The 54,943-nt window shown below is 67.1% G+C and carries 49 protein-coding genes and 3 tRNA genes (1 of these 52 running past the window's edge); 30 read left to right on the forward strand and 22 right to left on the reverse strand.

Going from position 1 to position 54,943, the window contains the following annotated elements:
* Window positions 1–839 carry the 5' portion of an alpha/beta hydrolase gene (locus tag HF886_RS19295; protein WP_169653206.1) on the reverse strand. The gene continues 7 nt to the left of window position 1, outside the view, so only the first 839 of its 846 coding nucleotides appear in the window; the start codon lies at window positions 837–839; the stop codon falls past the left edge of the window.
* 24 nt (window positions 840–863) lie between these two features.
* Entirely contained in the window at window positions 864–1,505 is a 642-nt protein-coding gene (locus HF886_RS19300) for a TetR family transcriptional regulator (RefSeq protein ID WP_169620447.1), read from the reverse strand.
* Window positions 1,506–1,657: 152 nt separating this feature from the next.
* On the opposite strand from HF886_RS19300, the gene HF886_RS19305 reads away from it, so the two are divergent.
* From HF886_RS19305 to HF886_RS19315, 3 genes are read left to right on the forward strand one after another with little or no spacing between them, the layout of a single operon-like run.
* A complete protein-coding gene (locus tag HF886_RS19305; RefSeq protein WP_169653207.1) occupies window positions 1,658–2,779 on the forward strand; it encodes a ferredoxin reductase in 1,122 nt (373 codons plus the stop codon).
* A 44-nt stretch (window positions 2,780–2,823) separates the two neighbouring features.
* Window positions 2,824–4,044 carry an acyl-CoA desaturase gene (locus HF886_RS19310; protein WP_169620449.1) on the forward strand — a complete coding sequence of 407 codons (1,221 nt, stop codon included), beginning with the start codon at window positions 2,824–2,826 and terminating at the stop codon, window positions 4,042–4,044.
* 11 nt (window positions 4,045–4,055) lie between these two features.
* Window positions 4,056–4,289 (forward strand): hypothetical protein, encoded by a 234-nt coding sequence (locus HF886_RS19315; RefSeq protein WP_169620450.1) that lies wholly within the window; start codon window positions 4,056–4,058, stop codon window positions 4,287–4,289.
* A 105-nt stretch (window positions 4,290–4,394) separates the two neighbouring features.
* Here HF886_RS19315 and gdhA read toward each other — a convergent pair whose 3' ends face one another.
* The 6 genes from gdhA to HF886_RS19345 form a co-directional block, all read right to left on the reverse strand.
* Window positions 4,395–5,738: an NADP-specific glutamate dehydrogenase gene (gdhA, locus tag HF886_RS19320; RefSeq protein ID WP_169620451.1), complete on the reverse strand. Its 1,344-nt coding sequence runs from the start codon at window positions 5,736–5,738 to the stop codon at window positions 4,395–4,397.
* 360 nt (window positions 5,739–6,098) lie between these two features.
* Window positions 6,099–7,070 (reverse strand): choloylglycine hydrolase, encoded by a 972-nt coding sequence (gene bsh / locus HF886_RS19325; protein ID WP_169653208.1) that lies wholly within the window; start codon window positions 7,068–7,070, stop codon window positions 6,099–6,101.
* 228 nt (window positions 7,071–7,298) lie between these two features.
* A tRNA-Arg gene (locus tag HF886_RS19330) sits at window positions 7,299–7,375 on the reverse strand.
* Window positions 7,376–7,424: 49 nt separating this feature from the next.
* Window positions 7,425–8,105 (reverse strand): DedA family protein, encoded by a 681-nt coding sequence (locus tag HF886_RS19335; protein ID WP_169620453.1) that lies wholly within the window; start codon window positions 8,103–8,105, stop codon window positions 7,425–7,427.
* 96 nt (window positions 8,106–8,201) lie between these two features.
* Window positions 8,202–8,843: a response regulator transcription factor gene (locus HF886_RS19340; protein ID WP_169620709.1), complete on the reverse strand. Its 642-nt coding sequence runs from the start codon at window positions 8,841–8,843 to the stop codon at window positions 8,202–8,204.
* Between the two features lie 78 nt (window positions 8,844–8,921).
* Complete coding sequence (locus HF886_RS19345; protein ID WP_169653231.1) at window positions 8,922–10,148, reverse strand: histidine kinase; 1,227 nt, start codon at window positions 10,146–10,148, stop codon at window positions 8,922–8,924.
* A gap of 195 nt (window positions 10,149–10,343) precedes the next feature.
* Between HF886_RS19345 and HF886_RS19350 the strand changes: the two genes are divergently transcribed.
* Together HF886_RS19350 and HF886_RS19355 are read left to right on the forward strand one after the other, a co-directional pair.
* On the forward strand, window positions 10,344–10,961 hold the full coding sequence (locus HF886_RS19350; RefSeq protein ID WP_169620454.1) for a DUF4352 domain-containing protein: 618 nt from the start codon (window positions 10,344–10,346) through the stop codon (window positions 10,959–10,961).
* Between the two features lie 106 nt (window positions 10,962–11,067).
* Window positions 11,068–13,101: a cytochrome c oxidase assembly protein gene (locus HF886_RS19355; protein ID WP_169653209.1), complete on the forward strand. Its 2,034-nt coding sequence runs from the start codon at window positions 11,068–11,070 to the stop codon at window positions 13,099–13,101.
* A gap of 30 nt (window positions 13,102–13,131) precedes the next feature.
* Here HF886_RS19355 and HF886_RS19360 read toward each other — a convergent pair whose 3' ends face one another.
* Entirely contained in the window at window positions 13,132–13,971 is an 840-nt protein-coding gene (locus HF886_RS19360) for a tryptophan-rich sensory protein (protein ID WP_169653210.1), read from the reverse strand.
* A 153-nt stretch (window positions 13,972–14,124) separates the two neighbouring features.
* Between HF886_RS19360 and HF886_RS19365 the strand changes: the two genes are divergently transcribed.
* From HF886_RS19365 to HF886_RS19390, 6 genes are all read left to right on the forward strand, one after another.
* Entirely contained in the window at window positions 14,125–15,234 is a 1,110-nt protein-coding gene (locus HF886_RS19365; protein WP_296550964.1) for a lipase family protein, read from the forward strand.
* Between the two features lie 72 nt (window positions 15,235–15,306).
* The gene (ettA, locus tag HF886_RS19370) at window positions 15,307–16,980 is read left to right on the forward strand and encodes an energy-dependent translational throttle protein EttA (protein ID WP_169620458.1); all 1,674 of its coding nucleotides are present in this window, start codon (window positions 15,307–15,309) and stop codon (window positions 16,978–16,980) included.
* A 4-nt stretch (window positions 16,981–16,984) separates the two neighbouring features.
* The gene (locus HF886_RS19375) at window positions 16,985–17,425 is read left to right on the forward strand and encodes an acyl-CoA thioesterase (protein ID WP_240952149.1); all 441 of its coding nucleotides are present in this window, start codon (window positions 16,985–16,987) and stop codon (window positions 17,423–17,425) included.
* A gap of 163 nt (window positions 17,426–17,588) precedes the next feature.
* Window positions 17,589–22,340, forward strand: a complete 4,752-nt coding sequence (locus HF886_RS19380; RefSeq protein WP_240955237.1) for an NAD-glutamate dehydrogenase — start codon at window positions 17,589–17,591, stop codon at window positions 22,338–22,340.
* Between the two features lie 3 nt (window positions 22,341–22,343).
* Window positions 22,344–22,778, forward strand: coding sequence for a thioesterase family protein (locus tag HF886_RS19385; protein ID WP_169620461.1), 435 nt, complete (start codon window positions 22,344–22,346; stop codon window positions 22,776–22,778).
* Complete coding sequence (locus HF886_RS19390; RefSeq protein ID WP_169620462.1) at window positions 22,771–23,469, forward strand: hypothetical protein; 699 nt, start codon at window positions 22,771–22,773, stop codon at window positions 23,467–23,469. Before HF886_RS19385 ends, HF886_RS19390 begins: the two co-directional genes overlap by 8 nt.
* A gap of 5 nt (window positions 23,470–23,474) precedes the next feature.
* Here the strand turns inward: HF886_RS19390 and HF886_RS19395 are convergent, their stop codons facing one another.
* Window positions 23,475–25,091 carry a glycoside hydrolase family 13 protein gene (locus HF886_RS19395; RefSeq protein WP_169620463.1) on the reverse strand — a complete coding sequence of 539 codons (1,617 nt, stop codon included), beginning with the start codon at window positions 25,089–25,091 and terminating at the stop codon, window positions 23,475–23,477.
* 82 nt (window positions 25,092–25,173) lie between these two features.
* Here HF886_RS19395 and HF886_RS19400 point away from each other — a divergent pair, with 82 nt between their 5' ends.
* Window positions 25,174–25,596: a cupin domain-containing protein gene (locus HF886_RS19400; RefSeq protein WP_169653213.1), complete on the forward strand. Its 423-nt coding sequence runs from the start codon at window positions 25,174–25,176 to the stop codon at window positions 25,594–25,596.
* An 18-nt stretch (window positions 25,597–25,614) separates the two neighbouring features.
* Here HF886_RS19400 and HF886_RS19405 read toward each other — a convergent pair whose 3' ends face one another.
* Window positions 25,615–26,007 carry a globin gene (locus tag HF886_RS19405; protein ID WP_169620465.1) on the reverse strand — a complete coding sequence of 131 codons (393 nt, stop codon included), beginning with the start codon at window positions 26,005–26,007 and terminating at the stop codon, window positions 25,615–25,617.
* A 185-nt stretch (window positions 26,008–26,192) separates the two neighbouring features.
* Here HF886_RS19405 and HF886_RS19410 point away from each other — a divergent pair, with 185 nt between their 5' ends.
* From HF886_RS19410 to HF886_RS19420, 3 genes are all read left to right on the forward strand, one after another.
* Window positions 26,193–26,819: an HNH endonuclease gene (locus HF886_RS19410; RefSeq protein WP_169620466.1), complete on the forward strand. Its 627-nt coding sequence runs from the start codon at window positions 26,193–26,195 to the stop codon at window positions 26,817–26,819.
* Between the two features lie 63 nt (window positions 26,820–26,882).
* Window positions 26,883–27,149 carry a hypothetical protein gene (locus HF886_RS19415; protein ID WP_169620467.1) on the forward strand — a complete coding sequence of 89 codons (267 nt, stop codon included), beginning with the start codon at window positions 26,883–26,885 and terminating at the stop codon, window positions 27,147–27,149.
* Window positions 27,136–27,609 (forward strand): DUF5130 family protein, encoded by a 474-nt coding sequence (locus tag HF886_RS19420; RefSeq protein WP_169653214.1) that lies wholly within the window; start codon window positions 27,136–27,138, stop codon window positions 27,607–27,609. The genes HF886_RS19415 and HF886_RS19420 overlap by 14 nt, the downstream gene beginning before the upstream one ends.
* Window positions 27,610–27,753: 144 nt before the next feature.
* Here HF886_RS19420 and pepN read toward each other — a convergent pair whose 3' ends face one another.
* Window positions 27,754–30,336 carry an aminopeptidase N gene (pepN, locus tag HF886_RS19425; protein WP_169620469.1) on the reverse strand — a complete coding sequence of 861 codons (2,583 nt, stop codon included), beginning with the start codon at window positions 30,334–30,336 and terminating at the stop codon, window positions 27,754–27,756.
* A 184-nt stretch (window positions 30,337–30,520) separates the two neighbouring features.
* On the opposite strand from pepN, the gene HF886_RS19430 reads away from it, so the two are divergent.
* The 3 genes from HF886_RS19430 to HF886_RS19440 all read left to right on the forward strand — a co-directional run bounded on the left by HF886_RS19430 (window position 30,521) and on the right by HF886_RS19440 (window position 32,547).
* The gene (locus HF886_RS19430; protein ID WP_169653215.1) at window positions 30,521–31,147 is read left to right on the forward strand and encodes a DsbA family protein; all 627 of its coding nucleotides are present in this window, start codon (window positions 30,521–30,523) and stop codon (window positions 31,145–31,147) included.
* A 119-nt stretch (window positions 31,148–31,266) separates the two neighbouring features.
* On the forward strand, window positions 31,267–31,746 hold the full coding sequence (locus HF886_RS19435; protein ID WP_169653216.1) for a ribose-5-phosphate isomerase: 480 nt from the start codon (window positions 31,267–31,269) through the stop codon (window positions 31,744–31,746).
* Between the two features lie 3 nt (window positions 31,747–31,749).
* A complete protein-coding gene (locus HF886_RS19440; RefSeq protein WP_169653217.1) occupies window positions 31,750–32,547 on the forward strand; it encodes an Fpg/Nei family DNA glycosylase in 798 nt (265 codons plus the stop codon).
* On the opposite strand, the gene HF886_RS19445 is transcribed toward HF886_RS19440, so the two are convergent.
* Both HF886_RS19445 and HF886_RS19450 read right to left on the reverse strand, forming a co-directional pair.
* Entirely contained in the window at window positions 32,535–33,722 is a 1,188-nt protein-coding gene (locus HF886_RS19445; RefSeq protein WP_346765418.1) for a wax ester/triacylglycerol synthase domain-containing protein, read from the reverse strand. The genes HF886_RS19440 and HF886_RS19445 overlap by 13 nt on opposite strands.
* Before the next feature lie 154 nt (window positions 33,723–33,876).
* Window positions 33,877–33,950, reverse strand: a tRNA-Gly gene (locus HF886_RS19450).
* Between the two features lie 140 nt (window positions 33,951–34,090).
* Between HF886_RS19450 and HF886_RS19455 the strand changes: the two genes are divergently transcribed.
* The 5 genes from HF886_RS19455 to clpX all read left to right on the forward strand — a co-directional run bounded on the left by HF886_RS19455 (window position 34,091) and on the right by clpX (window position 38,581).
* A tRNA-Pro gene (locus HF886_RS19455) sits at window positions 34,091–34,167 on the forward strand.
* Between the two features lie 74 nt (window positions 34,168–34,241).
* On the forward strand, window positions 34,242–35,624 hold the full coding sequence (tig, locus tag HF886_RS19460) for a trigger factor (RefSeq protein WP_169620474.1): 1,383 nt from the start codon (window positions 34,242–34,244) through the stop codon (window positions 35,622–35,624).
* A 110-nt stretch (window positions 35,625–35,734) separates the two neighbouring features.
* A complete protein-coding gene (locus HF886_RS19465) occupies window positions 35,735–36,361 on the forward strand; it encodes an ATP-dependent Clp protease proteolytic subunit (RefSeq protein ID WP_169620475.1) in 627 nt (208 codons plus the stop codon).
* 51 nt (window positions 36,362–36,412) lie between these two features.
* The gene (locus tag HF886_RS19470; protein WP_169620476.1) at window positions 36,413–37,075 is read left to right on the forward strand and encodes an ATP-dependent Clp protease proteolytic subunit; all 663 of its coding nucleotides are present in this window, start codon (window positions 36,413–36,415) and stop codon (window positions 37,073–37,075) included.
* A gap of 228 nt (window positions 37,076–37,303) precedes the next feature.
* Window positions 37,304–38,581, forward strand: a complete 1,278-nt coding sequence (gene clpX, locus HF886_RS19475; protein WP_169620477.1) for an ATP-dependent Clp protease ATP-binding subunit ClpX — start codon at window positions 37,304–37,306, stop codon at window positions 38,579–38,581.
* A 102-nt stretch (window positions 38,582–38,683) separates the two neighbouring features.
* Here the strand turns inward: clpX and HF886_RS19480 are convergent, their stop codons facing one another.
* Window positions 38,684–39,607 (reverse strand): 3-oxoacyl-ACP reductase, encoded by a 924-nt coding sequence (locus HF886_RS19480; RefSeq protein WP_169620478.1) that lies wholly within the window; start codon window positions 39,605–39,607, stop codon window positions 38,684–38,686.
* A gap of 382 nt (window positions 39,608–39,989) precedes the next feature.
* On the opposite strand from HF886_RS19480, the gene HF886_RS19485 reads away from it, so the two are divergent.
* From HF886_RS19485 to HF886_RS19510, 6 genes are all read left to right on the forward strand, one after another.
* Window positions 39,990–40,610: a TetR family transcriptional regulator gene (locus HF886_RS19485; protein WP_169653218.1), complete on the forward strand. Its 621-nt coding sequence runs from the start codon at window positions 39,990–39,992 to the stop codon at window positions 40,608–40,610.
* Between the two features lie 134 nt (window positions 40,611–40,744).
* Complete coding sequence (locus HF886_RS19490) at window positions 40,745–41,908, forward strand: steroid 3-ketoacyl-CoA thiolase (RefSeq protein WP_169653219.1); 1,164 nt, start codon at window positions 40,745–40,747, stop codon at window positions 41,906–41,908.
* Window positions 41,909–41,938: 30 nt separating this feature from the next.
* Window positions 41,939–44,128: an acyl-CoA dehydrogenase gene (locus tag HF886_RS19495; protein ID WP_169653220.1), complete on the forward strand. Its 2,190-nt coding sequence runs from the start codon at window positions 41,939–41,941 to the stop codon at window positions 44,126–44,128.
* A 7-nt stretch (window positions 44,129–44,135) separates the two neighbouring features.
* The gene (locus HF886_RS19500; RefSeq protein ID WP_169653221.1) at window positions 44,136–45,005 is read left to right on the forward strand and encodes a MaoC/PaaZ C-terminal domain-containing protein; all 870 of its coding nucleotides are present in this window, start codon (window positions 44,136–44,138) and stop codon (window positions 45,003–45,005) included.
* Window positions 45,002–45,658, forward strand: a complete 657-nt coding sequence (locus tag HF886_RS19505; RefSeq protein WP_169653222.1) for a PaaI family thioesterase — start codon at window positions 45,002–45,004, stop codon at window positions 45,656–45,658. Before HF886_RS19500 ends, HF886_RS19505 begins: the two co-directional genes overlap by 4 nt.
* A gap of 42 nt (window positions 45,659–45,700) precedes the next feature.
* Window positions 45,701–46,489: an SDR family oxidoreductase gene (locus tag HF886_RS19510; RefSeq protein WP_169620484.1), complete on the forward strand. Its 789-nt coding sequence runs from the start codon at window positions 45,701–45,703 to the stop codon at window positions 46,487–46,489.
* A 10-nt stretch (window positions 46,490–46,499) separates the two neighbouring features.
* Here the strand turns inward: HF886_RS19510 and fdhD are convergent, their stop codons facing one another.
* Window positions 46,500–47,330 carry a formate dehydrogenase accessory sulfurtransferase FdhD gene (fdhD, locus tag HF886_RS19515; RefSeq protein WP_169620485.1) on the reverse strand — a complete coding sequence of 277 codons (831 nt, stop codon included), beginning with the start codon at window positions 47,328–47,330 and terminating at the stop codon, window positions 46,500–46,502.
* Window positions 47,331–47,576: 246 nt separating this feature from the next.
* On the opposite strand from fdhD, the gene HF886_RS19520 reads away from it, so the two are divergent.
* Entirely contained in the window at window positions 47,577–48,914 is a 1,338-nt protein-coding gene (locus HF886_RS19520; RefSeq protein WP_169620486.1) for an ammonium transporter, read from the forward strand.
* Between the two features lie 66 nt (window positions 48,915–48,980).
* Here HF886_RS19520 and HF886_RS19525 read toward each other — a convergent pair whose 3' ends face one another.
* The 6 genes from HF886_RS19525 to HF886_RS19550 form a co-directional block, all read right to left on the reverse strand.
* Window positions 48,981–49,628, reverse strand: coding sequence for an XRE family transcriptional regulator (locus HF886_RS19525; protein ID WP_169620487.1), 648 nt, complete (start codon window positions 49,626–49,628; stop codon window positions 48,981–48,983).
* Between the two features lie 86 nt (window positions 49,629–49,714).
* The gene (locus HF886_RS19530; protein WP_169653223.1) at window positions 49,715–51,040 is read right to left on the reverse strand and encodes an FMN-binding glutamate synthase family protein; all 1,326 of its coding nucleotides are present in this window, start codon (window positions 51,038–51,040) and stop codon (window positions 49,715–49,717) included.
* Between the two features lie 31 nt (window positions 51,041–51,071).
* A complete protein-coding gene (locus tag HF886_RS19535) occupies window positions 51,072–51,767 on the reverse strand; it encodes a protein glxC (protein WP_169653224.1) in 696 nt (231 codons plus the stop codon).
* Between the two features lie 43 nt (window positions 51,768–51,810).
* On the reverse strand, window positions 51,811–52,698 hold the full coding sequence (locus HF886_RS19540) for a glutamine amidotransferase (protein ID WP_169653225.1): 888 nt from the start codon (window positions 52,696–52,698) through the stop codon (window positions 51,811–51,813).
* Window positions 52,699–52,716: 18 nt separating this feature from the next.
* Window positions 52,717–54,117 carry a type III glutamate--ammonia ligase gene (glnT, locus tag HF886_RS19545; RefSeq protein WP_169653226.1) on the reverse strand — a complete coding sequence of 467 codons (1,401 nt, stop codon included), beginning with the start codon at window positions 54,115–54,117 and terminating at the stop codon, window positions 52,717–52,719.
* A 142-nt stretch (window positions 54,118–54,259) separates the two neighbouring features.
* The coding region (locus tag HF886_RS19550) for a pentapeptide repeat-containing protein (RefSeq protein WP_346765419.1) at window positions 54,260–54,943 on the reverse strand (684 nt) is incomplete at its 5' end.

The raw sequence follows: 54,943 nt of genomic DNA on the forward strand, positions 1-54,943 counted from the left end.
CCTGCCGCGGTTCCGGCCCGGCGCCGGATGGCGTCGGCGGCGGCGGCGGGTGCTTCTTCCGGAATCCAGTGCGAGACGTCCGGAAGTACGACGAATTCGTAATCGGCATCGACGAATTCGTGGTACCGCTCCGCCGCGGCGGAACCGATCGCCGAGTCCCCGGTGCTCCAGACGTAGGTCGTCGGCACCTGCACCGGCGGGGTCGATTCCCACTCGGGCGACATGGCGCGATACCAGTTCAGTGCCGCGGTGAGCGCGCCCGGACGGGACAGCGTCCGGACGTAGTGGTCCACCGAGTCGCGGTCGACGCTCGGATCGAACATCGCCCGCAGCCTCCGGGCATCGTCTTCGAGCAACACGGATTCGGCCTTGTCCTCCATGCGCAGCAGCTGGATGTACGACGAGCGGGCGCGCTGGTCGTCGTCCTCCCGCAGTGCCCAGCCGTACGCAGCGAGATGCGGCACCGAGAACCCGGTGAGCGTGGAGACGCGGTCCCGGTGGTGCGCGGCGGTGTGCCATGCGACCGCGGCACCCCAGTCGTGTCCGACGAGGTGAGCCTGCTCGATCTCGAAATCGTCGAGCAGCCCGATCACGTCTCCGGCCAAGGCGGAGATCTCGTAATGGACGACGCCCTCGGGTCGTGCACCGGGAGAGTAGCCGCGCTGATCGGGTGCGATCACCCGGTATCCGTCGCGTACGAGCAGGCGGGCGACGGCCGTCCAACTCCGTGCGGTCTCGGGAAAACCGTGCAGCAGCACCACCGGAGGGCCGCCGGGTGGTCCCGCAACCCGGACATCGAAGGTCAGATCGCCCAGTGTCGTTTCGGCGTTTCCGCTCATGACCTCCACGGTACGGAGGTCGGGTCAGTTGTGCGTCGGCTTCCAGGCGGCCATGCCGAGCAGGATCAGCCGCATCTGTTTTTCCGCGCGAGTGATCACTTCTGCTTCCTCGGGGCTGCCGGGCCGTGGCACCGACAGCAGTTCCAGCACGACGTCGAGCATCGCGGTGACCAGCAGGTCGGCGACCATCTCGAGGTCGTCGAACGGCCACTGTTCGAGCCCGGGTGTGCGGGCGAGGTCTGCGGCCAGTTCGCCGGCGAGCAAACGCAGTTCGGTCGTGATGGCGCGCGCGACTTCAGGTTGGCCTCCGTGGCGTTCACGCGCGAGGAAGCGGAACGCGGGCTCGTGTACCCGCACTTCACGCACCAGGATGCGGAGTGACTCGCGGGCGGTGGCGGGACCGGGGGAGCGTCGCGCGTCGCGCAGCAGGCGTCGCAGCACCCGCATCGTATCGGCGGCGAGGGTGACGCCGAGTTCCTCCATGGAGGCGAAGTGGCGGTAGAACGCGGTCGGCACGATTCCGGCGTGCCGGGCGACCTCGCGCAGGCTGACGCCGGCAAGACCCCGGTCCGAGGACAGCTCGAGCGCCGCGTCGAGAAGTGCCTGACGGGTGCGTTCTTTGCGCTGTGCTCGGGTCGTGGAGGACGGGGCGGGTGCTGCGGACACGGTTCGAGTGTAGGCAGATCGGTGGTCGGCACGGGCAGCGGGTGTAATCGGGGTCACAAACAGGTTGACACGGGGGAGCTACCGCCTGTCACACTTACTTGAGTGCACGGATGTGCACTCAGAATCCGATGTCGTTCGGAAGGCAGGCACCAATGATTGCGCGCCACCTCCCCCCTGTAGACCATGCGCGGACCTTCGCTCGAAAAGTGCTCGTCAGCGCCCTGGGGACCCTCTCGAGTCCGCATCATCCCGATCGGTACCTCGAGCTTGTCGATCCTCTGCTCGCCACTTCCGTCACCCGTGCTCGGATTACACACGTGGACCGAAATGCCTCAGGATCGGTGACGTTCACCGTCAGCCCGGCGCGGCCCGTGCGGTTCGAACCGGGAAGCCACGTTCCGCTGTCGATCACGGTCGACGGCGTGCGGCACACCCGGACCTATTCACCCGCGTACGCACCCGGTGCGGTACGCGACGGAAGCGGGCCGATCGTGTTCACGGTGGGGTTGCACCCGGACGGGATCGTCTCCCGCCACCTCTACGAACACGCGCAACCCGGACTCGTCGTCGAACTCGGTGAACCGGCGGGCGATTTCGTGCTCCCGACACCGCGATCCGAGCGACTGATCCTCATCGGCGGTGGATCGGGGATCACCCCGGTGCTGTCGATGCTCGAGGGACTCGCCGCCGAAGGGCACACCGGTGCGGTCACGTTTCTGTACTACGCCCGGACTCCGGCGCATGTCCCGCGGCGCGAGGCACTCGATGCCCTCGCGGCGCTCCCCAACGTCGAGGTCGTTCTCGTGTACACCCGGTCGGGTGACGGCGCTCTCCAGGGGCGTTTCGACGCCGCCCACCTCCAGGCTGTCGCACCGTGGTTCGCCGATACTCCGGTCTACGTGTGCGGGCCTGCGGGCCTGGTGTCCCGTGTTCGGGACGTCTACGCCCGAGACGGCGCCGAGAACCTCGTCCACGTCGAGGAATTCACACCGCCGACCTACACGGTCGATCCGGACGACGCCACCGGCACGGTGTCGTTCGCCTCGTCGGGTGTCGTCGCCGACAACACCGGCGTGACGGTTCTCGAGCACGCCGAGAACGCGGGTCTGACACCCGAGCACGGTTGCCGGATGGGAATCTGCCACTCGTGCACGGCTGTCCGGCTCTCCGGCTGCACCCGCGACGTGCGGACCGGTGAACTCGATTCGGAGCCCGGAACGCGAATCCAGATCTGCATCAACGCCCCGGTCGGCGACGTCGCCGTCGATCTCTGACGCTCGACTCCACAGCATCCAGACCGATACCACTGGAGGACACCATGTTCGGATTGTCCCTGCCCTCTATTCCCTTCCTGCCGTTCCTCTCGGGATCCTCCGCGCCCGCGGATCCCGAACCGCTGGTGCTCACCCGGGAACACATCGACGAACTGGGCCGCGAACTCGACGCGTTGCGCGAGGAGACCGTGGCGTCGCTCGGCGACGAGGACCGTGAATATATCTATCGCATCATCAAGGCGCAGCGTGGATTCGAGGTCACCGGCCGCGGCCTGATGTACCTCGGCTTCTTCCCGCCCGCGTGGGTTGCGGGGGTCGCGGCACTGAGCGTGTCGAAGATCCTCGACAACATGGAGATCGGGCACAACGTGATGCACGGCCAGTACGACTGGATGAGGGAGCCGTCGCTGAACTCGCGCACGTTCGAGTGGGACACCGTGTGCCCCTCGGACCAGTGGCGGCACTCGCACAACTACATGCACCACACGTTCACCAACATCGTCGGCAAGGACCGTGACATCGGGTACGGGATCCTGCGGATGGACCCCAACCAGAAATGGCACCCGTACTACCTCGGCAACCCCGTCTATGCGGCCGCACTGATGCTGCTGTTCGAGTGGGGAGTGATGATGCACGACGCCGAGGCGGAGAACATCGTCGCCGGTACCCGGTCGTGGCGAGACGTCCTTCCGCTCGCGCAGGGCTGGTGGCGCAAGGCGCGTCGTCAGGTCGTCAAGGACTACGTGGCGTTCCCGCTGCTCACCGGCCCGCTGTTCGTGCCGACCCTGGTCGGCAACGCGACCGCGAACGTGGTGCGCAACGTGTGGGCGTATTCGATTATCTTCTGCGGCCACTTCCCGTCGGGCGTGCAGTCGTTCAGCGAGGACGAGACGGCCGAGGAGACGCGCGGCGAGTGGTATGTGCGCCAGCTGCTCGGCAGCGCGAACATCTCCGGATCGCCACTGTTCCACATCATGTCGGGCAACCTGTCGCACCAGATCGAGCACCACTTGTTCCCCGACCTGCCGGCGCACCGATACCCGGAACTCGCGCCGCGTGTCCGGGAGCTGTGTGAACAGTACGGATTGCCGTACAACAGCCGCGGCCTCACCGCCCAGGTGGCATCCGTGTGGAAGAAGATCTTCACGTTCGCACTGCCGCCGAACTGGGTGTCGCAGACCCCGGACATCTCGGTGCTTCTCGAGCGTTCGCCCCGCGAGCAGGCCGACGACGCTGCGGGTACCCTCGCACGGGAGAACGTCTGAGGGGGAGTGCCATGGTCGGGAAGTTCGAACGCAACAAGGACACCATCCAGGAGATGACCGAATCGGCAGCGACGCGAGTCGGCGCTATCGCCGGGATCATCACCGGAGCCGTCCGAGACGTCACCCGCGAGGTCGGCGGGTGGATCACCGATGGCATCGAGATGCGTGAAGCTGCCCGCAAGGCGCGTAGCGACGAGGAGCGCGGAGCTGCCGAGGGCGGCCCGACGGTCTCCACGACGGAGTAGCGCGCCGCGCACGCTGCCGGAAATCACGCAGCACAGTAGTCGGCCACAAACGGCGGGCCCCGGAAAAATCCGGGGCCCGCCGTTCGTCGTCGGTGCGGAGAAACTTCAGATGACGCCGAGTGCGAACATGGCGTCCGCGACCTTCACGAAGCCCGCGATATTGGCGCCGTGGATGTAGTCGCCGGGCTTGCCGTACTCGGCAGCGGTCTCGATGCAGCGGCCGTGGATGTCGCGCATGATGCGGGCGAGGCGCTCGTCGGTGTAGTCGAAGTGCCACGAGTCGCGCGAGGCGTTCTGCTGCATCTCCAGCGCGGAGGTGGCGACGCCACCGGCGTTGGCGGCCTTGCCCGGGGCGAAGCCGACACCGGCGTCGCGGAACACGGCGATGCCGCCGGGAGTGGTGGGCATGTTGGCGCCCTCGGCGACGACCTTGACGCCGTTGTTGACGAGGGTCTTCGCGGATTCCTCGTCCAACTCGTTCTGTGTGGCGCAGGGGAGCGCGATGTCGCAGGGGACGTTCCAGATGTTGCCGCCGGGGTAGAAGTCGGCGTCGCCGCGCTCGTCGAGGTACTCGGAGATGCGTCCGCGCCGGACTTCCTTGATCTCCTTGAGCAGCTCGACGTCGATGCCCTTGGGATCGTGGATGTAGCCCGAGGAGTCGGAGCACGCGACCACGGTGCCGCCGAGCTGGTGGATCTTCTCGATGGCATAGATCGCGACGTTTCCGGAGCCGGAGACGACTGCGGTGCGGCCTTCGACGGAGCTGCCGGCGTGCTTCGCCATCTCGGCGACGAAGTACGCGGCGCCGTAGCCGGTGGCCTCGCGGCGCACCTGCGATCCGCCCCAGGTGATGCCCTTGCCTGTCAGCACGCCCGACTCGTACGAGTTCGTGAGGCGCTTGTACTGGCCGAACAGGTAGCCGATCTCGCGGCCGCCGACTCCGATGTCACCGGCCGGGACGTCGGTGTACTCACCGATGTGGCGATGCAGTTCGGTCATGAAGGACTGGCAGAAGCGCATGATCTCCTGCTCGGACCGGCCCTTGGGGTCGAAGTCCGAACCGCCCTTGCCGCCGCCGATGGGCAGGCCGGTGAGCGCATTCTTGAAGATCTGCTCGAATCCCAGGAACTTCACGATGCCGAGGTTCACGCTGGGATGGAAACGCAGTCCGCCCTTGTAGGGGCCGAGCACGCTGCTGTACTGCACGCGGAACCCGCGGTTGACGTGCACCTGACCGTGGTCGTCGATCCACGGCACGCGGAAGATGATCTGGCGTTCGGGCTCGCACAGGCGCTCGATGAGGCCGTATTCGAAGTAGCCGGGGTGGCGCTCGAGCACGACATGCAGGGACTCGAACACTTCGGCAGCTGCCTGGTGGAATTCAGGCTCTCCCGCGTTGCGGGCCTTGACCTGCTCGTAAATCTCTGCGATGCGGTCCGAAGTCGACACGCTACCTACCTGACTATGTGAGGATTCTGTAACACGGCCTTTACATCTGAACTATAGGACGTGCCGCCGATCCACTGTTAGCCCGGTCTGCCGGTGCGATCGGAAACACACGGCGCTGAAGGGTGTCCGGCCACAAAAGCCCAGGAAATGATGTATGTCCGTGGGGTCCGAGGATGTCCGAGCAGACCTGACGGCACGGTGCGCGCTCCCGTCCCCGAGATCGGAGCCCTGCCCTGGAACCATCCCGATTCCGGCTCCCGGAGACGCTTCACCACCGGGGTCCGGGACGCGGCCTCGAACGCTGCGAGCGCAGCAGCCCAAACACAAGATCGGCTCGACGGGTTGGTCACACGGACACGGTCAGTTCTTCATGAGAATCTGCTGCTCGGTGACCAGCGGGTACGACGCCAGTTCGGTTCCGTCCAGATCTTCCTTGTGCATGTCCACGCCGGTGATCTGACTGTTCTCGTAATGCCGGTAGTAGTAGATACCTTTGTCGGTGTTGCAGCACGACGAGTAGATGGTGATCTCGTATTTGTCGCCGAGACGAACGCATCCCCGCTGCTGTTCCACGGAACCGAGAATGTGGAAGAACTGACTGATCGCCTCGGATTCGGACCGGCCCGACATCGAGTTCACCTTCGTGAATGCGGCCTTCACGAATCGCGACATCGAGGACAGGTCGCCCGGCAACCCGACAGCACCGAGCCCTCGGCTGTACACGTCGAACGGTATTTCCTTCGAGAAATGCGGCTCGGGCGGGTCGATCGACAGACTCATGTAGTTGTTGATATTGAACAACTGGATATCGAATGTCGGATTGTTGGTGAGCACCTGCAGCGGATTGTCGTGAACTTTCAGGCCCTCGGCCACGGACTCGACCACAACGGACTCGTTGCGGTCGGAGATGATCCAGTGCAGGGGAGAGGGCGGAAAGTCCGCGCTGAAGGCGGTGTCGACGATGCGTACGTCCGTCAGTGCACTCTTCACCTGGGCGACGGTGTCGAACTGTGCCAGGACCCACGGAATGAACTCGAAGGAAGCGACATTCGTGCCCTCCTCCGAAACGGGTTTGTAGTCGGCGTTGCCGGGAAAATTCAGTCCCGCCATGCTCAAACCCTTCTCGTTCGTCCCGTCGTAGTACAGCGGATAACCGTCGGCGACGGTGGCCATGCCGATCATCGCGTAATGCGTAGCCTGCCGCGGCACCCTTCGGAACTCGAAGGGAAAGTTCCGAGGCGTGACGGTGACCGCTTCGTGGTAGGAGTATTCGAGGTCCAGGTTGCGGCCGAAGTAATGATCCTCAGCGGTGTAGTTGGCGGCTGTGCACATGCGACTACCTCCGAACTCGCGGTCCACCCCGATGCCGTGAGGGAGCGAGGTGGGCACCATGTGGATGCCTCGGTCGACGGAAGAGAGGGAACGCGTTGCCGCACGCCCGTCGGTGTCCGATGCTCAACGCTCACGGTATCCGAATGGCTGCACGCTCGTGGAAGGTTCGGATGGACGCGGTCTCGGGTCGGCACGGTCTCGAGCCGGCACGGTCGCGAAACGGCATTGTGGTGCCCCCGGCAGGAATCGAACCTGCGACCTAGAGATTAGAAGGCTCTTGCTCTATCCAACTGAGCTACGGAGGCGCGGCCAGAATCTTAACGGCTCGGCGGCCAGCCGTGTGCGGGTACCCCTCTACGCGTTGCGCGCGGAGCCGGGGTTGTCCTCCTGGGCCTCCGGTGCGGTGCCGTTCCCCGGCGGGGAGACGCGCGGAATGTCCACCTCGCCGCCCTTGACCCTCTGCAGCACATGGTCGATCCCGATCCCCAGGACCACCGCGACACAGACGGAGATCACTGCGCCGAGCAACGGCTGGGATTCGAACCAGCCACCGACGAGCCTGCCCATCAGCGACGAGTACAGAGCCCAGGTGATGCCGCCGAGGATGGTCAGCGGCACGAACTTCTTGCGGGGGTATCGAGTGGCGCCGGCCGTCATGTTCACGGCGATACGGCCGATCGGGATGTACCGGGCGGTGAGGATGACCGCCGCGCCGCGCTTGTCCAGCCCGCGGCGGGCCCACGCGAATGCGGCCTTGCCCTTCGGGCTGCGCATCCACCGGAACCGGTCCGTGCCGGCCCGTCGTCCGATCGTGTACGCGATGTTGTCTCCGAGGATCGCCCCGACCGCTGCGATGACGATGATCGCGGCGAGGTACGGCCGACCCGTCGAACCCGACAGCGACGCCAGCGTGACGAGCACCGTCTCGCTCGGGACCGGCGGGAAGAACCCGTCGACGGTGCACACCACGAAAAGCAGCGGGTAGACCCACAGCGCAGCCGCCTGACCGGTGATGAATTCGTTGATCACATCCATGGGCTGGTGGTGTGCTCCCGTCGGTATCGCGCACGTGCTCACCCCACGGTATGCGGTCGGGGCGGAAGTGGGAACGACTGCGACGCCCCGACGGACTCAGGCGACCAGTCCGGCCCGGAACGCGGCCAGAGCCGCCTCCACTCGATTGCGGGTTCCGAGTTTGGTGAAGACCGCCGAAAGGTGCGTCTTGACAGTCGTTTCGCTCAGGAACAAGCGGCCCGCGATATCGGCGTTGGACGCTCCGGTGGCCAGCACGCGCAGCACGTCGCGCTCCCGCTCGGACAGTCGAGTGAGGTCCGTCACCGCGGGCGCCGGGGTTGCCGCGTGGTGGTGCGCCACGATGCGGCGCAGCGAGTCGGCGCTGAACAGTGTGTTCCCGGCAGCAACCGCCCGCACCGACTGATGGAACGTCTGCGGCGGCTCGTCCTTGCTCAGGAAACTGTGCGCGCCGGCAGCGACGGCCTGCACCACGAGATCGTCGACGTCCATCGCCGTCATGGCGATCACGCGGGGAGGGTGGGGCATCGACATGAGTTGCCGGGTCGCCTCGAGGCCGCCCACTCGGCGCATCTTCAGATCCATCAGCACCACGTGCGGTGAGAACCGGTGGACGGCGTGGGGGACCCGGTCGCCGTCGTCGACATCGGCCACGACCACGATGTCGTCGGTCGCGGCGAAGATGTCGGTGACGCCTCGGCGAACGAAGGGGTCGTCGTCGACGACGAGCACGGTGATCATCTCGGCAGCAGCGGGCACGGGTCGAGCCTAGGACCCGCCCCCGACACGAGGCGTGCTCCGTCCCTTACAGAATCCCCGTCAGGCCGACCAGGGCACCCAGCAGTCCACGACGAACTCGGAGCCCACCACCCCGGCCCGGAGCGTGCCCCCGATCTGATGGGCCTGCTCGGTGAGACCGGTCAGGCCCGCTCGCGAGCCGATGGGCACGGTCGGAGGCAACGAACTGAGCCCATTGCGCACGTCGATCCGGATGCCCTGGTGGGCAGCGCCGGTGATGGTGATGCGCACCGTCTGGTCCGACGCGTACTTCTGAACGTTGGTGAGGGCTTCCTGCACCACCCGGTACGTCACGTGGCCGGACACGGTTCCGACGTCACCGGGCTGGAGATCGGTGAACAAGACGGTGTGCAGCCCGGCCGCGCGCGCGGACTGGACGAGATCGGCCACGGCATCTATCCCTTGATGTCCGCTGGCCCGCGACGCGCCCGCCGTCCCACGAAGCACCCCGACGATGCTCTTGAGCTCGTCGAGAGATTCGTGCGCGGTACTGCGGATCATCGCGGCCGTATTGGCTGTCTTCTGCGGATCATCGGCCCCACCGACCTGCAGTGCTCCCGCGAACAGGGAGATTCGGCTCAGTCCTGCGGCGAGCGTGTCGTGCATGTCGCGGGCGATCCGGGTTCGTTCCTCGGTACGGATCATCTCGTCGTGGATCGATTCCGTCTTCGCCGTCGCGCGGTCGCGCACGCGTTCGGCGACGGTCAGCTGCGAGCGGGTCTGCTCGAGCAGCGCGAGCACCACCACGACCGTGACGAGCGCCGCCGCGACCAGCAAGGGGATCCACCAGGCGACCTCCCACATCGGCTTGGGTGCGGTGTCCTCCGGGCGCATCGTGCCTATCGTGAGTACCGAGTTGTCGCGGGTGCGGTGCGCGTCGTACGTGAGTGAGATACCGCACGCGACGAAGACGGCACCGGCGGCTCCGGCAAGTCGTCCGCTGCGTTCCGATTTGACGACGGCGTACAGCGCGATGAGCGCGGCGGTGGCGTCGGTGGAGAACAGCAGAGGTCCGAGGAGCGTGACGGCGAGCACCGTCCAGGGGCTCGAGTGGCGCCACACCAGAGCAAACGCTGCGACCAGGCCGAGCACGAACCCGAGTGCGAAGTTCCATTCGGGAACCGTGTTCGAGTCCGACGACAGTCCCAGGGTCAGCAACGTGCAGAACAGGCTCAGTGTCACGGCACCGGTGGTCCAGGCACGCCGGCGCCACACCGGACGCCGGAGACCCTGAGCGGAAGTAACCATCACTCGGTGCACGCTACGCAATCGCGTGGCACACCCACATGGTCCGAACGGTCCGCAGCGATCGGTCCGAAAGGAGGAGGTGGTCCGTCCGATCGGACGAGGTGCCGGACCGGGCAACTCGGGTGAGCTGTTCACACCGGAGGAGCGGCACCGCCCGCTCCGCATCTCCAGCCCAGACCAATGAGGAGAAGTGTGATGACGCACCCCATCTCGTACCCCGACCCGAACCAGAACCCGTCCGGACAGCCGCCGCGCGCCAAGCGCCGGATCTGGCCCTGGATCGTCGTCGGGGTGCCCGTCCTCCTGTTCGGTGCCTGCTCGGTCGCCGTGGTCTCCAGCGTCGGCGGCGAGAAGGAGGCCACCGTCACATCCGGTCCCGCCGGCGACGAGGTAGTGGCCGATCGGGGGCCGGAATTCTCCGGGAAGCTCGACCACGACACCGCCGCGGTGGCCGGCGCCACCATCACCCGCGACGATCTCGCCTACACCGTCGGGCCGCTCCAGCTCATCGACTCCGTACTGGGCAGCTACCTCTGCAGCGAGGTGACGATCGTCAACGTCGGAACGGACCAGAACGACTTCAACGGATACATGGACTGGCATGTGCAGGACGCCGGCGGCGCGATCCGCAATTCCACCTTCGGCGCCGACCGTCCGATGCTCAATTCGGGCCGCCTCGCGCCGGGCGGCGCCGCAACCGGAAACGTGTGCTTCGACGCCCGGGCCGGTGCCGCTCCCGGCACGTACGTCGTCCTGTTCGAGGACACGTTCTCGCTGTCGACCGATCGGCTCGCCTGGGTTTCGACACTCTGATCCGACTGTTCGATACGTGCCCGTCGGAGTGATCCCCGGCGGGCCGTCACAGTGATGTCCGACGGGGCGTCGTAGTTACGGTTCGGGAGGTCCTACCCTGGTAGGCATGGCAGCACCCGAGCTCGCGTCCGACGCGCAGCATTCAGTGCCCGCGTCCGGACGCGGGAACCCGTCTGTTTTGTTCGTCCTCTTCGGCATCCTCGCCGCCATCGTCGCGGCACTGATCGTCGGCGCGTCCGCCGCGCAGGCGCTGGTGCTGCTCGGCATCCCGGACCCGGGGGCCTTGACCACGTACGGTCTGCCCGCCGTTCGTGCGGTGTCCGAAATCGCGACCGTGATCACGATCGGTTCGCTGTTCTTCGCGGCGTTCCTGGTGCCGCCGCAGAAGAACGGTGTCCTCGATGTCGACGGGTACCGCGCGGTCCGGACCGCAGGCGTCGCGGCGGTGGTGTGGGCCGCGACGGCCGCGCTGCTCGTGCCGCTGACCCTGTCCGACACCTCCGGCGCGTCGTTCACCGAGGCGCTCCGGCCGGAGAACCTGTTCAGTGCGCTCGGCCAGGTGGAGACCGCGTCGGCCTGGGCGTGGACGACGGTGCTCGCCCTGATCACCGCGCTGCTGATCCGGATGGCGGTGCGCTGGTCGTGGGTGCCCTATCTGCTTCTGCTGTCGCTGGTGGCATTGATGCCGGTCGCCCTGACGGGCCACTCGTCCTCGGGCGGATCGCACGACCTCGCCACCAACAGCCTGGTGCTGCATCTCGTGGCCGCGTCGGTCTGGGCCGGTGGCCTGTTCGCACTTCTCGCGCATTCGTGGCGCGGCGGCGCGTACACCGGCGTCGCGGCGCGACGGTTCTCCTTCGTCGCCGGTCTCGCGTTCGTGGTCATGGCTGTGACCGGCGTGATCAACGCGGGAGTGCGGGTCTCGCTCGACGACCTCACGACAACCACGTACGGCAGGCTCCTGATCGCCAAGATCGTGGCGCTGGTAGTGCTCGGGCTGTTCGGCTGGATGCAGCGGCGACGGGCACTTCCGGCGCTCGAAGCCGATCCGACCAGCCGGGGTGCCCTCGTCCGGTTCGCCGCCGTCGAGTCGTTCGTCCTCGCCGCGACGGTGGGCCTGGCCGTCGGGTTGGGCCGCACCCCGCCGCCGGCCCCGGATGCCGTGCCCACGGTTCAGGAAGTGGCCCTCGGATACAACCTCGAGGTGCCCCCGTCGTTCGCCAACCTGTTCTTCGGGCAGTGGCGATTCGACCTCATCTTCGGCACCCTCGCGATCGTTCTGGCCGTCGCATACGCCATCGGCCTGTGGACGCTGCGCAAGCGCGGTGACGCCTGGCCGGTGGGCCGGAGCATCGCCTGGTTCTCCGGTTGCTTCGTGCTGCTGGTCGCCACGTCGTCGGGTGTCGGCATGTACTCCGCCGCGATGTTCAGCGTGCACATGGGCGCGCACATGGCCATGTCGATGCTCGCGCCGGTGCTCCTGGCACTCGGCGGTGCGATGACCCTGGCGCTGCGCGCGTTCAAGCCGGCCGGCCGCGGTGCTCCTCCGGGACCCCGCGAGTGGATCCTCGAATTCCTGCACAGCCCGCCGTCGCGGTTCTTCACTCACCCGATCGTCGCGTCGGTGATGTTCGTCGGCGGCTTCTACGCCTTGTATCTCGGTGGCATCTTCGAGACCTTCGCCGACAGCCACACCGCGCACGTGCTGATGAACCTGCACTTCCTGATGAGCGGCTATCTCTTCTACTGGGTGGTGATCGGCGTCGATCCGTCGCCACGCGACCTGCCGCCGGTCACGAAACTCGGCATGGTCTTCGGTTCGCTGCCGTTCCACGCATTCTTCGGCGTCACCCTCATGAGCATGGGAACGGTGATGGCCGAGTCGTACTACCGCGGTCTCGCGCTGCCGTGGAACTACGACCTGTTCGACGACCAGAAGGTCGGCGGCAGTATCGCGTGGTCGGCGGGTGAGATCCCGCTCGTGCTCGTCATGCTCGCATTGCTCGTGCAGTGGTCGCGCAGCGATACACGGACTGCGCGCCGGGTGGATCGGGCCGCGGATCGTGACGAGGACGCCGACCTCGCCGCGCACAACGCGATGTTCGCGGAGTTGGCCCGCCGGGACCAGGAAGCGCGCTAGCGGCCCGCGGGAGCGCCTGCGGTCCGGGTCTCACACGGGTTTTCGCGTGCGGGCCCGTTCGGTGGCGATCCGCACGGCAACTGCGGCCACCACCGCCACGACCGCGGCGACCACCGCCGCAACCGCCGCCGGTGTCGAGTTCCAGCCGTCGTCGGCGGTGCGGCCGACCGCGATCCAGCCCAGACCCCAGGCCATGGCGGCGGCAACCGCGAGACGTCCGTGCCCGGCGAACGCGACCACCACCGACACGGCCGCGACCACGGCGAGGATCACCACGGCCCACACGTCGGCGCCCCACCCGAACGGATCGATGTCCGCGGAATTCAGGGCCGCCGCGGTGTTGGCGACCGTGGCGACCGCGACCCACCCCAGGTAGACGAACATCGTGCCGTCGACGACGACAGCCTCGAGGCGGCTCGACGGAGCAGATGCCGTGAGCCCGAGGAAAACGCGAACCAGGATTGCGAGCAGTGCGACGATCACCACCACGCTGAGGCCGACCTGATCGATCTGGATCGTCCCGATCCATAATGCGTTGAGAAGCATCGACGCGGCGATCCACCAGCCGAGAGTGCGTTGCCGCGGGTCGGTGTGGTGGGCGGGCAGCAACTGCCATACGGCGAGGGCGATCAGGCCGATGTAGATGACCGTCCAGATCGCGAAAGCCGGGCCACCTGGGGCAACGGCTGTCGCATCGGAGGCGAGCACACCGCCTGCCGCTTCGGCGACGGGCGTGCCGGCGGAGGTGCCGAGGTACGAGCCGGCCACGGCGATCACCGCACTCACCGCGACCGTGACGACGCGTGCGATATCCCGACCGGTCCTGGCCCCGACGGCAGGAGTGGAAGGTGAGAAGGAATGTGAGGTCATGCACACGGGTTGCCCTGTGTAGCGCTCACCCAATCGGGATCTGCCGGGATCCCATCTTCGATACCGGATGCCCGGTTTGCACGTATGGTGCTGCCTGTGACTGCGCGCAGGGGGACGGACGAGAAGACATCGCACGGACGTACGGGGAGTGTGATCGCGGGTTTTCTCGCGTGCCTTCTTGCCGTCGGAGCGCCCGTTGCCGTCTCCGGTACAGCGCACGCACAGCCGGCACCCGGAGCGGTGGTGTCGGAGGCCCCGCTCGACAGCCGATTGTCGTTGCCGGGAGCCGCCTCCGCTCGTGCGCTCTCGTACACGACGCAGTGGCGCTCGGGTGAGACGGCGACTGCCACCGGGGTGGTGTTCGTACCCGGCGGCGAACCTCCCGCGGGCGGCCGGCCCGTCGTCGCCTGGGCACACGGCACCACCGGTCTCGCCGACGACTGCGCCCCCTCCCGTAATCCGCGGAGTGAACGCGACACCGCCTACCTCGAGCATTGGCTCGATCAGGGATATGCCGTCGTCGCGGCCGACTACCCGGGTCTCGGATCCGACGGCCTGCATCGATACCTCGACGGGCAGAGCGCCGCGAACAGCATCGTCGATCTCGTGCGTGCGGCGCGCGCGGTGGAGCCGTCGCTGTCGGAGCGCTGGGTGGTCGTCGGGCAGTCGCAAGGAGGGCACGCGGCGCTGCACACGGCGAATACCGCCACCGATCGCGCGCCCGAACTCGACTTCCGCGGAACACTCACGACGGGGGCGCCGTCGAATCTCGAACTGGTCTTCCCGATCGGCTTCCCGGAGTTTCCGGATCTTCCGCTCGACGGACTGACCGCCTTCGGAGCGTTCATCTTCGCTGGGCTGCGCGAGGCGGATCCGGGACTCGATCTCGACGGCTATCTCACCGGTCTCGGGCGGGAAGTCGTCGATGCGGCGGAGTCGCTGTGTTACGACGAGATGCTCGCGCGCTACACCGGCGTCGGGATCGGGGACCTGCTCGCCCGACCGCTCGGCGACGACCGGTTCCCGGCGGCCCTGTCCGATTACCTGGGAGTTCCGGTGAACGGTTACGACCGGCCGCTGTTTCTCGCCCAAGGCCTCGACGACCGGGTCGTGCCGGCGCCGTTGAGTGTCAAGCTGGTCGCGGACCTGTGGGCCGGGGGAGCGCAACCCCGGTTCGCCACCTATCCCACGGGGCATTCGGAGACCATGGCCGCGTCGCTTCCGGACACCACACCGTTCGTCGCGGAGTTGTTCGCGGGCTGATCGGAGGTCCCGCTCGGGCGGGACGACGCGCAGGATGTGGGTTATCCCGCCGGGGCGGATACGCTGGTCGTCATGGCGGAGTTCATTTACACGATGAAGAAGGTGCGCAAGGCGCACGGTGACAAGGTCATCCTCGATGACGTCACCATGAGCTTCTACCCGGGCGCGAAGATCGGCGTCGTGGGACCCAATGGCGCGGGAAAGTCGTCGATCCTCAAGATCATGGCGGGCTTGGATCAGCCCAGCAACGGTGAGGCTTTCCTCGATCCGGACGCGACGGTCGGCATCCTCCTGCAGGAGCCCCCGCTCAACGAGGAGAAGACGGTCAAGCAGAACGTCGAGGAGGGCCTCGGCGACATCAAGGTCAAGCTCGACCGGTTCAACGAGATCGCCGAACTGATGGCGACGGACTACTCGGACGAACTGATGGAAGAGATGGGCGTCCTCCAGGAGGAGCTCGACCACGCCAACGCGTGGGATCTCGACTCGCAGCTCGAACAGGCGATGGACGCGCTGCGCTGCCCGCCGCCGGACGAGCCGGTCACGCACCTCTCCGGTGGTGAGCGCCGCCGTGTCGCGCTGTGCAAGCTCCTGCTGAGCAAGCCGGACCTGCTGCTTCTCGACGAGCCCACCAACCACCTCGACGCCGAGTCCGTGCTCTGGCTCGAGCAGTTCCTCGCGTCGTACCCCGGCGCAGTCCTGGCCGTCACTCACGACCGGTACTTCCTCGACCATGTCGCGCAGTGGATCTGTGAGGTCGACCGCGGCAAGCTGCACCCGTACGAGGGCAACTACTCGACGTACCTGGAGAAGAAGGCCGAGCGCCTCGAGGTGCAGGGCAAGAAGGACCAGAAGCTGCAGAAGCGCCTCAAGGAGGAGCTCGAGTGGGTCCGGTCCGGTTCGAAGGCCCGGCAGACGAAGAGCAAGGCGCGCCTCGGACGCTACGAGGAGATGGCAGCGGAAGCCGAGAAGCACCGCAAGCTCGACTTCGAAGAGATCCAGATCCCGACGCCTCCGCGCCTGGGCAACGTCGTCGTGGAGGTCGAACACCTCGACAAGGGCTTCGACGGCCGCGTGCTCATCAAGGACCTGTCGTTCACCCTGCCGCGTAACGGCATCGTCGGCGTGATCGGTCCCAACGGCGTGGGTAAGACCACGCTGTTCAAGACCATCGTGGGTCTCGAGGAGCCGGATTCGGGCACCGTCAAGGTGGGCGACACCGTCAAGCTGAGTTACGTCGACCAGAACCGCTCCAACATCGACCCCACCAAGAACGTGTGGGAAGTCGTGTCGGGCGGCATGGACTACATCGAGGTCGGGCAGAACGAGATGCCGTCGCGCGCGTACGTCAGCGCGTTCGGTTTCAAGGGACCGGATCAGCAGAAGAAGGCCGGCGTGCTCTCCGGCGGTGAGCGCAACCGGCTGAACCTCGCGCTGACCCTCAAAGAGGGCGGCAACCTGATCCTGCTCGACGAACCGACCAACGACCTCGACGTCGAGACCTTGAGTTCGCTCGAGAACGCGCTGCAGCAGTTCCCGGGCTGCGCCGTCGTGATTTCCCACGATCGCTGGTTCCTCGACCGCACCTGTACCCACATCCTCGCCTGGGAGGGCAACGTCGAGGAAGGCAAGTGGTTCTGGTTCGAGGGCAACTTCGAGGCGTACGAAGCCAACAAGGTCGAGCGTCTCGGCGCGGATGCGGCACGTCCGCACCGCGTCACCCACCGGAAGCTCACTCGTGACTGATCGTCTGGAGACGAAGCCGAACGGTGTCGGGACGAACACCGTCGGCGAGCCGTTCCGTTGTTCGCTCGAGGTGCGCTGGGCCGATTCCGATCGGCTCGGTCACGTCAACAACACCAAAGTCGTCGAGTACATGCAGGAAGCGCGGATCAAGTTCCTGGTCAGCCACCTTTCTGGGCGCGGTGTCGTCGCGGTCCGCAAGATGGACGCCGAGTTCCTGCGGCCCATCAAGGATGCGTCGGGCCCGCTCGATGTCGAGATCGCCGTGTTGCACGTGGGTACCTCGTCGTTCACGCTGCGCCACACGATCCTCGACCGGCACGGGGTGGTGTGTGCCCACGGGGACGCTGTTCTCGTCGGGTTCGACGTCCACACCGATCGGTCGAGGCCGCTGAGCGATCTCGAACGTGAGGTCCTCGACCGGTACCGGGTCGCGGCGCCGGGCTGACAGCCCGCGTGTCCGGCCCCCAACCTGTGGCGCCGCGGATAGGCTCGAACTCGGGCCCGTCCGCGGCGCTCGGTTTTGTCCGGCAAGCAGGTCAGGGAGTGAAGTAATGGCGGATTCAACTGCGTCGCAACTGGATTCGTCGTTGGTGGCGACTCTCGTGCAGATGTACGAGCAGTCGGGCGAGGAAATCGGCGCACCCGAAGCAGTGGCCGCCGCCCATCTCGAACTGGGACGCGAGCGTGCGCCGGGCACGGCGGCGATCCGGGTTCGTCCGCCGGGAGACGACCCACTGGGATCGACCGCCCAGATCGTCACCGACGACATGCCCCTCCTCGTCGAGGCCGTCCTGGCACTCTTCGCCCGCCTCGGAGTGGGTGTCGATGCGGTGGTGCACCCGGAGTTCTCGGCACTGCGCGACGACGCGGGACTGCTGCGCGACCTCTCGCCCGGAAACCCGTCGGTCGACGACGAGGACCCTGTGCACCGGATCGCCGAGTCGTGGATGCACGTGCAGTTCGCACTCGGAGCCGACGGACCCACAGTCGACGAGATCGACGACGGACTCCGCCGTGCGCTGGCCGAAGTGCGGCAGGTCGTCTCCGACACCGAACCGATGCTCGCCCTGCAGCGCGAACTCGCCGGTGCACTCGACGCGCTCGCGGTCGTTCCGCCGCCGCAGCACACCGCCACCGTTCTCGCCGAAACCGCCGATCTGTTGCGCTGGCTCGCCCGCGGGCATTTCACCATGCTCGGTTACCGGCGCTACGAGTTCGTCGACACCGATGGATCAGGCGTGGTGCGAGCGCGCCCCGTCCGGGGCAGCGGACTGGGGGTCCTGCGCACCGAGGGCCCCGACAGCGATCCACTCGAGTTGCCGCCCGGTGCGCACCCCGACCGGCGGCCGTTGCTGGTCCTCACCCAGGGGGCGCTGCCGACGACCGTGCACCGCTCGGTCTATCCGTATTTCGTGGGGATCGCAGTCCTCGATGCGGAAGGTCGCGTGGTCGGTGAGCACCGCTTCCTCGGAGTGCTGACAGTGACCGCGCTCAACGACAACATCCTCGACATCCCGCTCATCTCCCGCCGGGTGCGTGCCGTGATCGCCCGTGCCCACGTGGACATTTCGTCGTACAGCGGTCAGGCGATGCTCGAGATCATGCAGACCATCCCGCGTGCCGAACTCTTCTCGATGGACACCGCCACCCTCTACGACACCGTCACGTCGGTGGTCGACATCCGCAGGCAGGTCCGGTTGTTCGTACGCGTCGACACGCACCGCCGGTACGTGTCGTGCCTGGTGTACCTGCCGCGCGACCGGTACACGACGAAGGTCCGCATCGCGATGCAGGACATCCTCTTGAGCGAGTACGGCGGGGGAGTCCTCGACTACACCGCGCGGGTCTCGGAGGGGGAGCTGGCTCTCCTGCACGTCACGATCAGGTTCCCCGGGCGCGGCCGGCACGAGATCGACACCTCCGACGAGAACCGCATCCGGATCCAGGCGCTGCTCGCGGCGACCAGCAGGAACTGGACCGATCGGCTTTCCGAGGCCGCCGCCGGCGATGCCCGCGTCGACGCCGCACTGGTGCAGCGATACGCCGACGCGGTGCCCGAGGCGTACAAGGAGGATTTTCCGTCGGAGCGCGCGCTCTCCGATCTGGTGGTGCTCGAGGGTCTTCGGGTCGGTGAGATCGAGACGCGGCTCTGCCGGTCCGACGGCGCAGCACCCGGGGCGTGGCGCTTCACCCTGTACGTCGGCGACGAGCCGGTCACCCTCGGCCGGGTGCTTCCGGTGCTGCAGAGCCTCGGCGTCCAGGTTATCGACGAGCGCCCGTACCGGGTTCCACGGTCCGACGGAATCGATTGCTGGATCTACGATTTCGGTCTCGGGCTTCCGGGCGATCTCTCGCCGGACACTCTGGACTCCGACCCGACGCTCGCGGGCCGTTTCACCGACATGTTCGTCGTCGCCTGGCGCGGCGACTCCGAAACCGACAGATTCAACGAACTGGTGTTGCGCGCCGGGCTGGTGTGGCGTCAGGCGGTCATGCTGCGTGCGTACGCGAAATACCTGCGGCAGACCGGTTTTCCGTACAGTCAGCACAACATCGAAGGCGTACTGCTCGACTACCCCGAGATCACGGTCCTGCTGGTCCGGCTGTTCGAGGCCCGATTCGATCCGGAGGTTGCCGAATCCGAGAGTGAAGAACGCATCTCCGGCGAGCTCACGTCGAAGATCGAGGCCGTGACAGGACTGGTCCCCGACCGGATCCTGCGGGGGCTGTTCTCGCTGATCCGCTCCACCCTGCGCACCAACTACTTCGTCCCCGCGGACGACGACTCCGCCCGCGGCCGCGTCCTGTCGATGAAGCTCGATCCGGCCGGCATCGCCGAACTCCCGCAGCCACGACCGAAGTTCGAGATCTTCGTCTACGCACCCGATGTGGAGGGCGTGCACATGCGGTACGGCGCCGTCGCCCGCGGTGGTCTCCGATGGTCCGACCGCCGTGAGGATTACCGCACCGAGGTTCTCGGGCTCGTCAAGGCGCAGGCGGTGAAGAACGCCGTCATCGTTCCCGTCGGGGCGAAAGGCGGATTCGTCGTCAAGCACGCGCCGCAGCCCACCGGCGACGCCGCTGCCGATCGTCGAGCCGTCCGTGAGCGCGGCGAACAGTGCTACCGCCGGTTCATCTCCGGGCTGCTCGACGTCACCGACAACCTCGATCGGTCGCGCACCACGGTGATCCCACCGGAACGGGTGGTGCGCCACGACACCGACGACACCTACCTCGTGGTGGCCGCCGACAAGGGCACCGCGTCGTTCTCCGACCTGGCCAATTCGGTTGCGGCAGACTACGGCTTCTGGCTCGGTGACGCGTTCGCATCCGGCGGCTCGGCCGGATACGACCACAAGGAGATGGGCATCACCGCGCGCGGCGCATGGGAGAGCGTCAAGCGGCACTTCCGTGAGCGCGGACTCGATACGCAGACGGAGAACTTCACCGTCGCCGGCATCGGTGACATGAGCGGCGACGTGTTCGGCAACGGGATGTTGCTCAGCGAGCACATCCAGCTCGTCGCCGCGTTCGACCACCGCCACATCTTCCTCGATCCGGAGCCCGACGCGGCTCGCTCGTTCGCCGAACGACGGCGGATCTTCGAGCTTCCCCGCTCGTCGTGGGCCGACTACGACCCGGCACTGATCGGCGAGGGCGGGGGAGTGTGGGAACGCACCCGCAAATCGATCCCGGTCAGCGAACAGGCCCGCCGGGTGCTCGCCCTGCCCGACGACGTCACCGAACTCGCCCCGTCCGAACTGATCCGGGCGATCCTGCGCGCACCCGTCGACCTGCTGTGGAACGGCGGCATCGGCACCTACATCAAGGCGCGCTCGGAATCCCACGCCGACGTCGGGGACAAGAGCAACGACTCCGTGCGCGTCGACGGCGACAGTGTGCGGGCACGGGTGGTCGGCGAAGGCGGCAATCTCGGAGTGACGCAACTCGGGCGTATCGAATACGCCCGCACCGGCGGAAAGATCAACACCGACGCTATCGATAACTCGGCGGGCGTGGACTGCTCCGACCACGAGGTCAACATCAAGATCCTGCTCGACTCGGTGGTCACCGCCGGCGAACTCCGGACCGAAGACCGTAACCCGCTGCTCGCCTCCATGACCGACGACGTCGCGGAACTCGTGCTCGCCGACAACATCGGGCAGAACAATGTCCTGGGTCTCGAGCGAGCGGCCGCGCCATCGCTGCTCGGTGTACACCAGCGGCTCCTCGGCGCGCTCGAAGCCGAGCACGGACTCGACCGTCGCCTCGACGCGTTACCCGACGACGCCGAGATCGCACGCCGGTTCACAGCGGGGGAGGGCCTCACCTCGCCCGAGTTGTCCCAGCTGCTCGCCCACGTCAAGCTCGCCCTCGTCGAGGAACTTCTCGCCACCGACGTGCCCGACAGCGACACGTTCGCGTCGCGCCTGCCCGGTTATTTCCCGCCCGCGCTCCGGGATCGGTTCGCCACCGCAATCAAGGCGCACCCGCTCCGCCGGCAGATCGTCGCGACCATCCTCGCGAACGAAACCGTCGACAACGGCGGCATCTCCTTCGTGTACCGGCTGACCGAGGAGACCGGAGCGTCGAGCACCGACGCGGTCCGCGCATACGCCGCGGTCACCGCGATCTTCGGGCTGCCCGCGATCTGGGACCGGGTCCGCAGCGAGCGGCTTCCCACCGACGTCGAGGACGACCTGCTCCTCGAATCGCGTCGGGTCCTGGACCGCGCGTCGCGGCGGCTGCTCTCGACACGGCCGCAACCCCTCGCGGTGGGCGCGGAGATCAGCCGGTATCGCGACCGCTTCGCACGACTCGCCCCGCGGGTCGGCGAATGGGTGCGGGGGCATCACGTCGAAGACTTCGCCCGCAGGACCCGGCCCGTGCTCGATCGGGGTGCGCCGGCCGAACCCACGGATGCGGTGTACTACCTCCTCGTGCAGTTCGCGCTGCTCGATGTCATCGACGTCGCGGACATCGTCGAGCGGGACGACGAGGAGGTCGCGGAACTGTACTACGCACTCGACGCGCATCTCGGAATCGACCGCCTTCTCAGTGCGGTCTCTGCCCTCGAACGAGGAGACCGCTGGCACTCCCTCGCCCGCTTGGCATTACGCGACGACCTGTACGGATCGTTGAGTGCCTTGGTGCTCGACGTGTTCGCCGGGGCGGAGCCGGGCGAGACCACCGCGGAGATGATCGAGGACTGGGAGTTGTCCAACGGGTCGAGGCTCGTGCGTGCGAGGGCGGCGCTCGAGGAGATCTTCGCGTCTGGGAACCTGGACCTCGCCGTCCTGTCGGTGGCGGCACGTCAGATCAGAAGCATGGTGCGCACCGGCGCATCCGATCGGAGGTAACGAGTGGGCAGCGCGGGGGAACAGTTCGGATTCCACACCGAGGTGATGGTGCGGTGGTCCGACATGGATGTCTTCCAGCACATCAACCACGCGCGGATGGTGACGTTGCTCGAAGAGGCGCGCATCCCGTGGCTCTTCGCCGACGGCCGGCCCACCCAGAGCCTGCGCGAAGGTGCCGTGATCGCAGATCTCCACGTGCGGTACCGGCGGCAACTCCGCCACTCGGACGGCCCGCTCGACATCATGATGTGGACCGAGAAGGTCCGGGCGGTCGACTTCACCATCGGTTACGAGGTGCGTCCCGGTGGCGCTCCGGCCGACTCCGCACCGGCCGTGATCGCCTCCACCCAGATTGCGGCGTTCGACATCGACACCCAGCGGCTGCGGCGGCTCGACGACCACGAACGTGAGTTCCTGCTGCGGTGGCGGCGTGACTGACACAGCCGGCCGGGGCCGCGGTGAACGCGCGATACGTCTCGACGGGCCCGCCGAGCGCACCGACCTCGCCAGCTTCCTCACCCATGTGCTGCGCATGGACGACGCGGCTGTCGTACGCCTGCGCCGCCGGGGCGACGGTGTGCTCGGCGTGTGGGCGCAGACCGGCTTCGAGGTCCTCGCGTCGCGGGTCGTGCGCGGCACCGTCGATCCTGCCGACACGTGCGTCGCCGCCGACGGCCTGCGCGCCGCGCTCGTCGGGGCGTCGGGTCCGCACCCCGAGGTGGACCCGGGATGGGCGATGGATTCGGCCTGGCGCGGTGCGCTGCCCCCCGAGGGCGGCTACACGCACGTCGACGACGTCCCTGCCCGCGTGCTCGTCGAACTCGCCCACCGCGGCGTGACCGTGACCCGCGAGCAGGGCGCGCAAGGACCTCCGGCGTCGCTGCTCGCGCAGGAAGTACTGGAAGTGAGCGGCGGTGACACGACGGTGGGGGTGCCCATGCGGATGGTCTTCGCGCTGGGCGCAATGGGATTCGTCCCCACCTCGGGCCGGGACTCCGGCGATGTCGAGGGCATCGATCCCGCCGAGGTGGTCCGGGTTCGCGCCTCCCCGACGTGGCTGCGCCTCGATGCACGGTACGGGTCCGTCCATCTGCGCCGGACCGGTGGTCTCGGTCTGAGTGTGGTGTAGCCCGGTCAGACGAGCCAGGCGGCACTGTCGGGCGGGAGATGCCGGCCCGCGATCGGTGTGCTGGACAACAGCACCGTGCCCGGCGGGAGCACGACCGGCTCCGTGCCGGCGTTGAGCACACACGTCACTCCGCCGGTACGCCGGAACGCGAGACAGCCGGGCGGGCTGCCGTACCAGCCGATGTCGTCGCCGGAGATCTCCGGACGTTCGTGCCGCAGCTCGATGGCGCGCCGGTACAGCGACAGTGTCGATCCCGTGTCGGCGAGCTGCGCTTCGACGGTGAGCGCGGCCCAGTTCTCGGGCTGGGGCAGCCACGACTGCGACGCGCCGGTGAATCCGAACGGAGGGGCCGTGCCCTCCCACGGCAGAGGGACGCGGCATCCGTCCCGGCCACGGTCGGTGCGCCCCGAGCGTTCCCACACCGGGTCCTGCAGCACCTCGTCCGGGAGATCCACGTTCGGTAGCCCGAGTTCGGCTCCGTTGTAGACGAACGCCGCACCCGGTAGCGCCAACTCCACCAGGATCATGGCGCGGGCCCGGGCGAGGCCGCGCGCACCGCCTCCGTAGCGGCTCACCTCCCGGTCCACGTCGTGGTTCGACAATGTCCAGGTCGGGGACGCCGGTGTGCCGGCGACAGCGGCGAAGCCCTTGTCGATCGCTTCCTTGATCTCGTTCGCATCCCAGCCCGCGAGAGTCAGGTGGAACTCGAAACCGAGGTGCAACTCGTCCGGCCGCAGATAGGCGGAGAACCGCTCGTGATCGCTGACCCAGATCTCACCGATCGTCACCGCATGCGGATACTCGTCGAGCACTTCCCGGATAGCCCGGTGGATGGCATGGACTTCGGGATTGTCGAAGCGGGGATCGGACGCGGCATGTCCGAGGAGTTCGTTCTCCTCCCAGCCGTCGTGGTCGGCCAGGTCTGCGGGCTTGGCCATGCCGTGCGCGACGTCGATGCGGAACCCGTCCACGTGCCGGTCGTGCAGCCAGAACCGGAGAGTCTTCTCGAGGTCCTCGCCGACATCCGGGTCGGCCCAGTTCAGATCGGGTTGCTGCGAGGCGAACACGTGCAGGTACCACTGGCCCGGGGTGCCGTCGGGCTCGGTGACCCGGGTCCAGGCCGGACCTCCGAAGATGCTGGGCCAGTTGTTCGGCGGCTCGTCGCCGCCCGGTCCGCGACCGTCCCGGAAATGGAAACGGTTGCGTTCCGCGCTTCCCGGTGGCGAGGCGAGTGCCTCGTGGAACCAGGGATGTTCGCTGCTGACATGGTTCGGCACGAGGTCCATCACGACACGAATGCCCCGCGCGTGCGCCTCGCCGACCAACGCGTCGAAGGCGGCGATGTCACCGAAGAGAGGGTCGATGTCGCGGGGGTCGGATACGTCGTACCCGTGATCCGCCATCGGCGACCGCATCACGGGATTGAGCCAGAGCGCGTCGACTCCGAGGAGTTCGAGGTACCAGAGGTGGCTGCGGATCCCGGCGAGATCGCCGACCCCGTCTCCGTCCGAGTCGGCGAACGACCGCGGATACACCTGGTAGAACACGGCATCGCGCCACCAGGCCCGCGCGGGGACGGGACCGTCGGTCGGCGCATCGCTGGGGCGGGCCACGGGAGTCATCGTGACAGATGCGCGCTGCGTGGACAGGTCGAACCGTGGCAGCGAATTCCTGTGACCGCGCACACGTGATAGGACAATCCTCATGAATTGGACGCCGATCGTCGCTGTCTCCCTCGACGATGTGGAACTTCACGACGATCCGATCGACCCGGACTGGATCCACGACGGGACGCCGGTGGCCCGCAGCGGTCAATGGTCGACAGGGAGCGACCTGACCACCACCACCCATGTGTGGGACTGCACGGCGGGCCGTTTCACATGGCACTTCGGCGCCGACGAGATCGTCCACATCGTGGAAGGTTCGGTGATCGTCAGTTCCGACGACGCCGATCCGCGGATCCTCCGTGCCGGGGACGCGGCCCTGTTCCGGGCCGGCACGTCCGCGCTCTGGGAGGTTCCCGAGTACGTCCGCAAACATGCGATTCTGCATCGGGTGATGCCCGCACCGCTGATCTTCGGATTCCGCGTCGCCGGAAAGCTCAGGTCGCTCGTGCGGAGGGGCTGACCCGTTCCCGGGACGGCGTCACACGGCCGAATTCATCATCGAGTCGGCTGCCATGTTCATGTAGTCGAGCAGTTGGCGGCGGTGGGCGTCGTCGAGGGTCTCCTCGTCGATCGAGGCGATCGCGGTGTGCATACAGCGCAGCCACGCGTCGCGCTCGAGCGGTCCGATGCGGAACGGGTGGTGCCGCATGCGCAGGCGCGGGTGGCCGCGTTCGTCGGAGTAGGTGTGCGGCCCGCCCCAGTACTGCTCGAGAAACATGCGCATGCGCCGCTCGGCCGGGCCGAGATCTTCCTCGGGGTACAGCGGACGGACGATCTCGTCCGCGGCCACCTCTTCGTAGAAGCGCGCCGTGATCTTACGAAACGTCTCGGCGCCGCCCACTGCGTCGTAGAAGGTCTGCTCGTCACTCATCGGTTTCTGCTCACCATCCCTCTCGAGTGTCCATTGTGCCCGTTGCAGCGGCCCGCCCGTCGCGGCAGCGGTATCCGTGTCCGGCGGCCCCGGAAGTTCACATACCCGACCTCGGCAAGTCGCACGATTCAGGGTGCGATTTTCGACCATCCGTGATGCACTGTTTCCAGTCTTCCGGAGGTCGTATGAAGCACCGCAGCAGCGCACATCGACAACTCCCGCCCGCGGATGCCCCGATGGGGGCGCCGGGGGCCAACACCCTGCGCGTGGTGCGCGACAGCACGGCGGTGCCCGACTGGGTCAAACGACGGGTGCTGCTGCTCAATGCCACCTACGAACCTCTCACGGCGCTGCCGGCCCGGCGCGCCGTCATTCTCATGACCGGTGGTAAGGCCGATACCGTCCACGACGACCCGCACGCGCCGTTCGTCCGCTCAGCGGAATGGTCGGTGCAGTTGCCTTCGGTGATCCGCCTGCGCAGTTACGTCCGGGTGCCCTATCACGCCCGGGTACCCATGACCCGCGCGGCGCTCATGCACCGCGACGGAAACCGCTGCGCATATTGCGGCGCGAAAGCCGAGACGATCGACCACGTGGTGCCTCGCAGTCGCGGAGGCGAGCACAGCTGGGAGAACTGCGTCGCGTGCTGCGCGCCCTGCAACCACAAGAAGGCAGACAAGATGCTCGCCGAACTCGGGTGGACGATGCGCGCCGTTCTCACCCCGCCGAAGGGCAGGCACTGGCGCCTGCTCGCCACCCTCCCGGAGTTGCACCCCACCTGGCTGCCGTACCTGGGAGAGGGCGCCGCCTGACGGCACGGTACGGAATCAGGGGCGTATGCGGCCTTTCCCGGGTGCCTGGGCTACCGTTTGCGTGTGAGCATTCTCGAGACAACCCTGATCTTCGTCGGCATTCCGCTGCTGATCATCTTGGTCTTCGCCGGTCTGTCCCTGACCGGGCAGCGATACCCGGGCCCCGTTCCGTCCGATACCGCGTACACCCTCGGCCAGAAGTGGGAGTACGAGCCGGTGCTGTGGACCGCCACGGACGAAGTGACGCGCCCCGGGCATCACGCCCATCACGGACATGTCGTCGGTAACCCGGCGGATCTGATCGGAGGTACCGCAAGTGGCAAGTGGTGACGTGATCCACACTCCCGCCCGTTCCCAGGAGACTCTTCCGTACGGCGCGGCACTCACGACGAGCGGCCGAATTTCGAGCGCTCGCCCGCTCGGCGAGCCGTTCGCCGGACCGCCGTTCAAGGACAGCGACCTCATCCGGCTCGACGACACGCTGACCGATGCCATCCGGGCAACCCACGTGCGGTTCTCCGTGTACATCGGTGATGCCGTGAACCCGGCTGCCGAGACCGACGCGCTGCTGCCGGCGACCCCCGACGCGGAGAACTCGGTGCTGATCGCCGTGTACCCCAATCAGCGGGCCATCGAGATCCGTTCCGGACGCGAGGCTTCCGCCCGCGCGACGGATCGCGTCCTGCAACTCGGCGTCACCGCCGCGCTGGCGTCCTTCGGCCAGGGGAACCTGCTCGACGGCATCACCAGTGCCGTCCGCGTGATGGCCAACGCGATCATCGCACCGTAGGTCTCGATGCTTCTGTAGTTTCGGCGGTCTCGCGGCGCCGGCGACCCTGCCGTCTCTGCGCTCCGCCACCGTGGCCCGGTGCCGCGCTCGGTCCGACGACCGGGTGCGGCACCGGGCCACAGGCGTTTCACATGCCGTGTGAGATCACGACGCGTCGAACGAGCGTGCCTTCAGCGACCGGACGATCCCGGCGCGGCCCTCGACGATGAGCCGGCGCAGCGCCGGCGGATGCTCCCCGGCGAGGAAGTCGTCGGCCGCTGCCACCGCATCCTCGGTGACGGCCCACGACGGGTACAGACCCACCACTACCGTCTGCGCGACCTCGCTCGAGCGCCGCCCCCACACCTGCGGAACCTCGGCGAAGTACCGTGCGACATACGGTGCGAGCAAGTCGCTCTGACCCAGCGGCGCGAACCCGCCGATGACGGCTCGGGCGGTGACGTTGGGGACGGTGTCGTCGTGCACGACGGTCTCCCAGACCTGTTCCTTCACTTCCGCCTGTGGCCGGGCGGCGCGTGCCGCAGCTGCCTGGCGGGCGCCTGCCGCAGTGGCGTCGCGGCGGGCCTCCGCGTCGATGAACGGCGACTCGACCCCGTCACTGTCGATCTCGCCCGCCGCGGCGAGCGCGTGGACGATGCGCCAGCGCAGGTCCGTGTCGACGACGAGTCCGTCCAGTCCCACCGACGCCGGGTCTGCGTCGAGCAGTTCGGTCAGTACTTCGGTGTGCCACGGCGACAGTTGCGCGCTGCTCAGCGCATTGACGAACGCGAGCTGGTGATCCGATCCCGCCTCGGCCTCGCGGGCAAGCTCGAGCAGCCGGTTCGCGAAGTCGGGCCAGCCTCGCTCGTTCGCCCACGACGGCTCCGAGTAGCTTGCCAGTGCGGTGGCCGCTTGCATCAGCAGACGCTGCACGACGCCCACTTCGGTTTCGGCGGCGATGCCGCGCTGCACGAGTGCGACGAAGTCCCGAGCCTTCAGTTCCGCCTGCCGGGTCATCTCCCACGCGGCCGACCACACGAGGGTGCGCGGCAACGAGTCGGTGATGTCGCCGATGCGCTCGAGGACCGTCGAGAGCGACTCGTCGTCGAGGCGCACCGAGCAGTACGTCAGGTCGTCGTCGTTGACGAGCACGAACTTGCCGCGGGGCACTCCCACCAGTTCGGGGACGTCGGTGCGCTCGGCCGCGTCGACATCGATCTCGACGCGGTGGGTCCGGACGAGCTTGCCCGAGCCGTCGTCGTCGTACACACCGATCGCCAGACGATGGACCCGCAGTTCACCGGCGCCGGGCAGGGCGCCTTCCTGAACCACTGCGAAGCGGGTGAACGTGCCGTCGGCGGCGACCTCGAAATCGGGTCGCATGATGTTCAGCCCGGTGGTCTTGAGCCACTGCGCTCCCCACCCGGACAGGTCGCGTCCGGAGGACTTCTCGAGAGCAGCGAGCAGGTCGTCGAAAGTGGCGTTGCCGTACGCGTGCTCGCGGAAGTAGTCGCGCAGCCCCGCGAGGAACGGTTCCTGCCCCACATAGGCGACGAGTTGCTTGAGCACCGACGCGCCCTTGGCGTAGGTGATGCCGTCGAAGTTGACCTCCACGGCGGCGAGGTCGGGGATGTCCGCGGCGATCGGATGCGTGGACGGCAGCTGATCCTGCCGGTACGCCCACGACTTCTCGACGTTCGCGAAGGTCGTCCACGCGTTGGTGTACTCGGTTGCCGACGCCTGGCACAGCACCGACGCGAAAGTCGCGAAGGACTCGTTGAGCCACAGGTCGTCCCACCACCGCATGGTGACGAGGTCGCCGAACCACATGTGTGCCATCTCGTGCAGCACCGTCTCGGCGCGGCGTTCGTACGAGTACCGGGTCACCTTGGAGCGGAAGACGTAATCCTCGAGGAATGTCACCGCCCCCGCGTTCTCCATTGCGCCGGCGTTGAACTCGGGCACGAACAGCTGGTCGTACTTGCCGAACGCGTACGGCACACCGAAGTTGTCGTGGTAGAAACCGAAACCCTGCTTGGTTTCGGCGAAGAGGCGGTCGGCATCCATGTGTTCCGCGAGCGACGCGCGGCAGTAGAGGCCCAGCGGGATGGTGCCGTGCGCGTCGCTGTACTCGTCCGTCCACTGCGCGTACGGACCGGCGATCAGCGCGACGAGGTAGGTGCTCATGCGCGGTGTCGTCCGGAAGATGTGCTGCCCCGGTTGCGCGGCCGCCGTCTGCACCTCCGCACCGTTGGAGATGACCTTCCAGCTCTCGGGCGCGGTCACGGAGACGTCGAACGTCGCCTTGAGATCGGGCTGATCGAAGCACGCGAACATCCGCTTCGCGTCGGCGGTCTCGAACTGGGAGTAGAGGTACACCGCGTCGTCGGTGGGGTCGACGAATCGGTGCAGACCCTCGCCGGTGTTGGTGTAGAGGCACTCGGCGTCGACGACGAGTTCGTTCCGTGCCGCCAGGCCCGTCAGGGCGATCCCGGTGTCCTCGGTGTAGCCGGACACGTCGACCGGGGCGCCGTTGAGGGTGGCCGAGGTGACCGATTTCGCGATGAGGTCGATGAACGTCGACGCACCTTCGGTCGCGTCGAAGCGCACGGTGGTGAGAGAGCGGAACGTCGTGGTGCCGGGTGCTCCGGCTCCGTCCGTCAGATCGAGCTCGATGCTGTAGTTGTCGACGGACAACACGGCGGCGCGCTCGGCGGCCTGCTCGCGGGTGAGATTGGGTGGTGCCACAGAAGAGCTCCTTTTCACGACGGGATGTCGGCAGGCATCCATCCCATCATGATCGGGGTAGCGCCATGGTCGGGACGTCGGAACGTCGCCCGTGCGGACAGGGCGGGGAAGAATACGGCCCGACAGACTGTTGGACGGCGTATCGCGGCAACCGCCGGGTTCGGACCATCCTGAGGAGACCTTCGTGAGCGACTCGACCACCCCCACCGGCAAGGACACCGCTGATTTCTGGTTCGACCCGCTGTGCCCGTGGTGCTGGGTGACCTCACGCTGGATTCTCGAGGTCACGAAGGTGCGCGACATCGAGGCACGCTTCCACGTGATGAGCCTGGCAGTGCTCAACGAGGGCCGCGATCTCCCGGAGGAGTACGCCGAACGCATGAAGGACGCATGGGGTCCCGTGCGTGTCGCCATCGCCGCGGCACAGAAGTACGGCGACGACATCCTCTCGCCGCTCTACACCGCGATGGGCACCCGGATCCACAACGAGGGCAACGAGAACCTCGACGACGTCGTCGCCGGCGCGCTCGCGGAACTCGACCTCGATCCGTCGCTGGCCGACGCCGCGGCCAGCACCGAGTACGACACGGCGCTGCGTGCGAGTCACGCCGCGGGAATGGACGCCGTGGGCCAGGACGTGGGAACGCCGACCATTCACGTCAACGGCATCGCGTTCTTCGGACCGGTGTTGTCGAAGATTCCGCGCGGTGAAGAAGCCGGCACCGTGTGGGACGGCGTCGTCGCACTCGCGTCGTACCCGCACTTCTTCGAGCTCAAGCGCAGCCGCAACGAGGACCCGACGTTCGACTGAGGTCCGAGCCTGCCCGGTGCTTCGGACGCGAGACGCGTTCGAGGCACCGGGCGCGGCGTCTTCGGGCACATCCGGGCAGGGCGTCGGTCCGCACACCGGGGACTCGTTAGACTCTGCTCATGCGCGTGTACCTGGGAGCCGACCATGCCGGTTTCGAACGTAAGAATCAGATCATCGAACACCTGACCGCGAACGGCCACGAGGCGATCGACTGCGGCGCCTTCGAGTACGACGCTCAGGACGACTACCCGGCGTTCTGCATCGAGGCCGCCCGTCGCACCGTTGCGGACGAGGGAAGCCTCGGACTGGTGCTCGGTGGCAGCGGGAACGGCGAGCAGATCGCGGCGAACAAGGTCCCGGGCGCGCGGTGCGCGCTGGCGTGGAGCGTCGAGACCGCCACCCTCGCCCGCGAACACAACAATGCTCAGCTGATCGGCATCGGCGGCCGGATGCACACGCTCGAGGAAACCCTCGCGATCGTGGATGCCTTCCTCGCGGCCGAGTGGTCGAACGAGGAACGTCACCAGCGTCGCATCGACATTCTTGCCGAGTACGAGAAGACCGGTGTGGCTCCGGCCGTGCCGGGCACATCGAACTGACCTGTGCCCGAAGGACATATCCTGCACCGGCTCGCCCGGTTGCACACCGAGTGGTATTCGGGTGCGCCGGTGCGGGTGTCCAGTCCCCAGGGACGCTTCGAGGACGGTGCCCGGGCAGTCGACGGGCGGGTCCTCGTCCACGTCGACGCGTGGGGCAAGCATCTGTTCCATCATTACGACGGTGGCCTCGCGGTGCATGTCCACCTCGGTATCTACGGAGCCTTCACCGACACGGAGTTGCCGCTGGGCGAACCGGTGGGGCAGGTCCGCATGCGGATGATCGGTGCTCGTCACGGCAGCGACCTGCGCGGTCCTGCGGCGTGCGAGGTGCTCACCGAGGGTGAGGTCGACGCGATCGAGGCGCGCCTCGGACCGGATCCGCTGCGTCCGGACGCCGACGCGGAGCGGGTGTGGACACGAATGAGCCGCTCCCGCAGCCCGATCGGCTCGCTGCTGATGGATCAATCCGTGATCGCCGGGGTCGGCAACGTCTATCGCGCGGAAGTGTTGTTCCGCCACAACATTCATCCCGGTCGGCCCGGACGCGATCTCACACGCGACGAATTCGATGCGCTGTGGAGCGATCTCGTCGAACTCATGGAAGTGGGGGCGCAGCGCGGGCGAATGCACGTCGTCCGCACCGAACACGACGACGGGATGCCCTCCTATGCGAAGGACCGTCCCCGCACGTACGTGTACCGCCGTACCGGTGAGCCCTGTCGTGTGTGCGGGACCCCGGTGCTGCACAAGGTGATGGGTGCGCGGAACCTCTTCTGGTGCCCGACGTGTCAGCCGGACTGACCAGCGGCCGGGTCGACGCCGGGATCGCCGGCCGAGCCGACGACAGCGTCGACTCCGATGCGTAGGCATTCGTCGAACACGTCCCGATCCGGCACCGCGACGGGATCGACGGTGACCCCGATCCCGCATCCCGCCCGGTACGACATGAGCGTCGCGTTGAACGCGGCGCCGTGCGTCGGGCCGAAACCGTAATACCGCTCGACTTTCGCGCCACCGATGTAGAGCGGCGCGCTCGACCCGGGGAGGGTGGCGGTCAGTACGTCGTGCGCGCCGAAGAGCGCCTCGCTGTTCGACAGTGTGGTCACCGGTTCTCCGCGCAATCCCCGGCCACCCGCGGGACGTGAGTCCGCGCCGTCGGGAAAACTGGTGCGATCCGTCTCGATCCGGCGCATCAGTTCTTCCGGGTTCGAAGCACTGTCGAGCAACTCGACCGTGACGGGGTGGCTCGTGGACACCGGAATTGCGGCGCGCAGGTTGTCGGCCTTACGCCCCTGGCGGTGCTGGTATGCAGCGCACGCGAGCAGCATCGCGGCGGCGAAGCCGCTCTCGAGTCCGCAGTTCGACCGGTCGGTTGCGACCCGGAGGTCTGCGAGCGGAACGTCGACCACATGAAGCCGGTACGGCAAGTGCCGGTGAGAGGAGTGGTCGGACGCCGTGCGCCCATCCGGGGTGTCTGCGGGTTCTCCCAGAAGAGTCTTCACGACGGAAGTCGCAGTGCGGGCCAGTCCGCGTGTGGCCGAGCGTGCCCACGACCGGACGGGATCGCCCGTGTCGTCGGGGGCCGCGAGGTGATGCAATCGGATCACCAGGGCAGACCGCCCGCCCGTCAGTCCGTCGAGCAGTGTCAGCCCCCACAGAGGGTGCCGCACGGCCGGTGTCGGGGGAGCGGTGCCCGCGAAGTCGAGTACGTCGGCGAACGTGGCGTGCGGGGGTAAGGACACCCGGTCGAGGTGCCACGGCGGATCGGAATCGGGGTCGCCGGCCCATCGCGGAGCTTCGAGCCCGAACGGCACGTCGACGACCCGGTGCCGGAAGCTCGGCGCTTCGTGATTTCCCGGTGCCAGCATGCCGGTGACGCGATCCCAGTCCGGAACGGCGTCGAGGGCGACGACCGCCACGACGACCGAACGCGGCACGGGAACGGTGGTTCCGTCGCGGTCGGGTCGGTCGGTCACAGTGGGGACGCTCTCACACGATCCGGCCCGCGACACGATCTTGTGTGGCGCATCGCGGATTCGAGTCGAAACGGTGATCCGCCGTCGCCGGCGCGCAGACCGGGACGGAAACGACAAAACGTCCGCCGACCTGGTGGTCGGCGGACGTTTGCCCTGGAGGGGATGACGGGAATCGAACCCGCGTAGCCAGTTTGGAAGACTGGGGCTCTACCATTGAGCTACATCCCCGTTGCCGTTGCTTTCACCGTTTCCGCGGTGTCCGCTCCGTGCAGGATGAGACTGTACCGAACCTCGCTTTGGATTTCATAATCGGGGGGCCGTAGGATTCTGCTGCGGGTCCCCAGGGATGCTCTAGGGGTAGCCGGTGACGGGATGTGGCGCAGCTTGGTAGCGCATCCGCTTTGGGAGCGGAGGGTCGCAGGTTCGAATCCTGTCATCCCGACCAGATCGAACGGCGTCAGCGCGCTCAGTAGTGACACGAACGACCGACCAGACAGCACGACAGAAGGAGCATGTCCCGTGAAGAGCACCGTCGAGCAGCTGAGCCCGACGCGAGTCCGTATCAACGTTGAGGTGCCCTTCGAGGAACTCCAGCCTGATTTCGACCGCGCCTTCCAGTCCCTCGCAGGACAGGTGCGCATCCCGGGCTTCCGTCCGGGCAAGGCGCCCCGCAAGATCCTCGAGGCCCGTGTCGGACGCGGCGCCGTGCTCGAGCAGGTCGTCAACGACGCCATCCAGTCCCGCTACAACGAGGCTGTGACCAGCAACGAGGTCAAGGTCCTGGGCCAGCCCGAGATCGACGTGACCAAGCTCGAGGACAACGTGGAGCTCGTCTTCAACGCCGAGGTCGACGTGCGTCCCGAGATCACCCTGCCGGACTTCTCCGAGATCGCCGTCACCGTCGACCCCGTCGAGATCACGGACGAGGACATCGAGGAGCAGCTGCTGTCGCTGCGTCAGCGCTTCGGCACCCTCAAGGGCGTCGAACGTCCCGTGCAGAACGGCGACTTCGTCTCCATCGACCTGTCGGCGACCGTCGACGGTGAAGAGGTCACCGAGGCCGCCACCGAGGGTCTGTCCCACGAGGTCGGTTCCGGACAGCTCATCGACGGACTCGACGACGCGATAATCGGCACCTCCGCCGGTGAGTCGAAGGACTTCAACTCCACCCTCCTGGCGGGCGAGTTCGCCGGCAAGGAAGCGGTCGTCACCGTCAAGGTGAACTCGGTCAAGGAGCGCGAGCTCCCCGAGGCCGACGACGACTTCGCGCAGCTCGCGAGCGAGTTCGACACCATCGACGAGCTGACCGCCGACCTGCGTGAGCGCGTCGAGCGCGTCAAGAAGGTCGAGCAGGCCGGCCAGATCCGCGACAAGGTCCTCGAGGTTCTCCTCGACACCGTCGAGATCCCGCTCCCCGACGCGGTCGTCCAGGCCGAGGTCGACAGCGCGGTCCACGACGCGATCCACGAGCTCGACCACGACGAAGCCCAGCTCGACAAGCTGCTCGAGGCTCAGGGTTCGAGCCGCGAGGAGTTCGACAAGGAGGCTCGCGAGTCGGCCGAGCGTTCCGTGAAGACCCAGCTGCTGCTGGACGCGATCGCCGAGGCAGAGGGCACCACCGTCGAGCAGCAGGAGCTGACCGAGCGGATCTTCTTCCAGGCGCAGCGCTACGGCATCCCGCCCGAGCAGTTCATTCAGCAGATCAGCCAGGCCAACCAGCTCGGCGCGGTGTTCGCCGACGTGCGTCGCGGCAAGGCGCTCGGCTCGGTGGTCGATCGCGTGACCGTCACCGACACCACCGGTGCGTCGGTCGACACGAGCGAGCTGTTCGGCACCAAGAAGGACGACGCGGATGCCGAGGATTCGGCTGCCGAGAGCACCGAGGATTCGGCCTCCGAGTAGTCGGTTTTTTTCCGCTTTGAGCGAAGAGGGGCGGCACCCGGCATCCGGTCCCGCCCCTCTTGGTTAGTGTCAGTGTCAGCAATCCACGATTGACGAGAAGGCAGGTACCCGTGACTCATCAGAATCCGGCGACATCCATCGGTCCGACGATGACCTCGGCCACCGCTGGGCTCAATCTCAGCGACTCGGTGTACGAACGCCTGCTCCGCGAGCGGATCATCTTCCTCGGCACCCAGGTCGACGACGACATCGCCAACAAGCTCTGCGCGCAGATCCTCCTGCTGTCCGCGGAGGACCCCAACCGCGACATCTCGCTGTACATCAACTCCCCGGGTGGTTCGGTCACCGCGGGTATGGCGATCTACGACACGATGAAGTTCGTCGAGTGCGACGTCGCGACGTTCGCGATGGGTCTGGCTGCCTCGATGGGCCAGTTCCTGTTGGCTGCAGGTACCAAGGGCAAGCGTTACGCGCTTCCGCACGCGCGGATCATGATGCACCAGCCGTCCGCAGGGATCGGTGGCACCGCGAGCGACATCGCGATCATGGCGGAGCAGTTCGCGCACACCAAGCGGGAGATGGCAGAGCTGATCGCCGAGCACACCGGGCAGAGCGTCGAGCAGATCACCGCGGACTCCGACCGCGACCGGTGGTTCACGGCCAAGGAAGCACTCGAGTACGGCTTCGTCGACCACGTCGTCGCACGGGCCCAGCAGGCCGGCGGCACCGGCAACTGATCCCCGGGATCCACCGACCCGCTCCACGCCCCACGAATTCTTGGAGAAGCGATGACCAACATGTTCGATCCGCGCCAGCTCGGCGGCCAAGCTCCGGCTTCCCCGGCGAGCCGCTACATCCTGCCCTCGTTCATCGAGCACTCGAGCTACGGCGTCAAGGAATCCAACCCGTACAACAAGCTGTTCGAGGAACGCATCATCTTCCTCGGCGTGCAGGTCGACGATGCGTCGGCCAATGACGTCATGGCGCAGCTGCTGGTGCTCGAGTCGCTCGACCCGGACCGCGACATCACGATGTACATCAACTCGCCCGGTGGCTCGTTCACCTCGCTGATGGCCATCTACGACACGATGCAGTACGTCCGCGCCGACATCACCACGGTGTGCCTCGGGCAGGCCGCGTCGGCAGCAGCGGTGCTCCTCGCTGCCGGCACTCCGGGTAAGCGCCTCGCGCTGCCCAACGCGCGTGTGCTCATCCACCAGCCCTCGACCGGCGGAATCCAGGGCCAGGTCTCGGACCTCGAGATCCAGGCCGCGGAGATCGAGCGGATGCGGCGCCTCATGGAGACGACGCTCGCGCGGCACACCGGCAAGGACGCGGATCAGATCCGCAAGGACACCGATCGTGACAAGATCCTGACCGCCGCGGAGGCCGTCGAATACGGATTGATCGACAACGTCCTGGAATACCGGAAGCTCTCCGCACAGAAGTAGCCGAACGGCCCGGCCCGACCGCGTGTCTCGCGGTCCGGGTCGGGCCGATGTGCAATTGTGATCGGCACCATGTGCAGGGCATATAAATATGGCCGGAAACGCCGAGAAGCGGTCGACCCGACTGCCGGACTCCGGGTACGGTCGAGCCAACGGCCCGTTCCCAGGGCCGGCGCGCAACGAGAATCGCGGCAGCAGTTGCACGCACACGAGGAAGTAGGGACCTGACAGATGGCACGTATCGGTGACGGCGGAGATCTGCTCAAGTGCTCGTTCTGCGGAAAGAGTCAGAAGCAGGTCAAGAAGCTCATTGCGGGTCCCGGTGTCTACATCTGCGACGAGTGCATCGACCTCTGCAACGAGATCATCGAGGAAGAACTCGCCGAAACCAGTGAGGTCAAGCTCGACGAGCTACCCAAGCCTGCCGAGATCCGGGACTTCCTCGACAACTACGTCATCGGCCAGGACTCCGCCAAGCGGACGCTCGCCGTCGCGGTCTACAACCACTACAAGCGCATCCAGGCCGGCGACAAGGCCCGCGACGCTCGTGGCGAGACCGTCGAACTGGCCAAGTCCAACATTCTGCTGCTGGGGCCCACCGGCTGCGGCAAGACGTACCTCGCCCAGACCCTCGCGAAGATGCTCAACGTGCCGTTCGCGATCGCCGACGCCACCGCTCTCACCGAGGCGGGATATGTCGGCGAGGATGTCGAGAACATCCTCCTCAAGCTGATCCAGGCAGCGGACTACGACGTCAAGCGCGCCGAGACCGGCATCATCTACATCGACGAGGTCGACAAGATCGCTCGCAAGAGCGAAAACCCGTCCATCACGCGCGACGTGTCGGGTGAGGGCGTGCAGCAAGCCCTGCTGAAGATTCTCGAAGGCACCCAGGCTTCGGTGCCCCCACAGGGCGGGCGCAAGCACCCCCACCAGGAATTCATCCAGATCGACACCACGAATGTGCTGTTCATCGTCGCGGGCGCGTTCGCGGGACTCGAGCGGATCGTCTCCGACCGGATCGGCAAGCGCGGCATCGGGTTCGGTGCAGAGGTGCGCTCGAAGGCCGAGATCGACACCACCGATCACTTCGCCGACGTCATGCCCGAAGACCTCATCAAGTTCGGTCTGATCCCGGAGTTCATCGGCCGTCTGCCGATCGTGGCATCGGTGACGAATCTCGACAAGGAATCGCTCGTCGAGATCCTGTCCGAGCCGAAGAACGCACTCGTCAAGCAGTACGTCCGCCTGTTCGAGATGGACGGCGTCGAACTCGAGTTCTCGCAGGACGGCCTCGAGGCGATAGCGGACCAGGCAATCCTGCGGGGCACGGGCGCTCGCGGTCTCCGCGCCATCATGGAGGAAGTCCTCCTGCCCGTCATGTACGACATCCCCAGCCGCGACGACGTCGAGAAGGTTGTGGTCACCGCCGAGACGGTCACCGACAACGTGCTTCCGACGATCGTCCCGCGCAAGACAGATCGTGACCGTCGCGAGAAGTCGGCCTGACCGCCTTCGGGCAACGGCTCTTCGAACGACTCGGCCCCGGCAGGATTCCTGCCGGGGCCGAGGTCTGTTCGGGTGAAGGTCGCGCCGTAGCTCGGGGCGTGATCAGTCGACCGCGAGGGCAGTCTTCTCCAGTTCCGCGATGCTGTAGGCGGCGTAGTTCTCGTACTTCCCGCGTCCGGTGAAGTACGACGACAGCTGTTCGTCGAGTTCCTCCACGGTGAATGCGGAGCCTGCTGCGTCGAAACGGTTCTCGACCTTCGGGGAGTCCATGAGCGCGACCATCTTGCCGTACACCACGAACACCTGGCCGTTGATCTCGTGCGAGGCGGGGGAGGCAAGGTACGTGACGAGGGTGCCGACGCGTTCGGGCGCGAGCGGGTCGAGACCGGTGTTCGCAGCGTCGGCCTCTCCGAACGCCTCGGCGGTCATGGCCGTCCGGGCGCGCGGGCAGATGGCGTTTGCAGTGACGCCGTAGCGGGAGAGTCCCTGTGCGGTGGACAAGGTCAGGGCAGTGATGCCTGCCTTGGCGGCCGAGTAGTTGGGCTGTCCGGCAGAGCCGAAGAGGAATGCCTCCGACGAGGTGTTGATGACCCGGCCGTACACGGGACCACCGGTTTCCTTGCTGGCGGCGCGCCAATGGACGGCGGCGGCGTGAGACGTCGCGGCGTGACCCTTGAGGTGCACGCGAATCACGTCGTCCCAATCGGATTCGGTGAGGTTGAAGATCATTTTGTCGCGGAGAATGCCGGCGTTGTTGACGAGGATGTCGAACGAACCGAATGCCTTGACGGACTCTTCGACGAGGCGTCCTCCGAGCGACCAGTCGGAGACGTCGCCGGTGACGGCGATTGCCTGCCCGCCCGATGCGACGATCTCTTCCGCGACCTGGTGTGCGGCGTCGCCCATGTCGTTGACGACGACGGCGGCACCGGCGGCAGCCAGTGCGAGAGCCTCGGCCCGGCCGAGCCCGGCTCCGGCGCCTGTTACTACTGCGGTACGACCGGCCAAACCGACTGTTTCACCCATGCGTTCGTCTCCCGTGTTCGTTTCCGTGCCGAGCTGGAGCCCGCAGGAAAAGTGATATTCATTCTAGTTTGGTCCTCGGGTGGGTCCGGACGGGTCGTACGGTCTCACTGGGCGGGAGTGCCGCGACCGCCGCTACCGGGGTCTCCGTCGCCGGTGGTGCATTGTCGCGGCGGGGATGACCTCCGCTGATGCGCGTCGCCACCCGAGTGCGGACAACGAGCGAAAAGTGTTTGCGCCCAGTGTGTTCGAATCCCCGTTCCGGTCGCTTCGCAGGAGGCGACGAGGTGCGAGATCTCACTGACCGGTACCCGAACCGCCCGGGACGGTAGGGGTGAGGATCTACGCTCTGCTTTCGTCCGAGGTGAACGAAGGGGGATGCGAGATGCCCAGGATCGGGGCGGCACGCGACGCGGCGGAGCCCAGCTCGACGGAACAGCACGCGCGATACGACCGGATCCTGACGGCTGCGGCACGACTGGCGGGGGACAAAGAACTCGAGCGCGTACAAATGCAGGACGTCGCCAAGGCGGCAGGGGTCGCGATCGGCACGCTCTATCGCTATTTCCCGTCCAAGACCCACTTGTTCGTCGCGGTGATGGTCGACCAGATCGACCGCATGGGCATCCAGTTGTCCCGGCGTCCCTCTGCCCCGGCCTCGCCGTCCGATGCCGTCTACCAGGCATTACTGCAGGCGACGCGGGCGCTGGTGCGTACGCCGCTCCTGGCGAACGCCATGATCCGGTCCGCGTCGTCGTCGAATGCCGCCACCATTCCCGATGTCGCGAAAATCGATCAGCACTTCGATCGACTGCTCCTTGCGGCGGCGGGAATCTCCGAGCCCACGGTGCGAGATGCGACGGTGGTGCGGCTGGTGGTCGCCCTGTGGTTCGGTCTCGTCCAGGGGGCACTCAACGGCCGGACCTCCATCCCGGAAGTCGAATCGGACCTGCGCGTCGCCTGCGACCTGCTCCTCGTGGATCTGTCGGTGGGCAGGCCTCGATAGAACGGATGAGCTGCGGCGGCATCAGGCGAAGCCTCCTCTCGTACTGCAAGTCCCGCTTGCCGGGACAAGTCCGAAACTCCGGCCGGTGACAGAAATAGAATAAATTTCAGAAACGCCGACACTTCAGGAGTGGCATGAGCAACGTCGTCATCGTCGAGGCCGCACGTACGCCGATCGGCCGCCGCCGCGGACAGCTGGCCGGAGTGCACCCCGCAGTGCTTCTGGGCGCCGCCCAGAAAGCAGTGCTGGACCGCACCGGACTCCCCGCCGGGCAGATCGGCCAGCTGGTCGGTGGCGCGGTCACGCAGGCGGGGGAGCAGTCCAACAACGTCACCCGGCAGGCGTGGCTGCACGCCGGCCTCCCGTACACGGCCGCCGCCACCACCATCGACTGCGCGTGCGGTTCGTCGCAGCAGGCGGTGCACATGGTTGCGGGACTGATCGCGTCCGGGCAGATCGACGCCGGTATCGGTTGCGGCGTCGAAGTGATGAGCCGAGTTTTCCTCGGGCAGGCCAACGCACCCGGCACGGGTAACCCGTACCCGGCCGACTGGTCGATCGACATGGGCGACCAGTTCACCTCGGCGGAGCGGATCGCCGCCAACCGTGGCATCACGCGCGCCGATGTCGACGCCTTCGGGCTGGAGTCGCAACGTCGCGCCGCGAATGCGTGGGCCGAGGGACGGTTCGACCGTGAAATCGTGCCGGTCGACGCGCCGGTCGTGACGAAGGACGGAGAACCCACCGGTGAGGTCGCCACCGTGACGCGCGACGGTGGTCTCCGCGACACCTCCGCGGACGCCCTCGCGGGGTTGAAGCCCGTGATCGAGGGTGGTATCCACACCGCCGGCAACTCCTCACAGGTCAGCGACGGTGCTGCCGCAGTCCTGCTGATGAGCGAGGACAAAGCACGGGAGGCGGGGTTGCGGCCACGCGCCCGCATCCTCGCGTCCACCCTGGTGGGCTCGGACCCGTACTACCACCTCGACGGACCGATCGACTCCACTCGGGCGGTGCTCGACCGCACCGGAATGTCGTTGTCGGACATCGATCTCGTCGAGATCAACGAAGCGTTCGCCTCGGTCGTGCTGTCCTGGGCACAGGTGCACAAGGCCGACCTGAGCAAGGTCAACGTCAACGGCGGTGCCATCGCCCTCGGGCATCCGGTGGGCTCCACCGGAGCGCGACTGATCACCAGTGCTCTGCACGAGCTCGAGCGGTCGAATCGCTCGACCGCACTGATCACGATGTGCGCAGGCGGCGCACTGTCCACAGCCACCGTCATCGAGCGCATCTGACGCCGTGATCTTCTATCAAGGGACCCGTTCATGACTTTGGGATTGAGTGACGAGGACCGCGAGCTTCGTGATTCCGTACGCGGCTGGGCGGCACGACACGCGACGCCCGAGGTGATCCGCGCGGCTGTCGATGCCGAGGCGGAGACCCGGCCGTCGTTCTGGGGTTCGTTCGCCGACCTCGGCATGCTGGGACTGCATCTGCCGGAAGACGTCGGCGGCGCCGGCTTCGGTTATCTCGAAACCGCTGTTGTCGCCGAGGAACTGGGCCGAGCCATGGTGCCCGGACCGTTCCTCCCGACGGTGATCACGTCCGCGGTTCTGAACGAGGCGGGGCGTCGAGCGGAACTCGAGGGACTGGCGAACGGTGCACTGTACGGTGCGGTGTCGCTGCAGCCGGGCCGGCTGCGCATCGTTCGCGACGGAGCCTCGGTCAGCCTGTCCGGCACATCGGGAGTCGTGCTCGGTGGCCAGGTGGCCGACGTGTTCCTGCTCGCCGCCGACGACGGGGGCGAGCGCGCATTCGTGGTGGTCGCTCGTGACCGTATCGGCGTCACGGACCTGCCGAGTTACGACGTGGTGCGGCGCAACGCCGAGATCACCGCGGACGGGCTGGCCCTCTCCGATGATGACGTGCTGACCGTGGACCCCGGCCGGGTACTCGACATCGCCGCAACGTTCTTCGCAGCCGAGGCGGCCGGCCTCGCGGACTGGGCCACCACGACCGCCGCGGACTATGCGCGGGTGCGCCGGCAGTTCGGCCGTGTCATCGGCCAGTTCCAAGGCGTCAAGCACACCGTCGCACGAATGCTCTGTCACACCGAGCAAGCCCGCGTCACGACGTGGGATGCGACTCGCGCACTGGGCGAGGACATTTCCGCCGATGAGGCCTCGCTCGCCGTAGCCGTCGCTGCGTCCGTCGCCCCGGAAGCGGCATTCCAGGTCACCAAGAGCTGCATCCAGGTTCTCGGCGGTATCGGTTACACCTGGGATCACCCCGCCCACCTCTACATGCGGCGCGCTCATTCTCTGCGAATCCTGTTGGGCTCCACGGCGTCCTGGCGTCGCCGGGTGACTGCTCTCACGCGCGCCGGTGCCCGCCGGGTGCTCACGGTCGACCTTCCACCCGAGGCGGAGCAGATCCGAGCGGACGTCCGCGCCGAACTCGAGCCGGCCACCCTGCTCGACGATGTGAAGCAGAAGGCGTATCTGGCGGAGAAGGGCTACACCACACCGCACCTTCCCGAGCCGTGGGGCAAGGCTGCCGACGCCGTCACCCAACTCGTCATCGCCGAGGAGCTGCGCGCAGCAGAGCTCACACCACACGACATGATCATCGGCAACTGGGTGGTGCCGACGCTGATCGCGCACGGCAACGCCGAGCAGATCGAACGGTTCGTCCCGCAGTCGTTGCGCGGCGATCTCGTGTGGTGCCAGCTCTTCTCCGAGCCCGGTGCCGGCTCCGACCTCGCGGCCCTGTCCACCAAGGCCGTCAAGGTCGACGGCGGCTGGAAGCTCAACGGGCAGAAGGTGTGGACGTCGATGGCGCGGGTCGCGGACTGGGGCATCTGCCTCGCCCGTACCGACGTGGACGCACCCAAGCACAAGGGTCTGTCCTACTTCCTGATCGACATCAAGAACACCGAAGGTCTCGACATCCGGCCGTTGCGGGAGATCACCGGTGAAGCTCTGTTCAACGAAGTGTTCTTCGACGATGTGTTCGTGCCCGACGAATGCCTGGTCGGTGAGCCCGGCGACGGGTGGAAGCTCGCACGCACCACCCTCTCCAACGAGCGGGTGTCCCTGTCCCACGACTCCACGTTCGGGGCCGGCGGCGAGGCCTTGCTGGCACTGGTGGAGAACGCTCCCGGGGGACCGGACGACGAGCAGCTCAGCGTCCTCGGCAAGGTGCTGAGCGACGCGCAGTCCGGTGGCCTGATGGGGCTACGCGCCGCCATCCGCTCCTTGAGCGGTGGCCAACCGGGTGCCGAGTCGTCGGTCTCCAAGCTGATGGGTGTCGAACACATCCAGCAGGTCTGGGAACTCGCGATGGACTGGGCCGGTCCCGCCTCGCTGGTCGGTGAGCAGGATCGCTCGTCCGCAACGCACATGTTCCTCAACGTGCAGTGCATGTCCATTGCCGGCGGTACGACGAACGTCCAGCTCAACATCATCGGCGAGCGGATCCTCGGTCTGCCCCGCGATCCCGAACCCGGAAAGTGAACGCACCATGCCTATCGACGTGAACGCCGCACTCACGGCCGCTCCCACGGTCCGCGAGGCCGGATGGACCGAACGGGACGTGATCCTCTACCACCTCGGTCTGGGTGCGGGTGTCGACTCGCTGAACCCGGCCGAGCTGGAATGGGTCTACGAGAAGAACCTGAAGGTCCTTCCGACATTCGCCATGGTTGCGGGACAAGGCGTCTCGGCCGGCGCGGTCACACCCGCCGGGCTGAACCTGCCGGGAATCGACATCGACCTGCGCAAGATTCTTCACGGCGGGCAGTCCCTCACCGTGCACGCCCCCATCCCGGCCTCGGGCGCCGCCACAATTTCGTCGCGTGTCGCCGATGTGTGGGACAAGGGCAAGGCGGCGGTGATCGTGCTCGAGCAGTCCGCGCAGGACTCCGGTGGAAACCCGTTGTGGACCACGGCGATGCAGATCTGGGCCCGAGGGGAGGGCGGCTTCGGTGGCGATGCCGGGCCCGATGGGTCGCACGCAGTGCCGGAGCGGAGCCCGGACACAGTCCTCGCGTCTCCGACGAGTACGCAGCAGGCACTGATGTACCGGCTCAGTGCCGACATGAACCCGCTGCACGCGGACCCGGCATTCGCGAAGATGGCCGGTTTCGACCGGCCGATCCTGCACGGGCTCGCCTCGTACGGCATCGTCTGCAAGGCGGTGGTCGACGGTGTGCTCGACGGAGACCCCACCCGTGTCCGGACGTTCTCGGTGCGGTTCGCCGGATCGTTGTACCCGGGAGAAACGATCGAGACCGCGGTGTGGCGCGACGGCGACACCCTCACCGTGCTCGCGACCTGCCCCGAGCGCGACGGGCAACCGGTGCTCACCCACGCCACGATGGAGATCCGATGAGAGTCGATCCGAACGTCCACCCCACCGTCGGGAATGCGCCCGACGGCACGATCCTGACGTCGGCTCCGCAGGACACCGCCGTCGACAGGGCCACCGCCGCCGCCCGGCGCGTGGTGGACGCACTTCTGCGTACCGACCGCACCAACGCGAATCTCGAGCGGGTCGCGGAGGAACTCGACAGTATCGCCGCCCACCTCGAGGAGCACGCTCCCGAGGTACAGGAACGGCTGGTCGATATGTGGCACGGAGAGGGCGTCACCCGGCACGATCCCGTCACCGGTCCGGAGAATGCGCTGGCGCCGCCGCTGGTGCTCGCCGGTCGTGAAGACGGATCGGTGGAAGGGGTTGTGACGCTGACCTTCCCGTACCAGGGCCCGCCCGGGCACGTGCACGGCGGTGTCGCGGCGCTGCTCATCGACCACACCCTCGGTGTCGCGAATGCCTGGGCAGGACGCAGTGGGGCGACCGCGCAACTCAATGTCAGGTACCACCGTCCCACCCCGTTGTTCGAACCGCTGACCGTGACCGGCCGGCTGGTTCGGGAAGAGGGCCGCAAGATCGAGACGGTCGGCGAGATCAAGACCGCGGACGGCGCCGTCTGTGTCTCCGTGGAGGCACTGTTCATCGACAAGACGGTTCCCCGTCCCCGCTGACGGCAGCGACAGACCGACATCACAGATCTGGGAGGAAGCGGCATGGGGAAGCTGGACGGACGGGTGGCAGTCGTCACCGGAGCGGGCATGGGCATCGGTCGCGGTGTCGCCGGTGCACTCGCCCGCGACGGGGCGGACATCCTGGTCGCCGACGTGGACGCGGAGGCCGGTGCCGACACCGCGCGGTGGCTCACCGACCGGTGGGGCGTGCGGGCGGAGTTCGTCCACACCGACGTGACCGATCGGGAGCAGGTGCACGCGATGGTGGACACTGCCGCCCGGGAGTTCGGCCGACTCGACATCCTCGTCAACAACGCCTGGCGGTCGCTGGGGTTCGCACGGATGGAGAAGACACCGGAGGACTCGATGCGGGCAGGCTTCGACATGGCCGTGATGGCCGCGTTCTGGGCGATGCAACGCGCGTTCCCCGAGTTGGCGCGGCACGGAACCGGACGGGTGATCAACATGTGCAGCCTCAACGGCGTCAACGCGCACATGTACTCGGTGTCGTACAACGCCGCGAAAGAAGCGTTGCGCAGCATGACCCGCACCGCGGCCCGCGAGTGGGCGCCGAAGCAGGTGTGCTGCAACGTGATCTGCCCGGGCGCACAGAGCGCGGCCTACCGGCGTGTGGCGGAGGCCGATCCGGAGATGGCTGCCACGCAGGCCGCCGCGAACCCGATGGGCCGGATCGGTGACCCGCTCGACGACATCGGCACCGTCGCGGCATTCCTCGCGAGTGACGACTCCCGATATCTGACCGGCAACACGCTCTTCGTCGACGGCGGCAGTCACATCAACGGCGTTCAGTGGGCGCCGAACGTGGACTGACCGCGCCTGCTCAGCCGACCTTGACGCGCTCGGTCGCTGTGTAGACGTTCATCGTGTCGCCCCGCAGGAATCCCACGAGGGTCAGTCCCGACTCGGCGGCGAGGTCCACCGCGAGGGACGACGGCGCCGAGACCGCGGCGAGCACCGGCACCCCGGCCATGACCGCCTTCTGGACGAGTTCGAACGACGCGCGCCCGCTCACCATGAGCACGCTGTTCGAGAGCGGGACGCGGCCGTCGGTGAGCGCCCAGCCGAGCACCTTGTCGACCGCGTTGTGCCGTCCGACGTCCTCGCGCACTGCGAGTAGTTCGCCGTCCGGAGTGAACAGTGCCGCCGCGTGCAGGCCGCCGGTCGAGGCGAACACCTGCTGCTTGTCGCGCAGGGTGTCGGGCATCGTCGTGAGGGTTCCGGCCGCGAGCATGGGCGAGTCCGCGTCGGTGAGGGGAAAGCGGGTACGCGTGCGCACCTGATCGAGCGACTCCTTGCCGCACACACCGCACGCCGACGTGGTGGTGAACGAGCGCCGGCCGACGCCTTCTCCGATCGTGACGCCGGGGGCCAGTGCGACGTCGAGGACGTTGTACGTGTTGGCCCCGTTCTCGTCGACTCCGTCGCAGTAGCGGACCGCCGCGACATCCTCACGGTCGCTGATCATGCCTTCGCTCAACAGGAAGCCGTGCACCAGATCGACATCGTGACCGGGCGTCCGCATCGTGATCGTCAACGCGTCGCCGCCGAGTCGGATTTCGAGCGGTTCCTCGACGGCGAGGGTGTCCGGTCGCCGCGACACCCGGTCCGCCGTGATGCGCAGGACAGGTCGGCGGGCGGTCACGCGTCCCATCGTTCACCTCCGGTGTGTCGTCTTCCCACGATACGGAACTCGTCGCGTGATCGCTCCCGGGGTCGGGCAGATCCGGGTGGGTCGCCCTCGGGGGGCTGCTCCGGCACTGTAACGAGATCTTCACGGGGTGGGCGCGTGCGGGTTTACATGCTCGGTCCACTCTCAGGGAACGGTGATGAACAAGGAAAGACTCTCGCCGATCGATGGGCCGAAAGGTCTTCCCTCAGGACTGGACAAGGTGACCCTATGGAACAGGCACTTGCTGCCGCGGATACCGCCTGGATATTGGCGGCGTTCACGGCCGTCGCACTGATGGTCCCGGGCCTCGCGCTGTTCTACGGCGGCATGCTCGGTGTCAAGAGTGCGCTCAACATGATCATGATGGTGCTCGGCGGGTTCGCCGTAGCGGGCGTGGTGTGGGTCTTCTTCGGTCCCGCGGCGGTGCTCGGCGACAGCGTCGGCGGACTCGGCCTCATCGGCAATCCGTTCACGGACGTCGGACTCGCCTCACTTCTCGAGGAAGACCCGGCCGGCGGGATTCCGGCCGCACTCACCGCGGCCTTCCACCTCCTCTTCGCAGGAATCACGGTGGCGATCATCGCGGGCGCGGTCGCCGACCGCATGAAGTTCTCCGCCTGGCTCGTGTTCTCCGGAATCTGGCTCGTGCTCGTCTACTTCCCGGTCGCGCACTGGGTGTTCGCATTCGACGACGAGGAGGCCGGCACCAAGGGTGGGTGGATCGCCAACACGCTCGGCGCCCACGACTTCGCCGGCGGCACCGCCGTCCACATGAACGCGGGAGTCGCCGCACTCGCGGTCGCGATCGCCCTCGGTGCCCGGCGCGGCTTCCCGCACGTGGCCCGGCCGCACAGCCTGCCGCTGGTCGTACTCGGCGGCGGCATCCTGATGTTCGGCTGGTTCGGATTCAACGGCGGATCGGCGGGCGGCGCCAACCACACCGCCGGTGTCGTCGTCCTCAACACGATGGCCGCCGCGGTAGCGGGCCTTCTCGGCTGGATCCTGGTGGAACGCATCACGGAGAAGCACGCCACCACCCTCGGAGCCGTATCCGGCATGATCGCCGCCCTGGTCGGCATCACGCCCGCCGCCAGCCTCGTCTCACCGCTCGGTGCTCTCGCGATCGGTGTCGTCTCCGGTGCGGTCAGCTGCTTCGCGGTGGGATGGAAGTTCAAGATGGGTTACGACGACTCGCTCGACGTCGTCGCGATCCACCTGATGGGCGGTGTCGTCGGCACGACCCTCATCGCGTTCATCGCAACGGCCGCTGCGCCCGCGGGTGTCGACGGCTTGTTCTTCGGCGGCGGCATCGATTTCCTCGGTCGCCAGATCGTCGCGATGGCTGCGGTCTTCGCGTATTCGTTCGCGGTGACCTTCCTGATCGCCAAGGTCCTCGACAAGACCATGGGTATCCGGGTCGATGCCGAGACCGAGAAGATCGGTATCGACGTGCCGGTGCACGGTGAAACCGCCTACGTCATGGATTCGTTCGCGGCCGGTGCGCCGTCGAAGATGCGTCCTTCCGATTTCGCGGAGGATCGTGACATCGTCGTTCCCACGACCTGACGGTCACCCCACGAGATCGTGCACGGATGATGCGCCCCCGCCGGTTCTCCCGGCGGGGGCGCGTCGTCATCCCTGGTGATTGTCGGGGTACGCCGTCACCGCGAGGAACCGGATCGGCAATGTGACGAGTTCGTTCGGGCCGTGGACGCCCTCGCCGTCGAGCAGCAGTGAATCGCCGGCCGTGAGGCGGTATTCGGAATCGCCGTGGCCGTAGACCATTTCACCCTCGAGCATGTACAGCAATTCGGTTCCGGGGTGCTGGAAGAGAGGGAAGATGTCGCTCGCGTCGGTGAGGGTCACCAGGACCGGTTCGAGACGCTGGTGCTGACCGCGGAGCGCACCGAGCAATTCGTAGTGATGGCCGGCGCGGGTACCGCGGCCGACGATCTCGGCGCCGTGGCCGCTCTTGGTGAACACGGCCTCGCGGTGTGCGTCGGCACCCCGGAACAGGGAGGTGACGGGCACGTCGAGACCCGCAGCTAGGCGTGCGAGGGTGGATAGGCTGCACGAGGTCTGCGCGTTCTCGATCTTCGAGAGCATCGCCTTGGAGATGCCCACCTTCGCAGCCATGTCGCCGACCGACAGTCCACTGGCCAGGCGCAGTGCCCGCACCTGGTGTGCGATGGCCCGTTCGAGATCGACGCCCGTGGGGGTGTCCCGAGGGACCTCGCGGCCGGAGGTGTCGTGGAGGACGGCGCGATCCGGTGTGGTCATATCAGCAGACTACAACCTGTTTCCCGGCAGTAGACAGCCCGCGGCACCTCCGGCCGGAGGCTCGGAGGTGCCGCGGGGACGCAGAGTCAGAACGCTCGTCCGGGAATCCACTCGGTGCCCGCGAGGGGCACGCGGGCCATCGCCGCGGATTCGATCGTCAGGGCCACCAGGTCCTGCGGTTCGAGATTGCGCAGGTGCGACTTGCCGCACGCGCGCGCGATGGTCTGAGCCTCCATCGTGAGGACGCGCAGGTAGTTCGCGAGCCGCCGTCCACCCTCGATCGGATCGAAATTGCGCTGCAGTTCCGGGTCCTGCGTCGTGATGCCTGCGGGGTCCTTGCCGTCCTGGAAGTCGTCGTAGAAGCCTGCGGCCGAGCCCAGTTTCGCGTACTCCGCCTCGTACTTCGGATCGTTGTCGCCGAGTGCGATCAGCGCGGCGGTCCCGATCGCCACGGCGTCGGCGCCGAGTGCCATCGCCTTCGCGACGTCGGCGCCCGACCGGATACCACCGGAGACGATGAGCTGTACACCACCCGAAGTGCGGTGCATTCCCATCTCCTGCAACGCCTGCACGGCCTGGGGGATGGCAGCGAGCGTGGGGATCCCGACGTGTTCGATGAAGACATCCTGGGTCGCGGCCGTGCCGCCCTGCATGCCGTCGACGACGATCACGTCCGCGCCGGCCTTCACGGCGAGCTTGACGTCGTAGTACGTGCGAGTGGCCCCGACCTTGACGTAGATCGGCTTCTCCCAGCCGGTGATCTCCCGCAGTTCGATGATTTTGATCGCGAGGTCGTCGGGTCCGGTCCAGTCGGGGTGCCGGCATGCGCTGCGCTGGTCGATACCCACGGGCAGTGTCCGCATTCCGGCCACCCGCTCGGTGATCTTCTGGCCGAGCAACATTCCACCGCCACCGGGCTTGGCGCCCTGACCGAGCACGATCTCGATGGCGTCGGCCTTGCGCAGGTCGTCGGGATTCATCCCGTACCGAGACGGAAGGTATTGGTAGACCAGGTATTTGGATTGGCCGCGTTCCTCCGGTGTCATGCCGCCGTCTCCGGTGGTGGTGGAGGTGCCGACCTCACTCGCGCCGCGTCCGAGCGCATCTTTCGCGCCGCCCGAGAGGGCGCCGAAACTCATTCCGGCGATGGTGACGGGGATATCCAGGTGAAGAGGGTACTTCGCATGACGATCTCCGAGGACGACATCGGTCTCGCACTTCTCCCGGTATCCCTCCAGGGGGTACCGCGACATCGACGAACCGAGGAACAGCAAGTCGTCGAAGTGTGGGACCTTGCGTTTGGCGCCCCAGCCACGAATGTCGTAGATGCCGGTGTCGGCGGCACGCTGGATCTCGTGAACGACGTTGCGGTCGAAGGTCGCCGATTCGCGCAGACCGGGCCGGAATGTCATGGAAGTCTCCTCGCTGTCGAGCGGGTCGGGATCAGTACGCGGACGCGTTGTCCACATGGAAGTGGTAGAGGCTGCGGGCGGAGCCGTACCGGGTGAAGTCGCTGGGATCGGCGTCGAAGCCGGCCGCGTCGAGCAGTTCCCGGAGTTCCGCGAGATGTTCGGGGCGCATCGGTTTGGCGATGCAGTCTGCGCCGAGGGAGGCGACAGTGCCCCGCACGTAGATGCGCGCCTCGTACAGCGAATCGCCGAGCGCCTCACCCGCATCGCCCAGTACGACCAGTCGCCCGGCCTGCCCCATGAACGCGCTCATGTGGCCGATGTTGCCGCCGACGACGATGTCGACGCCCTTCATCGAGATCCCGCAGCGAGCGGCGGCGTTCCCTTCGATCACGAGCAAGCCGCCGTGGGCGGTGGCTCCGGCGGATTGGGACGCGTCGCCTTTCACCCGCACCGTGCCCGACATCATGTTCTCCCCGACGCCGACGCCTGCGTTGCCGTCGATCGTCACGCGGGCATGCTGGTTCATCCCGGCTGCGTAGTAGCCGACGTGTCCGGAGATGTGCACCTCTATGGGCCGGTTCAGTCCGCACGCCAGTGCGTGCTGCCCCTGTGGATCGGTGACGTGCACGGTGGCGGGTGCCTCGGTCGCCTGGAGCGCCGTGTTGAGTTCCCGGGTGGTGGTCACGTCGAGGTCGTATGCGGCGGTGGGCAGCGTGTCGGTGGTCATGAGTTTCTCCGGCGTCGAAGTGGCAGCGGCAATGCGGGTCCGGTCAGCGGTGCCATACGTAGACCCGTTCGGGTTCGGGTTCGAAGATGTGTGCGTCCGATATCCCGGGAAGATGTGCGAGAGCACGGAATTCGGAAGCCATCGCCACGTAGGAATCCGTTTCCGCGACGACGGCAGGTTTGCAGGCGATCGGATCGCGCACCACGGCGAACGCATCGGCCGTGGAGACGAGCAGCGTGTAGAAACCGTCGAACCGCTCCCCGAGCAGACGGAGCGCCTTGTCGAGGTCTGCTCCCTCGGCGAGGTGCTTGGCCACGAAGCGTGCACCCACTTCGGTGTCGTTGTCGCTGTCGAACACCACGCCCTCGTCTTCCAGTTCCCGTTTCACGGAAAGATGGTTCGAGAACGAGCCGTTGTGCACCAGGCACTGGTCCGGCCCCACGGCGAACGGATGGGAGCCCGCTGCCGTCACCGCGGATTCGGTGGCCATGCGGGTGTGGCCGACGCCCTGACGACCCGACGCCCGGGGAAGTCCGAACCGCTCGGCCAGCAGCAACGGGTTGCCCATTCCCTTGAGGACGGTGACTTCGTCGCCGAAACCGATCACGGTCGCGCCCGGGTCCACCCTGCGAACGGCGTCCGCCAGTGCCGCGGCGGGAACCGGTGCATGGACCACGGTGGTGGGGGAGCGGTCGATGCCGGTGACGGAGACGCCCAGCGCATTCCTCAGGGCGCCGGCAAGATTCGCCGACGCTCCGAGGACCGAGACCGAGGAGTGTCCCGCCGGGGAGAATGCCGGATCTCCGTAGATGGCGACGCCCGCCGAGTCCGGTCCACGGTCCACCATTCGGCCGAGCATGCCTGTCAGCAGGTTACCCAGACGTGGTTCGAGTGAGGCGTCACGGAGGTGAAGCCCGACGATTCCGCACATGTCTTCTCCTGGTCGGTGTCAGAAAGCGGTCAGGTAGTTGTCGATCTCCCACGGCGTCACGGTGTTGTGCCACTGGAAGAATTCCTCGCGTTTGAGGGAGGTGAAGTACTCCGCGACCCCGGGTCCGGCAGCATCGAGTGCTGCGGTGACGACGGGATCGGCGGCGAGGGCGTCCATGGCGTGCAGGAGCGTCATCGGTAATGCGTCGGAGGCGACGCCCGCACCCGGCGTACCCGGATCGAGTCCGCGTTCGACACCGTCGAGTCCGGCGGCCACCGTCGCAGCGATCGCAAGATACGGATTGGTGGAGCCGTCACCGCCTCGTAGTTCGACGCGGTGGGAGTCCGGAACCCGGATGTAGTGGGTGCGGTCGTTGCCTCCGTAGGTCGCACGACGCGGCGACCAGGTGGCGCCGGAGGTGGTCGCGGTCGCACCCGTGCGCTTGTACGAGTTCACCGTGGGTGCCAGCACGCCCTGCAGGGCGGACGCGTGATCGAGAATTCCGCCGATGAACGAGTAGGCGAGGTCGGACAGGCCCAACCCCCGGAGGTCCCCGGCGTCGGGGAACGCGGCACGGTCGCCGTTCCACAGGGACATGTGCATGTGCATGCCGGTACCGGTTCGGTCGGCGAAGGGCTTGGGCATGAAAGTTGCGGTCATGCCGCGTTGCTCGGCGAGGACGGAGATCAGGTACCGCAGGGTCATCACACGGTCGGCCGTGACGAGGGCCTCGTCGTAGCGGAAGTTCTGTTCGAACTGGCCGTTGCCGTCCTCGTGGTCGTTGGCGTAGTTGCCCCAGCCGAGAGTGTTCATCGCCGACGAGATGGACGTGAGGTGCTCGTACATGCGGGTGACGTCGCGGGCGTCGTAACAGGGCTGGCGCGAGGTGTCGAGGAGATCGGCGGTGCGCAGGGTCCCCTCCTCGTCGCGCTGGACGAGGAAGTACTCGATCTCGGCGCCGACCTTGACCGTGAGTCCCTTTTCCGCCGCGGCGGCGAGCGCCTTCTCGAGGATGATTCGCGGGGCGAAGGGCCAGGGCTTGCCTTCCACGTGGGGATCGCAGTGGACGAGCGCGAGGCCGTCGCGGATGAAGGGGATGGGGGTGAACGAAGAGAGATCGGGGATCGCGACGAGGTCGGGATCTTTCGGCACCTGGCCGATGGAACCGGCTGCGTAGCCGGCGAATCCGACACCGTCGTTCTGGAGTTCGTCGGCCGACTCGACCGGAACCAGCTTGGCACAGGGCTTTCCGGACAAGGTCGTGAAGACGGCCAGGATGAAGCGGGTGCCGGTGGCGCGTGCGAGGGAAGCGAGATCTGTGGCCTGGTCCGCGATGGTGCCGGACGCAGTGCTCGGGTGCGGGTGACCGTTCGTCGACTGCGACCGCCGGGAGATGAGGTCGGTGGCTTCGAGCGTCATGGGAACTCCTGTGGTTCGGCGGCGGGGTTTCATGATGTGAATCGCTGTCGAATGTAATGAAACATAGCACGCATGACGACGGCGTTACGGAGCGGAGAAACGTCTGTGACACTCCGCCCCGTCCCAGGCCGATATCGACGCGCTAGCTGCCCCAGTGAGCCGGCGGTGAGAGGCGGTGCGGCAGCGTGGTGTCCGCACTACCCCGGGCGGCCGCGATCTGTGGCTGCGTCACATACAGTGCGGTCGAAAGGTCTGCGCCCTCGATCCGGGCATCCCGCAGGTCGGCGCCGAGGAGATCGACACCGGCCAGGGTGCTTCCCCGTAGATCTGCCGCGATCAGACACGCGCCTCTGAGGTCGGCGCCGCACAGGCTGTGTGCGCGCAGGTCTCTGCCCGCCAGGTCGGCACCCGGATATGCGTCGGGCACGGTCGCTCGTGCGTCCGCCCGATACCCGGCGCGCACCTCTTCGCTGACCTGCCGGAGTGCCAGGGCGACGCGGGCATGCAGTGCGTTCACATCCGTCCTCAACAGCGCATCGATCGTCCCGCGCGCCGTGCGTGCGACGAGTTCGGCGAGATGCAGCGCCGCTCGCGCTGCGTCGGGATCGAAGGTGCGTGCCCGCGCCTCCGCGAGGTGCCAGAGCATCTCGTGTAGTTGCCGCACGACCGCGAACGCGGCAAACATCGTGCGGCGCTCCTGCGAGTCCCGATCCGGCTCGGTGCCGTGGAAGAGGCGTTGGGAGACCGCTTGGGACTGCCCCCACTTCAGTTGACTCGTGGGGTTGAGCGGTTCAGGCCGCGTATGCGACTTGGTTGATTGTCTCAA

The sequence above is a fragment of the Rhodococcus sp. 105337 genome (assembly GCF_012844225.1).
In the GTDB taxonomy this organism is placed as follows: domain Bacteria; phylum Actinomycetota; class Actinomycetes; order Mycobacteriales; family Mycobacteriaceae; genus Rhodococcus.

What these genes read in the sequence shown, in the direction of transcription:
- HF886_RS19305 (WP_169653207.1), top strand. Translation starts at nt 1,658, where the DNA reads ATGATTGCGCGCCACCTCCCCCCTGTAGACCATGCGCGGACCTTCGCT.
- HF886_RS19310 (WP_169620449.1), top strand. Translation starts at nt 2,824, where the DNA reads ATGTTCGGATTGTCCCTGCCCTCTATTCCCTTCCTGCCGTTCCTCTCG.
- HF886_RS19315 (WP_169620450.1), top strand. Translation starts at nt 4,056, where the DNA reads ATGGTCGGGAAGTTCGAACGCAACAAGGACACCATCCAGGAGATGACC.
- bsh (WP_169653208.1), bottom strand. Translation starts at nt 7,070, where the DNA reads ATGTGCACAGCCGCCAACTACACCGCTGAGGATCATTACTTCGGCCGC.
- HF886_RS19335 (WP_169620453.1), bottom strand. Translation starts at nt 8,105, where the DNA reads ATGGATGTGATCAACGAATTCATCACCGGTCAGGCGGCTGCGCTGTGG.
- HF886_RS19340 (WP_169620709.1), bottom strand. Translation starts at nt 8,843, where the DNA reads ATGATCACCGTGCTCGTCGTCGACGACGACCCCTTCGTTCGCCGAGGC.
- HF886_RS19345 (WP_169653231.1), bottom strand. Translation starts at nt 10,148, where the DNA reads ATGGTTACTTCCGCTCAGGGTCTCCGGCGTCCGGTGTGGCGCCGGCGT.
- HF886_RS19350 (WP_169620454.1), top strand. Translation starts at nt 10,344, where the DNA reads ATGACGCACCCCATCTCGTACCCCGACCCGAACCAGAACCCGTCCGGA.
- HF886_RS19355 (WP_169653209.1), top strand. Translation starts at nt 11,068, where the DNA reads ATGGCAGCACCCGAGCTCGCGTCCGACGCGCAGCATTCAGTGCCCGCG.
- HF886_RS19360 (WP_169653210.1), bottom strand. Translation starts at nt 13,971, where the DNA reads ATGACCTCACATTCCTTCTCACCTTCCACTCCTGCCGTCGGGGCCAGG.
- ettA (WP_169620458.1), top strand. Translation starts at nt 15,307, where the DNA reads ATGGCGGAGTTCATTTACACGATGAAGAAGGTGCGCAAGGCGCACGGT.
- HF886_RS19380 (WP_240955237.1), top strand. Translation starts at nt 17,589, where the DNA reads ATGTACGAGCAGTCGGGCGAGGAAATCGGCGCACCCGAAGCAGTGGCC.
- HF886_RS19395 (WP_169620463.1), bottom strand. Translation starts at nt 25,091, where the DNA reads ATGACTCCCGTGGCCCGCCCCAGCGATGCGCCGACCGACGGTCCCGTC.
- HF886_RS19400 (WP_169653213.1), top strand. Translation starts at nt 25,174, where the DNA reads ATGAATTGGACGCCGATCGTCGCTGTCTCCCTCGACGATGTGGAACTT.
- HF886_RS19405 (WP_169620465.1), bottom strand. Translation starts at nt 26,007, where the DNA reads ATGAGTGACGAGCAGACCTTCTACGACGCAGTGGGCGGCGCCGAGACG.
- HF886_RS19410 (WP_169620466.1), top strand. Translation starts at nt 26,193, where the DNA reads ATGAAGCACCGCAGCAGCGCACATCGACAACTCCCGCCCGCGGATGCC.
- HF886_RS19435 (WP_169653216.1), top strand. Translation starts at nt 31,267, where the DNA reads ATGCGCGTGTACCTGGGAGCCGACCATGCCGGTTTCGAACGTAAGAAT.
- HF886_RS19470 (WP_169620476.1), top strand. Translation starts at nt 36,413, where the DNA reads ATGACCAACATGTTCGATCCGCGCCAGCTCGGCGGCCAAGCTCCGGCT.
- clpX (WP_169620477.1), top strand. Translation starts at nt 37,304, where the DNA reads ATGGCACGTATCGGTGACGGCGGAGATCTGCTCAAGTGCTCGTTCTGC.
- HF886_RS19480 (WP_169620478.1), bottom strand. Translation starts at nt 39,607, where the DNA reads ATGGGTGAAACAGTCGGTTTGGCCGGTCGTACCGCAGTAGTAACAGGC.
- HF886_RS19485 (WP_169653218.1), top strand. Translation starts at nt 39,990, where the DNA reads ATGCCCAGGATCGGGGCGGCACGCGACGCGGCGGAGCCCAGCTCGACG.
- HF886_RS19490 (WP_169653219.1), top strand. Translation starts at nt 40,745, where the DNA reads ATGAGCAACGTCGTCATCGTCGAGGCCGCACGTACGCCGATCGGCCGC.
- HF886_RS19495 (WP_169653220.1), top strand. Translation starts at nt 41,939, where the DNA reads ATGACTTTGGGATTGAGTGACGAGGACCGCGAGCTTCGTGATTCCGTA.
- HF886_RS19500 (WP_169653221.1), top strand. Translation starts at nt 44,136, where the DNA reads ATGCCTATCGACGTGAACGCCGCACTCACGGCCGCTCCCACGGTCCGC.
- HF886_RS19505 (WP_169653222.1), top strand. Translation starts at nt 45,002, where the DNA reads ATGAGAGTCGATCCGAACGTCCACCCCACCGTCGGGAATGCGCCCGAC.
- HF886_RS19510 (WP_169620484.1), top strand. Translation starts at nt 45,701, where the DNA reads ATGGGGAAGCTGGACGGACGGGTGGCAGTCGTCACCGGAGCGGGCATG.
- fdhD (WP_169620485.1), bottom strand. Translation starts at nt 47,330, where the DNA reads ATGGGACGCGTGACCGCCCGCCGACCTGTCCTGCGCATCACGGCGGAC.
- HF886_RS19520 (WP_169620486.1), top strand. Translation starts at nt 47,577, where the DNA reads ATGGAACAGGCACTTGCTGCCGCGGATACCGCCTGGATATTGGCGGCG.
- HF886_RS19525 (WP_169620487.1), bottom strand. Translation starts at nt 49,628, where the DNA reads ATGACCACACCGGATCGCGCCGTCCTCCACGACACCTCCGGCCGCGAG.
- HF886_RS19530 (WP_169653223.1), bottom strand. Translation starts at nt 51,040, where the DNA reads ATGACATTCCGGCCCGGTCTGCGCGAATCGGCGACCTTCGACCGCAAC.
- HF886_RS19535 (WP_169653224.1), bottom strand. Translation starts at nt 51,767, where the DNA reads ATGACCACCGACACGCTGCCCACCGCCGCATACGACCTCGACGTGACC.
- HF886_RS19540 (WP_169653225.1), bottom strand. Translation starts at nt 52,698, where the DNA reads ATGTGCGGAATCGTCGGGCTTCACCTCCGTGACGCCTCACTCGAACCA.
- glnT (WP_169653226.1), bottom strand. Translation starts at nt 54,117, where the DNA reads ATGACGCTCGAAGCCACCGACCTCATCTCCCGGCGGTCGCAGTCGACG.